Origin of the sequence: Corallococcus sp. CA049B (assembly GCF_003611685.1) — a bacterium.
In the GTDB taxonomy this organism is placed as follows: Bacteria; Myxococcota; Myxococcia; order Myxococcales; family Myxococcaceae; genus Corallococcus; species Corallococcus coralloides.
In genome coordinates, this window is the sequence record NZ_RAWC01000002.1 from 57672 (window position 1) to 112443 (window position 54772).

The following is a 54772-nucleotide window of genomic DNA, read 5'->3' on the forward strand; positions in this document are numbered from 1 at the left end:
CAATCGGACCCGTGGGTGCTAGCCTGCCCACCCCTTCACCTTCCGATGACCGTTCCTGTAACCCCTCGTCCCCAGTTTCCCTCCCGCCGCAGCAACGGCCTGTTCGCTTCGTTCGGACATGCGTGGGCAGGGCTCATCCACACCGTGGCCTGGCAGCGCAACATGCGCATCCACCTCATCTCCGGCGTGCTGGTGGGGCTGGTGGGCAGCGGCATCCCGCTGGGGCTCGCGGAGAAGGTCACGCTCATCTTCTGCGTGCTGCTCATCTTCTTCGCGGAGATTTTGAACAGCGCGCTGGAGCAGCTGGTGGACCTGGCCGTGCAGCAGTTCGATGAGAAGGCCCGGCTCACCAAGGACGCGGCGGCCGCGGGCGTGCTCGTGCTCGCGGGCGGCACGGTCGTCATCTTCGCCGCCATCCTGATCAACTACTGGGAGACGGTGCGCACCAGCACGGACGCCATCTTCCGGCAGGTCGCGCTGGGGCTGCCGCTGGCCGGCTGCGCCACGGTGCTCGTGCTGCCCCAACCCAGGCCCGCCGCCGTGGACGTGCTCGCGTTCCTGCTGGCCTTGGGGCTGCTCGCGCTGACGGCGCCCACGTCCGCGAGCCTCGTCTTCACCGCGCTCACCGCCGCGCTGCTCGTCATCGCCGCCGCGGCGGCCCGCGAGCGCAGGCGGCATCCCCAGCCCTGAGGGCCCGAGGTCAGGCGACGCCGGCCAGAACGAGCATCTGGGAGCACGACAGCGTTCCTGCTCGAGCTCCCGCCACCTCGCGGGTGGGGCGCCCGGAACCAGTCCGGAGCCCGCTCACCCGCGGAGGGTCGATGCAGGGGATTCTAAGGGGCTACGCGCGCTGCTGAAAGCCCGCCCCGGAGTCGGGGGCGGACGTCGACTGGGCGGCGGCGACCGCCTTGTCGCCTTCCCTCAGGTCGGTCGTCACGAGCTCCAGGAGCTCCGTGGCGATGCCGATGACCTGGTGCGGCGTGTAACCGCTTGCGCGCAGCTGGTTGAAGAACGTGCGCGCGAGGATGCGGGTGCCCTTCTGGTCGGTGCTCACGGGAATTGCCTCCGGATTCGACGCCATGTGTCAGGGCGCCGCGACTGCGTGCGGGTCCGGTCTTCAACCTCCGTGCCAGCCGTTCTCTTCCAAACGGATTCTCCAGCAGTCCTCAGGGGTTGAAGCCCGGAAGTGGACGGCACGGAACGTGGAGTGTGCGAAGGGGGTTACGCACCCGGGCGTCCGCTCTGCCTGGAACGGCGTTCCCGGGTGCTACGGCGGGTACGCACCCACCCCACGGGCCATCTTGTCTTTTCAAGTGCTTGCATTCCCTCCGGGGGGTGGAGCACATACGCGCCCCCCCACCGAGGAGTCAGAACACAATGGCGTACCGGGTGAACAACATCGGGCTGTGGCTGGACGAGCCGGAGGAGCTGCTCGGCCAGCGCGCCGCGGAGAAGCTGGGGGTCACCCGGAGCGACCTCGCCTCCGTGCGGGTGGTGCGCTCGGTGCTGGATGCGCGCAAGAAGGGCAGCCCGCGTTACATCTACACGCTGGAGGTGGAGCTGGCCCCGGGCCGCAAGGCGCCGCGGCTGCCCCCGGACGTGAGCGAGGCCCCACCTCTGCCAGAGCTACCGCCGCGCGTGAAGGAGCCGGAGAAGCTGCCGCTCATCATCGGCACCGGACCCGCGGGGTTGTTCTGCGCGCTGGGCCTCTTGGAGCGCGGCGTGCGCAGCATCCTGCTGGAGCGCGGCAAGGAGGTGGTGACGCGCCGCAAGGACGTGGCGAAGCTCATGCGCGACGGGTCGCTCGACCGCGAGAGCAACATGAACTTCGGCGAGGGCGGCGCGGGCGCGTACACGGACGGCAAGCTGTCCACGCGCATCAACCACCCCATGGTGCGCAAGGTGATTGAGGCCTTCGCGAAGTACGGCGCGCCGGATCACATCCTCATCGAGGGCAAGCCGCACATCGGCTCCGACCTGCTGCCCGGCGCGGTGGCGAAGCTGCGCGAAGAGCTCATCGCGGGCGGCTGCCAGGTGCACTTCGAGCAGCGCGTGGACGACCTGCTCTACCGCGACGGCCGCATCGCGGGCGTGAAGATGGCGGACGGGCGCACGCTGGAGAGCGACCGCGTCATCCTGGCGCCGGGCAACTCCGCTCGCGAGCTGTACGAGCGCTTCGCCGCCGACGGCCGCGTGAGCGTGGAGGCCAAGCCCTTCGCGCTGGGCTTCCGCGCGGAGCACCCTCAGTCGCTGATCAACGGCATCCAGTACGGCTCCGCGGCGAAGCACTCCAAGCTGCCGCCCGCGGACTACAAGCTGGCGGAGAACCTGGACGTGGACGGCGAGGTGCGCGGCGTCTACTCGTTCTGCATGTGCCCCGGCGGCATCGTGGTGCCCACGCCCACGGAAGAGGGGCTCCAGTGCACCAACGGCATGAGCAACTCGCGGCGCAACGCGAAGTTCGCCAACGCGGGCATCGTCGTGTCGGTGTCCGTCGCGGACTTCGCGCGCGAGGGCTTCCACGGGCCGCTCGCGGGCCTGGAGTTCCAGCGGCACTGGGAGGGCGAGGCCTACAAGCTGGGCGGAGGCCGCTTCTTCGCGCCCGCGCAGACGATTCCGGACTACCTGGCCGGCCGCGTGAAGAAGGACCCGGGCGACACCAGCTACCGCCCGGGCCTGGCGCACACGGACCTGAACAAGCTCTTCCCGGAGCGGCTGACGCAGTCGCTCAAGGCGGCGCTGCGCACGTTCGACCGGAAGATGAAGGGCTTCATCAGCGACGAGGGGAAGCTCATCGGCATCGAGAGCCGGACGTCCTCGCCCGTGCGCATCACCCGGGGGGACGACCTGCAGTCCGTGTCCATGCGCGGCCTGTATCCGGTGGGCGAGGGCTGCGGCTACGCGGGCGGGATCGTGTCCTCCGCCATTGATGGACTGCGCGCCGCTGAGCAGATTGCGACAGAGCTGGCTTGAGGTCCCCGCCCCCTTCCGGGCAGGGTAGGCCGGGAGGGAGGAAGACCCATGGCGTACCGCGTGCGCAGCCCCGAGGGTGAGCTGATGTTCCCCTCGCTGGGTGACATCGAGCGGGCCTACCTGCAGGGCCTGGTGGACCCGGACGACGAGGTGCGCGAGGACGGCGCGGAGAAGTGGCGCAAGGCGTCCTCGCTGCCCGTCCTGGCCCGGGCGAAGAAGCCCCACGGCCAGGACACGTCCAAGCGCGCCCAGACGCTCACGGTGGTGGGCGCGGTGGCGGCGGGCGTGCTCGCGCTCGTGCTGCTCTTCACCGGCACGAACTGGAATGTCCGGATGATGGGCATCGCGCTGGCCCTGGTGGTCAGCGGATTGCTCACCCGGGTGACGTTCAAGGCCTACAAGCGGCCTCCGCCCGTCCCCTGACGACGCCTGGCCCCCTGCCCTCCGGGGCAGCGGCACGGCCCTCGACGCCAGCAGGCCCGACACGGCCCATGTTTGGTGGAAGGCACCCCGGGGGGTGCCCTCCATCGCGCTGGAGGAGGACCGCACCTTGCTCAGCACCTACCTGTCCCGAGAAGCCGCTCGCAAGCTTCGCCATGGCGCCCCCTGGCTGCGCCGCGAGGACATCGTCTCCATGGAGGGCGAGCCGCAGCCCGGCACGCCCATGCAGCTCAAAGACGAGGACGGGCATGTCCTGGGGCTGGGGGACGTGGACCTCCAGGCTTCCTACGCCGTGCGCCGGCTGGGGCTGCCGGACGAGTCCGTGGAGGGGCTCATCCCCCGCCACGTGCGCCACGCGTTCGAGCGCCGCGGCCGGCTGGTGGACGACCCGCGCTTCTGCCGCATCGTCAACGACGACGGGGACGGGCTGCCGGGCCTCATCGTGGACCGGTATGATCAGCACTTCGTCGTCCAGACGCTCACCCGCTCCATGGATGCGCGGCAGGAGGAGATCACCCGCACGCTGGGAGAGGTGACGGGGGCGGCCTCCGTGCTCTTGCGCAACGACACGCTCCGGCGCAAGGCGCTGGGCCTGCCCGCGCAGCGCCCGCACGTGATGTACGGCACGCCGCCGCGCTGGTGCCGCCTGCTGGAGATGGGCGCGCGCTTCACGGTGGACCTCACCTACGGCCGGGGCACGGGCTACGCGTATGATCACCGCGAGCTGCGCCGCTTCCTGGGGCGCACCGGCAACGGGGACCGCGTGCTGGACGTGGCGTGCAACGTGGGCGGGCTGTTCGTCCACGCGGGGCGGCACGGGGCGAAGCACATCCTCGCCTTCGACGGCAACGCGGACGCGGCGGACCTGGCGCGGGAGAACGCGGAGGCCAACGGGCTGCTCGGCCGGGTGACGGTGGAACAGGGCGAGCCGCTGGCCGTGCTCCGGGCCCTCAAGGACGCCTTCGATCTGGTGCTGCTCGACACGCTGGGGGTGGCGTCCGAGGAGGACTTCATCGAACAGGTGCGGCTGGCCCTGCGGCGCACCCGCCATGGCGGGCGGCTGCTCGTGGTCGGATATCACCCACCGCTGGCGCTGGGCTCGTTCACGGAGTGCGTGGCCACGGCCTGCGAGCAGGAGGCGCGCATCGCATTCCGGCTGGTACGGATGGGACTGCCGCCGGACCACCCCGCGCCGGTCGGCTCCCCAGGGGCCGAGTACCTGGAGGCGGTGGCGCTCGAGGTGAGCTGAGGGCCCGTGCTGTTTCGCCCTCGACGGGCCCTCCTCGGTGTTAGTGTCCGCGCCGCGATGACAACCGAAAACGAGTCCCAGGCCGCGACCTCCTCCACCCCGGAGGCTTCCGTCGAGACCGTCCGCAAGGTGTACGCGGCGGACCTGCGCGAGAAGGACCGGGTCAACACCGTCTTCCGCGTCACCAAGAAGGAGAAGGTGAACGCGCGCAGCGGCAAGGTGTTCCTGTCGCTGTCCCTGGCCGACAAGAGCGGCACGGTGGACGCGCGCGTCTTCGACAAGGTGGACGCGCTCGAGCCCGTCTTCCAGAACGGCGACTACGTCCTCGTGCAGGGCAGCGTCATCGTCTTCCACGGCCGCACCCAGGTCGTCGTGGAGGCCGTGGAGCGGCTGGATCCGGAGCCGCTCGACCCCAAGGAGTTCGAGCCGCCCCCCGCCCCGCCCGCCGAGCCGAAGGCCGAGTCCAAGGCTGGCGAAGCGAAGTCCGGCGAAGCGAAGTCCGGCGACGCGAAGGCCGAGTCCAAGGCTGGCGAAGCGAAGCAGGCGGAAGGCAAGCCCGAGCGCCACGAGGGCGGCGGTGGCCCGCGCGCGGTGGGGCAGATCCGCGAGCTCGTCACCGAGCGCGTCAACGACCCGTTCGTGAAGCAGCTGCTGCTGGCGTTCCTGGACGACGCGCAGGTGTCCGCGGCGCTGCCGGTGGCTCCGGCGGCCAAGGGCGTGCACCACGCGTGGCGCGGCGGGCTGGCCGAGCACGTCCTGTCGGTGATGCGCCTGACGCTGCGCGTGTCGGACCACTACCCCATGGCGGACCGCGACCTGCTGCTGGCCGGCGCGTTCCTGCACGACGTGATGAAGGGCGGCGACGGGGCGTCCGACAAGGGCTTCGACACCTCCGACGAGGGCCGGCTGGTGGGCCACGCGGTGCTGGCCGCGCAGAAGATCCGCGAGAAGACCCTGGGCATCCCCGGCTTCCCGCCGCTGCTGGAGCAGCACCTGACGCACCTGGCGATCTCCCAGTCGGGGGCGTCCGGCGCTCCTGGCGCGAAGGTGCCGGTGACGCTGGAGGCGCAGATCGTCGACACGCTCAGCTCGCTCGACGCGCGCATCTCCTCGTGGGTGGAGGCCATGCAGCGCGATCCGAACGAGCGCTGGACGGACCACCTGCGCGCGTATGAGCGCTCCCTCTGGAAGGGCTTCGTGCCCACCGGTCGTGGCAGAGCTCCGGTGGAGGGCAGCCGACGCAAGCACCGCGAGGAGAAGCGCAAGGCGCGCGCCGACAAGGGCCCGCCGGCCCAGGCTGGCGAGGGCGCTGCCGCCCCCGCGTCCCAGGAGGCCCGTCCGGAGCGTCCGCCGCGGCCTCCGCGCGAGCCCCGCGCCGAGCGTCCGCCGCGTGAGGACCGGGGTCCGCGCGAGGAGCGCCCCGCCCGTCCGCCGCGCGAGGACCGTCCTCCCCGCGACCCCAAGAGCCTGCCCGGCGAGCTGACCTTCAAGCCGTTCAGCGCGCTGGCGCCGGCCCCGAAGTCCGGTGGTGAGGGTGGTGGCTCCTCGGAGGGCTGAAGTCCATGGCGAAGCGGCTGGGAGAGCGGTTGATTGAGGCCGGCCTCGTGACTCCGGGGGCCGTGGAGCAGGGTCTGGAGCACCAGAAGATCACCGGCCACAAGCTGGGGGACTGTCTGGTGGAGCTGGGCCTGCTCCAGGAGGCCGCGCTGCTGCGGCTCCTGGCCAACGAGTTCCAGACCCGCTTCGTCACCGCGGACAAGCTGGCCAAGGTCCGCATCGACACGAAGGTGTTGGACAAGCTGCCGGTGCGGCTGGCGGAAGCGCAGAACGTGCTCCCGCTGGCCGTGGATCCGGAGCGCAAGCTGCTCTCGGTGGTGGCCGCCGAGCCGCAGAACAAGTCGCTGCTCGACGAGATCGCCCTCGTCACCGGCATGTCGGAGGTCTACGCGTACATCGGCCTGCGCAGCGCCATCTCCGCGGCCATCCGCAAGCACTACTACGGCGACCCCACGGCGTTCACCACGCTGCTGGAGGGCCCCTCCGCGAACAACGGCCCGCGCCGTCCGGACACGCCCTCCAACACGCACGTGGGCGCGGAGCCCGGGCGCGGCGGGAGCTCCGCCGGACGCAGCAGCGCCACCAGCCTGAGCATGCGGCTGGAGACGGACGCGCGGATGCGGCTGCAGCGCGGCGGCAGCGGCACCAACGTGGCGCGCGTCTCCACGCAGCGGCGCGAGCCGGGCGGCCCGCGCGGGCTCATCAGCGACACGGACTACGTGGAGACGCTGAGCCTGATGGTGGGGCTGCTGGAGCAGGACCGGCCCCGGCACCGGGGACACTCCGCGCAGCTGGCGCGGCAGGCGGGCATCGTCGGCCAGCGCATGGGCATGCCCCACAAGGAGCTGGCGGCGCTGTCCATCGCGGCGTACCTGCACGACCTGGGCAAGCCCCCGGAGCGGCACTACTCGCTGGCGAGCAACGCGGCCAACCCGGAGTGGAAGGCGCAGGCCAAGGCGTGCTGCCGCGCGCCCACGAAGCTCTTCGAGACGGTGCACCTGCCCGCGCAGGTGAACACCATCCTCGCGCAGCTGTACGAGGCCTGGGACGGCTCCGGCACGCCCCAGGGCGCCAAGGGCGAGGACATCACCCTGGGCGCGCGCATCCTGGCGGCGGTGGACAGCTTCCTGGAGCTGACCAAGAACCCGGGCAACGCATTTGGCCGCGTCTTCACCAAGCAGCAGGCGCTGGAGCACCTGAAGAAGTACGCGGGCGTGCTCTACGATCCGGTGGTGGCGGACATCGTCGGGCAGCTGCAGAGCGGCGCGCTCTTGGTGCACCGGCTGGCCAGCGAGGGCCGCCAGGTGCTCATCGCGGAGCCGGACGAGGCCACGCGCGGCGAGCTGCTGGAGGCGGTGCTCAAGCAGGAGCTGGTGGCGCACGCTCTGTCCACGCTGGACGGCGCGCTGGACGGCCTGTCGCGGCAGGACTGCGACGTGCTGGTGGTGAGCCTGCGGCTGGGCCAGCAGGAGGTGATGGACCTGCTGGAGGCCGTGCGCTCCATGCCGGAGAGCGCGGGCCTGCCCATCGCCGTGGTGGGCGAACCGGATGCCCAGGCGCGCGAGCGGCTGCTCATGGCGGGCGCGACGGCGGTGCTCTCCCCGAGCGACAAGGCGGAGGTGGCCCGCACGGTGCTGTCCCTCTTCCAGGACCGCGTGCAGCACAACGGCCCGGGCCGGGTGGTGCGCGGCAGCTTCGACGAGCTGCCCCCGAAGGAGCTGCTCCGCACGCTGGGCGGCGGCAAGAAGAGCGGGAAGCTCCAACTGCGCAGCCACACGCTGGAGGGCTCGCTGCACCTGGAGCGCGGCCGCGTGGTGCACGCGGCGTTCGGCGGCCACGCGGGCGAACCCGCGCTGCAGGCCCTGCTGAAGCTGAAGCAGGCGGACTTCGTCTACGACCCGGACGCGCTGCTGCTGGACATGCCGCAGTTGGACCAGGACCTGGAGGCCCTGGCCAACGCGCTCACGCCAGCGTGAGGTTGAAGAGGCGGGCCGCGTTCGCCGTGGTGACGCGGGCCACCTCTTCCAGCGACACGCCCTTCAGCTCCGCGACCTTCTTCGCCGTCTCCAGCACGTGCGCGGGCTCGTTCTTGCGGCCGCGGTGGGGCACCGGCGCGAGGTAGGGGCTGTCCGTCTCCACCATCAGGCGCTCCAGCGGCGCGAAGCGCACCGCGTCCTGGAGGGCCTCCGTCTTCTTGTAGGTGACGACGCCGGACAGCGACAGGAAGAAGCCCCGGTCCAGGTACTTGCGGGCCGCGGCCGTGTCGCCGGTGAAGCAGTGGATGACGCCGTTCGTGACGTCCTCGGCCGCCAGGGCCGCTTCGCAGTCGTCGTGCGCGTCGCGCACGTGCACCACCAGCGGCTTGGACAGGCGCTTCGCGAGCGCGCACTGCCGCCGGAAGACGGTGGCCTGGATCTCGCGAGGCGAGTAGTCGTAGTAGTAGTCCAACCCGGCCTCGCCCACGGCGCGCAGCTCCGGACGGGCGCAGGTGCGCTCCAGCATCTCGAAGTCCGCTTCGGTGGCGCGGGCGGCCGCGTGCGGGTGGATGCCCAGCGTGGGCGACAGGAACTCCGGGTGCCGGGCGGCGACCTCCAGCGCGTGGCCCCAGTCCCCGGGGGCGTGGAACTGCCCCACCAGCACCGCGTGCACCAGCCCCGCGGCGCGCGCGCGCTCCAGCACGGGCGCTACGTCCGCGTAGTCCTTCGGCTCCAGGTGGCAATGCGCATCAACCAGTTTCATGGCTTCTCCTGAAACAGCTCTTCCAGCTCCATCCGCGCCTCTTCCGAGGCGAAGGTGGGCACGGCGGCGCGCAGGCGCTCCACGCCCTCCGCCACGCCCAGGCGCCACACGCCGTCCGCCGCGTCCAGCCGGTCGTCCTCCGGCGCGCTCCGGTCCTCCAGCACGGTGAGCAGCCAGGGCAGCGCCTGCGCATCCCCCAGCCGGCCCAACCCGCGCGCGGCGGCGCCCCGGCAGGGGTCCTTCGCGTCCGCGAGGATGTCCTTCAGCCGCTCCAGCGCGCCCGGGACCTTCAGCTCACCGCACAGCTCCACCGCGAGCGCCCGGTCCGCGCTCCACTTCTTGCGCGTGCGCTGCATCAGCCAGTCCGCGCCCTCCGGGTCGCCCAGCTTCAGCAGCACGCCCGCGGCCTGCGTCTTGTCGAACGCGGGCAGCAGCCACTTGCCGAAGAGGCGCTTCACCGCCGGCAATGCGCGCGTGTCCTCCAGCTCCGCCAGCGCGCCCAGCGCCCGGAAGCGCAGCGTGTCCACGTCCAGCGCGGCCACGAGCACGTCCAGGCCAGCGGGGTGCTTGAGGGCGGCGATGCCTCGCGCGGCCTCGAAGCGGACCTCCGGAGTGGGGTCCTCCAGCATTCCGGCCAGGGCTCCGCGCGCGTGTGGCAGCGCGAGGTCCGCGAGCCGTCCGGTGGCCTCCAGCCGCACGCGGGTGTCCTCGTCACGCAGCCTTGGCAGGAGCATGTCCGGGAGCTGCTCCGGCGGCAGGATGACGGACGCCAGGCTCACGCCCGAGCGGCGCACCTCCGGCTGCGCATCCGCGAGCAGCCGCACGAGCACGTCCGTGAACTCCGCCGCGTGCGCGGGCTCCTCGGACGCGAGTTGGAACAACAGGTCCGCCGCCTCGGCCCGGCTCGCCGGCCGCTTCTCCCGCTCCAGGGTCAACAGGGCGCGGTCCCGCTCGGCACGCCAGTCCGCCACGTCTCGTCACCTCTCTGGCGCCCGGGCCTTCCCGTGCCCGGCGCGTGCTTGGGGTCCCGGTCGTCGTCCGACGCCAGGGGCCTGCCGCTCCAACCGAATCTGAAACCCCTCCCGCGCCGCATGGAATCAGCGTGGGAGGGCATTCCGGACGACGCCCTACCCTGCGCCCACCCGGACCGGAAGCGACCGCCCGCGTGCGCGCGTACGGCGCGCATCCCGGGGAGCTCGGCGGCCACCCGGGATGCCACCTCCGCGCTACTTCACGTCGGCGCCGGGCGGCACGTCGCCCGGCTCCAGCAGGGACAGGTCCTTGCCGCCCGAGCCCGCCGTCAGCAGCATGCCGCGCGACTCGATGCCCTTGAGCTTGCGCGGCTTGAGGTTCGCCACCACCACCACGCGCCGGCCCACCAACGCCTCGGGCGCGTACGCCTCCGCGATGCCGGACACGATGGTGCGCGGCGTGCCCTCACCCAGGTCCACGTCCAGCTTGAGCAGCTTGTCCGCGCCCTTCACCTTCTCCGCGGCCACGATGCGCCCCGCCTTCAGCACCACCTTGGCGAAGTCCGCGTACTCGATGTCGGCCGCGGGCGCGCCTTCCGCCGCCCCCGCTCCTGGGGACGCCTGCGTGGTGGGCGCCGCTTCGGGAGTCTTCGCTTCCACGGGCTTCTTCTCCGTCTTCTTGTCCTTGCCGCCTGCCTTCGCGGGCTCGGCGGCCGGCGTCCCCTCGGGGACCTTGATGATGGCGTTGACGCGCTCCTCCTCCAGCCGGGGCAGCAGCGGCTCCGGCGTGCCCAGCGGACGGGTGCGGTCCAACAGCGGATACTTCGCGGTGGCCAGGACCTGGAACGTCAGCGGCTCTGCTCCCAGTTGCGCGAAGAGCTTCTCCGAGATGCGCGGCGTCACCGGCGCCAGCAGCGCGCCCAGCAGGTACGCCACGTCCGCCGCGTCCGACAGGTCCGCGCGCGCGGCCTCCGCGTCCTTCTTCACCAGCGCCCACGGCGCCGCCGTCTGCAGGAACGCGTTCGCGGTGGAGGCGATCTCCGTGATGACCCGGATGGCGTTGCGGTACTCCAGCTTCTCGAACGCCTCGCGCACCTCCGGCACGCGCGCCAGCGCGTCCTCCACCAGCTTGCGCCCCGCCCCTTCCGCGCGGCCCGGCGCGAGCTTCTTCTCCAGCGGCCCGGCCAGCAGCGACAGCGCGCGGTTGGCCAGGTTGCCCACGTTGTTGACGAGTTCGCCGTTCACCCGGAGGCGGAAGTCCTTCAGGTTGAGGTCCAGGTCCTCCACGCCCGCGCCCAGGTTGGCCGCGTAGAAGTAGCGCAGGTAGCTGGGGTCCAGCAGGTCCAGGTAGTCACGCGCGGCCACCATGGTGCCGCGGCTCTTGCTCATCTTCTCCCCGTTCACGGTCAGGTGCCCGTGCACCTTGATCTCGTTGGGGATGTGGAACCCCGCGACGTTCAGCACCGCGGGCCAGAACAGCGCGTGGAAGTAGACGATGTCCTTGCCGATGAAGTGGACGATGCGCGTGGGCGCGTCCTTGCCCCAGTACGCGAGCGCGTCCGGGACCCGGCCCGACTCCTTCGCCCACTTCTCCGTCGTGGCGATGTACCCGATGGGCGCGTCCAGCCAGACGTAGAAGAACTTGTCCGTCTCACCCGGAATCGCGAAGCCGAAGTACGGCCCGTCGCGGCTGATGTCCCAGTCCGCCAGGCCCTTCTCGAAGAAGCCCTGGAGCTGGGCGGCCAGGCCCGGGTGGATGAAGCCGGGGCGCTTGAGCACTTCCTGGAGGAAGTCCGCGTGCCGCGACAGCTTGAAGAACAGGTGCACGGAGTTGCGGCGCACCGGAGGCGTGCCGCACAGCGCGCACTTCGGGTCGATGAGGTCCGTGGGGTTGTACGTCTTGCCGCACTTCTCGCAGGCGTCGCCGTACTGTTCCGTGGCCCTGCAGTTGGGACAGGTGCCCCGGATGAAGCGGTCCGGCAGGAAGCGCTTGTCCTTCTCGCAGTAGGTCTGCTCGATGTCGCGGCGGTCGATGTCGCCCGCGTCCTTCAAGCGCCCGTAGATGAGCTCCGCGTAGTGGCGGTTCTCCGGCGAGTTGGTGGAGTGGAAGTAGTCGAAGCGGATGTCGAAGTCGCGGAAGTCGCGCTGGTGCTCGTCGTGGAAGCGCGCGACGAACTGCTCCGGTGGGATGCCCTGCTTCGCGGCGTTGATTTCGATGGGCGTGCCGTGCGTGTCGTCCGCGCAGAAATAGACGACGTCCTGGCCGCACGAGCGCAGGAAGCGGACGTAGATGTCCGTCTGGATGTACTCGACGGCGTGGCCGAGGTGGACGGCGCCGTTCGCGTACGGAAGGGCGCTGGTGACGAGGATTCTCTCCGCCATGGACTCTCCTGAGGGCGGCGGACCATAGCCGCTCGGGGATACGAGGTCATCGCCAACATGCAGGCCGGACGCTGCATGGCGCGAAGGGGGATGTTATCGAGCGGACGCCATGTGCACCGTCCTCCTCCTCCGTAACGTCCACCCCGAGTGGCCGCTGGTCCTCGCCGCCAACCGGGATGAGTTCTACGCGCGCCCGGCCCACGGGCCGAAGGTCCTCTCCGAGTCCCCCCGCGTGGTGGGCGGCCAGGACGTGGAGCGGGGCGGCACGTGGATGGGGGTGACCCACGAGGGAGTCATCGTCGCCCTGACGAACCAGCGCGGCGCCCGGAGCCTGGGCCTGGCCCCCCGCTCCCGGGGCGAGGTGGTGCTGCGCGCCCTGCAGGCCGGGTCGGTGGAGGCCATCGAGCGCTACGTCGGCACCCTGCCCGCGCCGGAGTTCCTGCCCTTCAACCTGCTCTACGGGGACGCGCGCACCCTGCGGGTGGCCTACGCGCGGCCGGGCCATGAGCACCTCCTGCACGAGGACGTCCCGGACGGCGTGCACGTGCTCCCCAACGACAGCCTGGACAACCTGGCGCTGCCCAAGGTCCAGCGGGCGCATGCGCTGGCGGAAGGCGTGGCGAAGCGCCCGTGGCCGGAGCTGGTGACGGGGCTCCAGGCAGCCCTGGCCGACCATGCCCTGCCGCCCCGGGAGGCCGCGACGGGGCCGCTCGCGGAGGACGAGCTGCCCGCGGACTTCCTCCAGCAGCTCCAGGCCCTGTGCATCCACACGGAAGAAGGCTACGGGACGCGCTCGTCCGCCATCGTCGCGCTCGGGCCCGGCCGCGTGGGGCACTACCTGGCCACGGACCTCGCGCCCTGTCAGGGCGGCTGGCGGGACGTGACGGGCCTGCTCACGGCGCCCTGAGCGGACCGCCGCGTCTTTCAGTCCAGCCGCGCCCGCATCACCGCGTCGCGGCCCGCGTCGTAGGTGGCTTCGAAGGCCGGTCCCCTTCCGGTGAAGGCCTCCACCGGGGGCATGGCCACGTCCACGCGGACCTCCCGCACGTCGCAGCCCAGGTCGGAGCGGTAGAAGGCCGGCTCGCCGGTGACGTTGATGGCGATGAGCCGCGCGCCCGGGAACAGCTGACACGCGTCATGGATGGGCGTCGCGGACACGCGGTCCGCGCCCGGGTCGATCCGCTCCAACGTCGCGTCCTTGAACAGGAGCGGGTTGGAGGCGCTCGCGGAGACGGCCTCCGCCAGCGGGCCGCGCGTGACGGTCACCAGCCGGATGCCGCCCGCGGAGGGCTCCTGGTGGAAGGTGGCGAAGGGCACGGGGAGCTCCTCCACGCGCGCGCCTGCGTAGAAGGAATCCAGCACCTGGGTGAAGCGCTCATGGCTCAAGGGGGGCACTGTCGCCGCGCCACCCGCCGCGCCCAGCGCGCCCGCCGCCACGGCCGGTCCCAGCGCGCCGCCCGACACCAGCACCGCGAGCAGGCCCACCGCCGCGCCCACCGCGCCGCGCGTCGCGGCGACCTTGCGCGTCTGTTCCTCATAGGCGGTGAAGAAGGAATGGTAGCGCTGGCGCAGGTTGGCGCCGGGCGCGGACGCGTAGAGGCCGCCCACCACCGCGCCCATGCTGTTGCCCACCACGCAGTCGATGGGCACGCCCCGGGCCACCAGCGCATCCAGCGCGCCCACGTGCGCGAGCCCCTTGGTGCCTCCCACCGACAGCACCACGCAGGTGCGCGAAGCACGCGTGTCCCGGTGGCACGACAGGGCCCCGGAAGCCACCACCACCGTCAGCAACACCCGCCCCAACCGCCGCATGCATCCTCCTGCTTGCGAAGTCGGGCCACCCTACCCCGTTCCCGCGCGACAGGCGTCATGGCCCCCAAAACACGACCGCCCCCGGGACAGGAGCCCCGGAGGCGGAAGGTGACCTTCACGAGGCCCGACGTGGAATCACGCCGGACCCGCGTGGGGGACTAGTACGTGGCCTTGAGCGACGTGCTGCTGTACGACGAGTAGCCGCGCAGCATGATGTACATCTTGCCCGACGCGGTCTTCGCCGCCGCGCTGCACGACTCGTTGTTGCCGGACAGGTACGGACGGCAGTCGTAGGACGTCGTGGTCGGGGCGGAGCCGAACTTGATGTACATGTCCGCGTCGCCCGTGCCGCCGCTCAGGACGTAGGTGGACGCCTTGGCGGCCGGCAGGTCGATGCAGTACAGGGTCTCGGAGCCGGTCGCGCCGGACAAGCCCGTCTTCGCGACGCCGTTGGTCAGCGCGGTGCAGGTCGGCGGCGTGACCGTGCCACCCACGCCCACCGCTTCCCAGGCGGCCGTCACGGAGGCCTGATCGGCCGCGCTGTAGCCCAGGGCCGCGGCGGCCTGGACGGTCCACGTCTTGGCCTGCGCGAACGTGGTGCTCGCCGTGAAGAGGTTGGTGTTGGCGTAGTACCAGATGCGAGCGGCCTTCTCGACGCCGATGCCCGTCACCGTGGGGCCACCCGTGCGGCGCGGGTGCGTGCCGCCCTTGGAGAGCAGCGCGAACGCCAGGTTCGGCACGCCGGAGCTGTAGTGCACGTCCGTGCTGGACGTCACGTTGGCCGCCCAGTCCTTGGACGCGCCGTCCTTCGCCGGGTCATCCATGTAGCGCAAGGCGTCGTTCGCCGTGCCCGGCGTCCAGACGTCCTCGCCCACCATCCAGATGGCCGCCGCCGTGCTCCAGCCGTTGACGCGGCTCTCGCAGACCGCGCCGAAGGTGTCGGACATCGCCTCGTTGAGGCCGCCGGACTGGCCGGAGTACGTGAGGTTGGACTCGTACTCCGTCACCGCGTGGGTCAGCTCGTGGACGGTGACGTCCGCGTCCTTGCCCAGCTCGATGGAGTTCACGCCGTCGCCGTCGCCGTACACCATCTGGGTGCCGTCCCAGTAGGCGTTCACGTAGTTGCGGCTGTAGTGCACCGTGCTGATGAGCGCCGTGCCCGCGTTGTTCAGCGAGTCGCGGTTGAAGAGCACCTTGTAGCAGTCGTAGGTGTAGCCCAGCATGTCGTAGTTGGTGTCGACGTGCGAGTCACCGATGGCCGCCTGGCCCTCGCTGCGCTTGAGCGTGCCCGGGGTGCTGGTGCCGTTGTTCGCGCTGTAGACCTTGCGGTTGAGCGCGGTGTGGATCTCCGGCACGCGCAGCAGCATGGCGCCGTTGAGCGCGTCCACATAGACGCGGTCGCGCAGCGGCATCAGCTCGCTCTCGCCCGTGACCTTCACCTCGTACGCCAGGCGCAGGCGGCCGTCCTCGGCCTTCACGTACACCAGGCGCGCGCCCTCCGCGGCCAGGTCCGTGCCCTTCGTGTCGCGCAGCGCCGCCGTCTGGGCCGCCTCCGCGGCGACCAGCGGACGCGCGGACACGGCGCCGCCGGAGCGCGCGGAGCCGTTCGCGCCGAAGATGGCGCCCGAGCTGTCCACGTGCACCACCAGCTCCTCGCCCACCACCGGCAGACCGTTCAGCGTCTGCGCGTAGCGGATGTGCGAAACGCCCTGCTCGTCCACGCTGATGCGGCGGACCTGCAGGTCGGAAGCGTTCAGGCGGAACAGCGACGCGATGGAGGGCAGCGACCCGGCGATGGCCGAGTGCACTTCCGCGGACGCGAAGCCCGTCAGCGGGCGGTCCGCCTGGCCCAGGCGGCCCTGGATGGTGTGCGGCGTCCCATCCGCGTTGGTGCCGACAATCTGGGCGCCCGGAATGACGCTCAGGGCGTTCTGCACTTCGGCGACTTCATCCGGCTTCTGCTGATCCTTCTGCGTGTTGGTGTCCATCTCACCGACACCGCAAGCGACGAGGGGGAAGGCCAGCAGGGCTGAAACGAAACGAGTGCGAACCAAGGTACTGCCTCCTGCCCGGCGCAAAGGGGGTGGTCGCCGGGACAGCGCTCCTTTCAGCATTCTTCAGGCCAACTCATTAAGTCCGCGAAATGCCTCGCAGTGCGGGAAAGCGCTGAAACGCGGCTGGCACATGGGTGACCCGTAAATCTTCTGTAATGTGGAAGCAGACGTTACGAGCCTGGCGCAAACGCCCATTCTTGTTGGGGATTTCACGCCCTGTGGGCCCCTGTCCTGAACCATGACAGTGCCCACGGGGGTGTGTCCTCTATTCAGTCAATCCAGGTTTGACGGCTTTTTCTTGGTGTACAAAGCAAGACCACGAATTCGCGCCGGGTGCGTCAGCGCCACACGCCGAGCAGCACCCGCGCGCGTCCGTCCATGGGGAGCGCGGCCTCTTCCACCGTGGTGAAGCCGGCGTCGCGGGCCACGTCAGCCAGGTGCCGCATCCACGGTTTGTAGGGCATCCCATTGTCGGAGCAGCAAGGGACGACGGCGAAGCCCAGCCCGTGGCGCGCGGCGTACTCGATGATGATCCGCGTGGCGCCGTCCGGGTGCATGCCCACGACGAGCTCCGCCTCACAGGGCTCTTCCAGGGTGAAGAGCCGCTGCGCGTACTTCACGGGCAGGTGCTTGTGGCGCAGGTCGAAGGTGGTGACGGTGCGCCCGCGCTGGGTGAGGGACTCGTTCAATTTCCCCATGCCGCCGGCGATGTCATAGACGCGCAGGGCCTGGGGAAAGCGCGTGACGAGCAGGTCCGCGAAGAGGTCGAAGCGTCGCTTGTCCGCCATGGCGGCTCCTTCAGCCCGGGCCCCTTCAGGCGCGGGTGCACACCGTCCACAACAGCCGCTCGATGACGAGCTTCCCGCTGGCGGAGGACTTCAGGGCCAGGTCCGCGTCCGCGCACGCCACCAGGGCGTTGAGCAGCTCGCGGCGCTCGTAGCGGGCGGCGGCCTGCATGCCGAACGCGAGCGCCCACGCGTTGGGCGTCTTGCGCCGGGTGGCCTTCAGCTCGGCCTCCAGCTTGGGGAGGATGCGCGCCTCCACGTCGCGGCCGGTGCGCGGCGGCTGGCCGCCCGCGTACTTCTCCAGCCAGGCGTGGTTCTCCAGCAGCGAGCGGACGATGGACGCCACCGCGCCCAGCAACTGGAGCGCGTGCGTGCCCTGCCCCATCGCGTCCTCGGCGTAGGAGAGCGCGTCGCGCAGCTCGCGCTTCTGGAGCGCCTCCGTCAGCTCGAAAAACTCCTCCTCGCGCGCGTGGTGCACCAGCAGCGCCACGTGCTGCGCTTCGATGGTGGGCCCCTCCGCGTAGACGGCCAGCTTCTCCAGCTCCGACTGGAGCAGCCGGATGTTGCCGCCGATGCGCTCCTTCAGGCCCTCCAGCGCGCCCGGCCCCAGCTTCTTCTTGAAGGGGGCGAGGAACTCCTTCGAAATCTCGCTGAGGTCCAGGTCCTTGTGGCGCGCGGCCACCTTGCGCTCGAAGAGGCGGCCCTTGTCCTGCGCAAACTTGAGCAGCGGGCTGCGCGAGTCCACGTCCGTGGCCGCGAGCACCAGCGCGTGCCCCGGCGGCACGCCCTTCTGGAGCAGCTCCAGGAGCGCGGAGGCGTCCCCTTCCGGGGCGCTGATGCGCTCGTCGCGGCAGAAGGCCGCCGCCTCCTGGAGGAAGGCCAGGTCGGCCTCCGCCAGGTCCACGTTGAGCTCTTCCTTCCACTGCTCCACCGAGGGCGCGCCGGGCACGCGGGGGTCCAATTGGTCCACGCCCCAGCCCGCGCGGCCCGCGAGCGCCAAGAGCCGCCGGGCGCCCTCCTTGCGCTTGCCCGCCTTCCACGCGTCGCGCGCCTTGGCCAGCGCGTCGCCCTTGCCCTTCTTGGGCGCGAGGAACTCCGGGTCGCGCACCAGCACCACCTTGCGCCCGGGGAACAGCGGCAGCGTGGCCAGCTCCTGCGCCACCTCGCGCGGGGAGGCCGCGTCCAGCACCGCGAGGTTCAGCCCCATGGCGGCGTCCGGCACCAGCGTCTTCACCAGCTCGTCGGCGCCCTTCCTGACCAGGAACTCCTCGCCCCACAGGAGGTACAGCGGCCACACCTTGCCGCCCTTCACCTCCGCCAGCACCTCGTCCATGTCCGCGCTCACCGGCCCTCCACGCACAGTTCGATGAGCAGCCGCTCCAGCTGCAACCTTGGCGCGCCGTTGCGCGAGCCGATGGCCGTGCGCGCTGACTCCAGCAGCGAGTGCCGCCGGTGCAGCGCGGCCTCCGACGTGCGCTGCGCCGCTTCTTGCGCCAGCGCCGTCAGGTCGCGGTTCGCCAGCGCCTCCAGCGCCCCGGCCTTGGCGAGCGACACGTCCCGCGTCCACAGGATGAGCAGCTCCAGCGCCGTGTCCGCGTCCTCGCGCGAGCCGCCGTGCGCCTCCGCGAAGCGCAACAGGGCCGGGATGTCGTTGCCGCTCAGGCCTTCAAAGGCGGTGAGGACGTCCTTGCGCTCCTTCAGCGCGTCCACGTCCAGCGCGAGCGCGCGGCCCAGGCTGCCGCCGGACATCACCGCGGCCAGGGCGGCGGTGTCCGCGTCCAGCTTGCGCTCCTGCTGCACGTGCCGCGCGACCAGGTCCACCGGCAGCGGCCCGAAGTACACCTTGCTGCACCGGCTGCGGATGGTGGGCAGGAGCCGGTCCATGGCGCTCGCCACCAGGATGAGGGTGGTCTCCGCGGGCGGCTCCTCCAGCGTCTTGAGGAACGCGTTCTGCGCCTGGACGTTCATCTGCTCCGCGCTGACCAGGATGGCCACCTTGCGCTTGGACTCCAGGCCGCGCAGCGCCAGGCGCTCCTGGAGCTGCCGTATCTGCTCCACGCGCAGCTCGCGGCTGGGCGTGCCGGTGAAGTCGGAGCGGCCCGCGAGCCCTCGCGACACGCGCTCGTCGTCCGGCATCACCCAGGTGACGTCCGGGTGCAGCCCCTTGGCGAGGCGCACGCAGCTGGCGCACTTGCCGCAGCCCACCTCCGGGGCCTCCGGGCACGTGAGGGCCTGGGCCAGGCCCACCGCGGCCAGCTCCTTGCCGACTCCTTCGGGCCCGGCGAACAGGTAGGCGTGGTGCACCGAGCCGGACCGCAGGGCGGATTGGAGCGCGTCCATCGCGCGGGGCTGTCCCTGCACCGAGGCAAGCGTCATGGGGGGCGTGTATCCCCGCTCGGGGCCCACCCGTCAACCGCCACCTTGACCCGTGCGCGCGCCACCGGTCTGATTCGCCTTAGCGTGTTGAACTTCCTCGAAGGCTATCTCCCCCTGCTGGCGGGCTCCATCCTGACGGTGCTCCTGCTGGGCATCCAGCGGGCCACCCGCGACCCGGACCTGCGCGACGACCTGCGGGGCGCGGTGCGGATGCTGCTGGCCTTCCTGGTGCTGCGGCTCGTGTCGCGCCTGCTGCCGGAGGCCTCGACGCCGGAGGGCCTGCGCAGGTTCGTGAACGTGGGCTGGATGCTCACGTTCGCCTACGGCGTCATCCGGGCCGCGGTGGCGTTCGCGCTGAAGCTGGCGCGGATGCGCTCGCCGGTGTCGACGCCCAAGATCCTCCGCGACGTCATCGACTTCACGCTGTACGCGCTCGCCACCGTCCCCATCCTCCAGAGCCAGCTCGACCTGGACCTGGCGGGCCTGGTCGCGTCCACCGCGGTGCTGACGGTGGTCATCGGTCTGGCGCTCCAGGAGACGCTGGGCAACCTCTTCGCGGGCCTGTCCTTGCAGCTGGACCGGCCGTTCGAGGTGGGCGACTTCATCCGCATTGGCGAGCACACCGGGCGGGTGGTGCACATCGGGTGGCGCTCCATCCGCATCGCCAACTTCCGGCGCGAGGTCATCACCCTGCCCAACAGCATGGTGGGCAAGGAGCACGTGAAGAACTTCACCCAGCACCGCGAGCCCGTGGGCATCGAGGTGCAGGTGGGCGTGTCGCTGGACGCGCCGCCCAACCAGGTGAAGCAGGCGCTGCTGGACGTGGCCCGGGAGATTCCCCAGGTGCTGGTGCAGCCGCCGCCCATGGCGCGCACGGTGGCCTTCACGGACTCCAACGCGCAGTACATGGTGCGCGTGTTCCTCAACGACTTCGCGCTGTCGGACAGCGTGAAGGAGGAGCTGCACACGCGGCTGTGGTACCGGCTGCGCCGCGAGGGCATGGAGCTGCCCCACGCCCAGCGCACGGTGACCCTGCGCCGCGAGACGAAGCACCGCCGCCGCGAGCTGGCGGACGAGACCGTGCGCGACCTCTTGCGTCAGGTGGACCTCTTCGCGCCGCTGGGCCCGGAGGAGCTGGAGCGCCTGCGGTGCGAGGTGGTGGTGCGCCGCTTCGGCCGCAACGAGCGCATCATCCAGGAGGGCGAGGAGGGCGGGACCTTCTACGTCGTGGCCTCCGGCGAGGTCAGCGTGCGCGCCGGCACGCTCCAGTCCGAAATCACGCGGCTGGGGCCGGGCCAGTACATCGGGGAGATGTCCCTGCTCACCGGCGAGCCCCGCGCCGCCTCCGTGGTGGCGCTCCAGGACTCCGTGCTGCTGGAGCTGGACCGGCCCACCTTCGCGCGCCTGTTCTCCGACTACCCCGGCCTCGCCCGGCAGCTCTCCGCGCTCCTCGCCCAGCGCCGCACCCAGCTGCGCGCCGTGGCCCAGGCCGCGGGCGGCGGGCCGGACCACTCGCCCGAGGCGGGCCGCATCCTCGGAAGGCTGCGGGCCCTCTTCGGCCTCACGCACGAATAGCGGACTTTCCCCGCATAACTCCGGGGCAATCACGACCCTCTGTTACGCGCTGCGTGGCGGCCTGGAAGGCATGCGTCCAGCCGCGACGCCGGGACCTTTGACGCTTGGAGCCTGAAAGGTCTAAAGGTTCACACATGCAAGACATTCGTGGCTTCCCCGCGCGATTGGGCGCGCTGCTGCTTCCCGGCGCGCTGCTGATGGCCCTCCCCCAGAGCGCGGCGGCGACGGCCCAGGTAAAGCCAGACGCGACGGTCGCGGGCCTGGAGCGGCTGACGCACCGCCGGGTCTTCTTTGGCCACCAGTCGGTGGGCGGCAACATCCTGGACGGCGTGCGGGGCCTGCCGAACGCGCCGGGCTCCAAGACGCCCGCCATCGTGGAGGTGAAGGACGCGAACGCCACGATCGCGCCGGGCACGCTGGCGCACGCGTTGGTGGGCCAGAACGAGCAGCCGGAGACGAAGCTCGCGCACTTCGAGCAGCTCCTGGACGGCGGCGTCGCGAAGCAGGTGGACGTGGCGCTGGTGAAGTTCTGCTACATCGACTTCACCGCCAGCACGGACGCGAAGACGCTCTTCGAGAAGTACCGCGCCACGCTCGCGGGGCTGAAGTCGCGCCACCCGGGCGTCACCTTCGTGCACGTCACCGCGCCGCTGACGACGGTGCAGCGCGGGGCGAAGGCGTGGTTCAACGAGCTGCGTGGCCGCGCGGTGTTCGGCGTGGGGGAGAACGTGTCGCGCGAGGCGTTCAACGCGCTGATGCGGCAGACCTACGGCGGCAAGGAGCCGCTGTTCGACCTGGCGGCGCTGGAGTCGTCCCGGCCGGACGGCACCCGTGAGACGTACGAGGTCAACGGCCGCGCGTATCCGGCGATGGTGCCGGCGTATTCGGATGACGGGGGGCACCTCAACGCGCAGGGGCAGGCGCGCGTGGCCTCCGCGCTCGTCACGTTCCTGGCGGCCCTGCCGGAATCCCCGGCCGCCGCGAAGGCCGGGCCCTGAGCCATGCGCGTCCCGTTGATGATGATGCTCGGCCTGGGGCCGGCCGTCGCGCGTCTGAAGCTGCGCCGCTGTGAGGCCGTGGGCGCCACCCCCACCGTCTGGGGGCGCGTGTGGATTCACGGCGAGGGTGAAATCCAGGTGGGCAACCGCGTGCTGTTCGACGCGAGGATGGCGCCCATCGAGCTGCACGCGCAGCGGGGGGGACGCATCGTGATTGAAGACGACGTGACCATCGAGGGAGGCAGCTCCATCGAAGCGCAGTCCTGCGTGACGCTGGGCGCGCGCAGCCATCTGGGCATGTGGTGCAAGCTGATGGACAACATGTACCACCCGGTCCGGGGCAACCGGCACGAGCGGCCGCGGTCGGTGCCGCTGGTGGTGGAGGAGGGCGTCACGGTGGGCAGCCGCACCATCCTGTTGCCGGGCGCGCACCTGCAGAAGGGCGCGAGCGTGGCCTCCGGCACGGTCATCTCCCGCCGCATTCCGCCGGGCGTGACGGTGGGCGGCTCTCCGGCCCGGGTGCTGCGGCGCGAGGTGGCGCGATGAAGCCCCCCCTCCCCTCCCGGGCCGAGGCGCTCCAGCTGGCGCGCGCGGGACTCCAGATGGTGCGCACGGAGGTGTTTCCGCGCGCCGAGCGCGTGGTGGCCGTGGCGCGGGCGCGCTGGCTGTTCCGCGACTTCCGCATGGGCCGGGACGTGGCGGCGTATGGCCCGGTGACGGCGCGCAACGACGGCCACGCGGAGCTGGGCGACAAGCTGACGTTCCTGGGCGGCATGCTGCCCACGTCGGTGGTCTGCTACGAGCACGCGCGGCTGCTGGTGGGCAACGAGACCCAGTTCAACTACGGCGCGTCCGTGGAGGCCTGGGAGTCGGTGCAGATTGGCGACCGGTGCATGTTCGCGTCGTTCGTGCGCGTGAGCGACCGGGACGGTCAGCGCATCGCCCCCATCATCATCGAGGACGACGTCTGGGTGGCCCACGGCGCCATCCTGCTCCCCGGCGTGCGCATCGGCGCACGGTCGGTGGTGTCCGCCGGCAGCATCGTTTCCCAGGACGTGCCCCCGGATTCGCTCGCCATGGGCAACCCGGCGCGCAGCATGAGCCTGGACCTGGTGGCCCGCGACGCCACGGGCACGTGACAGGCCGTTCGCCTGCTTCGCCCGGCCCTCAGCAAAACGCTCCGGGCGCGTTCTTTTCCGCATCCCCCTCCACACCCCATCATCCGCTTCAACGACAGGACCCAACCCATGAGCACGCGTGACACGCTTCGCACCTTCATCGTCGACACCTTCTTCGTGGACGACTTCGCGGACGACGACTCGTTCCTGCGCAAGGGCCTCATCGACTCCACGGGCATGATGGAGCTGGTGGCCTTCATCGAGACGGAGTTCCACATCAAGCTCGACGACAAGGAGCTGGTGCCGGAGAACCTGGACTCGCTGTCTCGCGTGGTGGCCTTCGTGGACCGCAAGCAGTCGCTGGCGAAGGCGAGCTGAGACGCCCATGTGCGGCATCGCGGGGTTCACCTTCCCGGCGGGTGACGCTTCGGTCACGGCGCAGCACGCCGGCCGCCTGCGCCGCATGACCGCCAGCATCAAGCACCGGGGGCCGGACGCGCAGCGGGCCCTGCTCCTGGACGGCGCCGCGCTGGGGCACGCGCGGCTGTCCATCGTCGACCTGGCCTCTGGCCATCAGCCGATGCGCGACGAGGCCACCGGCCTCACGGTCGTCTTCAACGGGGAAATCTTCAACCACGTGGAGCTGCGCGAGCAGCTGGCGGGGGCGTATGCCTTCCGCACGCGCTCGGACACGGAGGTCATCCTCGCGGCGTTCCTCACGTGGGGCATCGACTGTGTGCGCCGCTTCGAGGGCCAGTGGGCCTTCGCGCTGTGGGACCCGCGCGACCGCACGCTGTGGATGTCGCGCGACCGCGTGGGCATCTGCCCGCTGTTCTACGCGCACCTGCCGCAAGGGCACCTGGCGTTCGCGTCGGAGGCGAAGGCGCTCTTCGCTGGCGGCCTGGTGACGCCGGCGCTGGACGCGCGGGGGCTCAAGCAGACGTTCCAGCTCTGGGCGCCGGTGGCGCCGCGCACGTCCTTCGAGGGTGTGTCGCTGCTGCCGCCCGCGCACGTGGCGAAGTGGCGTGATGGAACGCTGACGCTCCAGCGCTACTGGGACCTGGACTTCGGCGTGACGCCGGACGCGGCGGAGGCGCCCCGGCTGCTGGAGGAGCTGGGCGCGGTGCTGGACCGGGCGGTGCGCCTGCGGCTGCGCGCGGACGTGCCGGTGGCGGCGTATCTGTCGGGTGGGTTGGACTCCAGCCTGCTGTGCGCGCTGGCGCAGGAGCAGCTGGGCGGGACGCTGCGGACCTTCTCCGTGGGCTTCGCGCACGCGCGGTTCGACGAGCGCACGCACCAGGCGACGGTGGCGGAGCAGCTGCGCACCGAACACCGCGTGGTGGAGATGCGCGACGGGGACATTGGCGCGCTGGTGCCGGGCGTCATCTTCCACGCGGAGCAGGCGATGATGCGCTCCGCGCCCGCGCCGTTCCTGCGGCTGTCCGGGTGGGTGCGCGACCAGGGCATCAAGGTGGTGCTGACGGGTGAAGGGTCGGACGAGATGTTCCTCGGCTACGACCTCTTCAAGGAGACGCAGGTGCGCCAGTTCTGGGCGCGCCAGCCGGGCTCGAAGTACCGGCCGCTGCTGTTGCGCCGGCTGTATCCGACGCTGTCGGTGAGCCAGCAGAACGTGGAGCTGCTGCGCGAGTTCTTCGGCACGGGGTTGGAGACGCCGGACGCGCTGGGGTTCTCGCACCTGGTGCGGTGGGGCAACAGCGGACGCATCCTGCGCTTCCTGGCGCCGGAGTTCGCCGCGAAGGTGGCGGACGAGGATCCGGTGGCGTCGGTGCTCGCGACGGTGCCGGACGCGGTGGCGAAGTGGCGGCCCCTGGCGCGGGCGCAGTACCTGGAGGCGCGGACGTTGCTGTCGGGCTACCTCCTGTCCGCCCAGGGCGACCGCATGCTGCTGGGCAACGCGGTGGAGGGGCGCTTCCCGTTCCTGGACACGGGCGTGATGGAGTTCGCCGCGCGGGTGCCGGAGCGGCTGCGGCTCCGGGGATTGGACGAGAAGCACCTGCTCAAGCGCTTCGCGAAGGGCCGGGTGCCGGCGTCCATCCTGGAGCGCAGCAAGTTCCCGTACCGCGCCCCCATCGCGGGAGCGCTGGTGGGCCCGGATGCGCCCGCGTGGGCGCGCGAGCTGCTGGCCCCGGAGGCGGTGGAGGCGACGGGCGTCTTCGACGCGCGCAAGGTGGAGCGGCTGGTCGCGAAGCTGCGTGCGCCGAACTCGGCGGAGAGCGAAGCGGACACCATGGCCCTGTTCGCCGTGGCGTCCACGCAGCTGCTGGCGCATCACTTCCTGAAGCCGAAGCCCGTGCCCCAGGCGGACGTGGACGCGGTGCAACTGGAGGCCGCGTGAGCGCGGACACCGCGCCGTCATGGGTTCGCGCCCATGCCCAGGTGACGCCGGATGCGCCCGCGGTGGACTCGCCGTGGGCTCGGCTCAGCTATTCCCAGCTCGAAGCACGGCTGCTCGCGCTCGCGGGACAGCTACGGGCGGCGGGCGTTGAGCCCGGGGCTCGGGTGCTCATCGCCCTGCCCCTGGGCTGCGCGGCGGCTGTCTCGAGTCTCGCGGTGCAGGCCCTGGGTGCCTGCGCCGTGGAGCTGGACCGCGAGACGGGCGCGGACTCCCTGGCCAGCATCCTCGCGCAGACCGGTGCCCGCCATGCGGTCATCTTCGGTCAGGACGCGCGGCGCTGGACGGGGCGCTCGCAGCTCACCCACTTCTTCATCGTCCACGGCTCCCGTCCTCCGGAGCGCATGCTCGGGCTGCTGAAGCCCGCCTCGTGCGCGTGGTTGCAAGAGGACGGCGCGGTGGATCCGGACGTGCGCTCGGAGCCGCTGTCCGCCCTGCCCTCACTGCCTCCGGATGCGCCCGCGTCCATCGTCTACACGTCCGGCAGCACGGGCGCGCCCCGCGGCGTCGTGCAGACCTTCGCCAACATCGCGGCGAACACGCGCTCCATCGTGGAGTACCTGGGCCTCACGCCGCGCGACCGCGCCATGCTCATCCTTCCCCTGCACTACTGCTACGGGAAGAGCGTGCTCCAGACGCACCTGCTCGCGGGCGGCTCCGTGTTCCTGGATCCGCGATTCATGTACCCGCAGGTGGTGCTGGAGGCCATGGCCACCGAGTCCTGCACCGGCTTCGCGGGCGTGCCCCTCACCTTCGAGCTGCTGCGCCGTCAGGCCGCCCCGGACTCGCTCGCGAACCTGAAGCTGCGCTACCTCACCCAGGCCGGCGGCGGCATGTCCCCGGACACCGTGCGCTGGACGCGAGAGGCCTTCCACCCGGCGGAGCTGTTCGTCATGTACGGCCAGACCGAGGCCACCGCGCGGCTCTCCTACCTGCCGCCCTCGCGCGCCTCCGACAAGGCGGGCTCCATCGGCCAGGGCATCCCCGGCGTCACGCTGGCCGTGGTCGCGGATGACGGCACGCCCCTGCCCGACGGCGAAGTGGGCCAGCTCGTGGCGAAGGGCGCCAACGTCACCCCTGGCTACCTCAACGCTCCTGACGACACGGCCGCCATCCTCCACGACGGCTGGCTGTGGACCGGCGACCTCGCGTGGCGCGACGCGGAGGGCTTCTTCTTCCTCGTCGGCCGCGCGAAGGAGATCCTCAAGGTCGGCGGCCACCGGGTGAGCCCCGCGGAGATGGAGCACGTCCTCGCGCGCCACCCGGCCGTGCTGGAGGTCGCCGTGGTGGGCGTGCCGGACGACCTGGGCGGCGAGGCCGCATGCGCCGCCGTGGTCCTCCACCCCGGCGCCAGCGCCCAGGAGGACGACCTCCGCCGCTTCTGCCGCGAGGCGCTCCCGGCCCACAAGGTGCCACGCCACGTGCTGTTCATCGACGCGCTCCCTCGCGGGCCCACCGGCAAGGTGCTCAAGGCCGACCTGCGCACGCGCGTGCTGTCTTCACTCTCTTCTCCTGAATCGAGGTCGCCGTGACGATGAAGTTCTCCAAGCAGGTGCTGGAACTGGACTGGGAAGCCAAGGCCGCGTCGCTGTCCGACGGGCTCAAGGAGGCCGTCCTCAAGAAGCTGCGCAAGCGAGGGCTGGTGGTCGCCGTCTCCGGCGGCATCGACTCCGCGTGCGTCGCCGCGCTGGCGGTGCGCGCGCTGGGGCCGGACCGCGTCTTCGGCCTGCTCCTGCCGGAGCGCGACTCCAGCGGCCTGTCCTCCAAGCTGGGCCGCGAGCTCTGCGAGAAGCTGGGCATCCAGTACACGCTGCACGACATCGCGCCCATGCTGGAGGCCGCCGGGTGCTATTCGCAGCGCGACGCGGCCGTGCGCTCCGTGTTCCCCGCGTTCCAGCCGGACATGAAGTGGAAGATCGTCATGCACGGCGACCGGCTCAACACGGACGCCCTCAACGTCTTCTACGTGGTGGTGCAGGTGGACGGGCAGGAGCAGCGCTTCCGCCTCACGCCCCAGGCCTACGTGCAGATCGTCGCCGCCACCAACTTCAAGCAGCGCGCGCGCAAGATGATGGAGTACTTCCACGCGGACCGGCTGAACTTCGCCGCGTCCGGCACGCCCAACCGCCTGGAGTATGATCAGGGCTTCTTCGTGAAGCTGGGCGACGGCTCCGCGGACGTGAAGCCCATCGCCAGCCTCTACAAGACGCAGACGTACAAGCTCGCGCGGCACCTGGGCGTCATCGACGGCATCCTCAACCGCGAGCCCACCACGGACACCTTCAGCCTGGAGCAGTCACAGGAGGACTTCTACTTCTCCGTGCACTACTCGCAGCTGGACCTCATCCTCTGGGCCAAGAACCACGGCATCACGCCCGAGGAGGTCTCCCCGGAGATGGGCCTCACGCCGCAGCAGATCCAGCGCGTCTACGACGACATCGACCAGAAGCGCCGCACCACCGCGTACCTCCACGCGCAGCCGCTGCTGCTCGAAGAGGTCAGCGAGCTGAAGCCCTTCAAGATCTCCTGAAGCCGCCTCACCCGCCTCCGGAACCGGAGGCCGCTTCGATGGTGTCCGCGGCCTCCACCCGGAGGCGCTCCTCCGGGGTGAACGAGTCGAACAAGAGCCGCTGCACCGCGGCCTGACGCAGGGCGGGGTCCGGCTCGCTCTGGCCCAGCGCCGCGCGCTTCGCGCGGAAGTCCGCCAGCCGCTGCTTCCACTGCGCGCGCTCCGCGTCCAGCGACTCCAGCCGCTCGGTGGCCTCCGGCCCCACGGTGGACAGCCGGTGCTGGTGCAGGTCCTCCGCCGTCGCCCCCGCCGCCAGCAGCTCCTGCTCCACGGCCTGCTGCCGCAACGGGCGCACGGCCTCCTCGCGGCTGGCGCGCACGTCCGGGGGCAGCCGCTCCTCCAGGGCCGCCATGCGCTGCTCGCGCTCCTCCTTCGTCAGCGACGCGTCGTTCATCAGCTTCAGCCGCTCCACGGCGACGGCGTCCACCGCCTCCTCCTGCCCGAAGAGGCCGTCCGCCACGCCCGGCCCCAGGTGCTCGCGGCGCAGCTTGCGCAGGGCCTCCAGGCGGTCCCCGGTGTCCGGCATGGCCGCGGAGCCCTTCGACGCCAGCCCCCGCGCCGCTTCCAGATAGGCCAGGTAGTCATCCAGCACCTGCACCGCTTCATCCATGGCGGCGGCGGGCAGGTTCTTCGCCCGCAGGGCCGCGAGGATGCGCTCGCGGATGAGCGACGCGGGCTCCTCGCCGGTGGCGGACAGGTAGTAGTTGAAGAACCGGCGCAGGTCCGCGTTCGGCACCAGGTGCCCGGACGCGTCCACCAGCACCGCGCCATCCTCCTCCGTGTCCTTCAGCGAACCGGGCAGCGGCGGCAGCGGCGAGCCAGCCTGCGGAGCCGGGCTCGGCGTCGCGGCGGCACCGGGAACGGCGGGAGACGCCCCCAGCGGCTTCGGCCCCTGGGCGACTTGAGCGGCGGACGGCGGGACAGCGGGTCCGGGCGCGCCAGGCGCCCGGACCTTCCACCACGAGAAGACGCCGGCACCCAGGAGGGCGCACAGCGCGACCACGAGAATGACGGCGCGGCTCTTCATGGCGGGGCGCTCCTGGAGCGGATTACAGGCCCGCGGTCTTCAGGCGGTTCGCCTGGGTGCGGAACACGGACTTCGGGTCGGTGAAGAACGCGGTGAGGCCCAGCACCTGGTTCACCTCGTCCAGGTGGTTCATGTCGTAGTTGTCACGGATGACCGTGCCGAAGCGCGAGCTGCAGCGGCCCACGAGGCCGTCGTTGGACTCGCTGTAGAAGAAGGACGACAGCTTCAGCGCGTAGTCGGACGCGTCGAAGACGTTGGTGAAGGGGTCCGTGCCGGACCAGGAGTAGTAGCGCTGACCCTGCGGGCCCGTCGCCGCGCCAGTGCCGCACGAGGTGGTGGGCAGACCCGCCGGGAACTTCGCGTTGTACGTGGCCGCGCCCGAAGCGGACAGCGCAGACAGCGCGCCAATCGCGTCCTGCGGCTGCGTCTTGCCGGACAGCAGGCCCAGCACCGTGCCCAGGTTGTTCGCGAAGTACGACAGCACGCTCTCCGTGAACGAACCGCCCTTGATGTTCGAGCGCAGGTAGGTGGCCAGGTCCGCGCCCTTGTGCGGCGAGCCCACCGTCGTCACGGACGCCACCAGGTCCGGCCGCACCGCCGCCACGTAGCGCACGTCCAGGCCGCCGTGGCTGTGGCCAATCAGGTTCACCTTCTTCGCGCCCGAACGCGCGAGCACGTCCTGCACCTGCGCCAGCAGCGCCTCGCCGCGCGCCTCGCTCGTGTTGAACTGCGGAACGCGCGTGATGTAGACCTTCGCGCCGCCCGACTTCAGCGTCGACTCGATGCCGTAGAAGTAGTCGAGCACCCCGAACAGCGAATCAAAACCCGCCATGCCGTGCGCCAGCACGATGGGGTACTTCGTCTGCGTGTACGTATCCGCGCGGGCAGGCTGCGCCCAGAAGGCAAGAACCGCGACAGTCAGAACGAGGGTCCGGACGGCGTTTCGCATACAGGCTCCTGATGGGGGAGGGCGGATCATCGAAGGGATTGACCCGCGAATCAGCCCATAAAGCGAGACACTGATAAAAATCAAGCCAACCTCAGAATTAACCGGAAGGCATGTCAGCTCCGGGTCAAGCCAGACGCATGCGTTCATGGCCCTTCCCTCTGCGACCCGCCGCGTCATGAAAAGTGGCAGCATGCGGGCCCTTCCCGAGGAGCACGCGCTTGGACACCGCCGCCTATCAGGCCTTCACCCTGGAATTGACGCGCAGGGCTGACGCGGACGGCCGTTTCCGCGGGCTCGTGGCGCTGGGCTCGATGGCGGCGCGCGACTACGCGCCGGATGACTTCAGCGACCATGACTTCTTCGTCGTCGCCTGGCCCGGACACGCTGAAACATTGAGACAGGAGCGCGGCTGGCTGCCCCGCGCGGAGGACGTGGCGCTGGCGTTCCGCGAGACGGCGCACGGCCTCAAGGTCGTGTACCGCGACGGGCACCTGCTGGAGTTCGCGGTGTTCGACCTGGAGGAGCTGTCCTTCGCGCGCGTCAACCGCTACCGCGTGCTGCTGGACAAGGGCGGCGTGACGGAGCGCATGGACGAGCGCGCGCGGGACACGGCGGTGGAGCTCCAGCGCACGGCGCCGGACGACGCGTGGCTGTTCGGGCAGTGGCTCACGCAGGTGCTGGTGGGCGTGGGGCGCCACGCGCGCGGCGAAGGGCTCAGCGGGCGCTCGCGGCTCTACGAAGCGGTGCGCCTGTTCTGCCTGCTGCTCGCGCGCCATGTGCCCGCCCCCGCCGCTTCGCTGCTGGACGGGTTGGATCCGGTGCGGCGCGTGGAGCGCGTGTATCCGGAGACCGGCGGTGAGCTGGCGCGGGCCCTGGAAGGCGATACGCCGGGCCTCGCGCGCACGCTCCTGCGGCTGGCCGAGCGCGAGCTGTCCCACGCGCCCGCCTACCCGCGCGACGGAGTGGCAGCCGTGCGGGCGCGGCTCGAGGTGATGCACCGGTAGCCGCGCGGTCGCCTCAGGCGTGGGCGGGGTCCGGTTCCCGGGCGTTGTGCGCGATGACGAGCACCCGTTCGGGATGCGGCTGCCGGCGCGCCCAGTCCAGGAGCGCGGTGAAGGCATCCGGCGCGGGGGCGGCCGTGGCCAGGAGCATGCGCGGCTGGTGTTCGAAGAACAGGTCCTCCGCTCCCAGGTTCTGGACCGCCCACGTGCGCCAGCCGGACACCGGCTTGCCGGGCGCGGGCTGCAGGCCGGTGACGGTGTAGCCACCGGCCATGAAGATGCGCGTCAGCCCCACCAGCGTCGCGCCCGTGCCGAAGCCACACACCACGTGCCGCACCGTGGGGAAGCGCTCGCGCACCTGCGCGCGCAAGCCCGACGCCCAGGCCTCCACGCACGCCACCAGGGCCCGGTTGGTGAGCTGCCGGGGCCAGCTCCAGCCCTCGCGCTCCAGGGACTGGGCCTGGTGGAACATGTCCGCCATCGAGTCCACCTGTCTCACCTGCCCCTGGAAGCCGTGGGCGCGCAGGTACACCGCCCCCGCCGCGTCCGTCAGGGCCACCGTGGGCAGGCCCCGCTCGCGTCCCAGGACGTCCAGCGCCAGCGCGCTCGACGCGCCGGACAGCTCCACCAGCCCGCGCGAGCCCGGCGGCATCGCGGCCAGGTAGCGCGCGAAGGTGAGGTACTTGAGGCTGCCGGACGGCTGCGCCCCCCCCCACAGCACCACCGGCCCGCCCGCCTGTGGACGCGACAGGGAAAACACTCCACGCATGGCCGCCCCCTGGCGCGCACCCGCATTCCGCGCCCGACACGCGACGGAGTCTTCCGGAGGGGGTCCCGCACGGCCATTGCCCCCGGGACGGGGCGGATGTCCTGTGCGGGACGGCGCAAGGCCCTGCAAGCACGTGGCGGGCGGTTATGCTCCGCGCCCATGTCTCAAGCCCCTCGCGTCCGCATCCTGCTGTCGGAGACGTACAACCCCTGGTTCAACCTCGCGACCGAGGACTGGATCTTCCGCGAGCTGGATCCCTCCACCCAGACGCTCTTCCTCTGGCGCAACGACAACACGGTCGTCATCGGCCGCAACCAGAACCCCTGGTCCGAGTGCAACCTCACGCGCATGGAGGAGGACCAGGTCTTCCTCGCGCGGCGCACCAGCGGCGGCGGCGCGGTGTTCCACGACCTGGGCAACACCTGCTTCACGTTCCTGTCCGCCAAGGAGGGCTACAACAAGACGGCGAACGTCACCATCCTGCTGGACGCGCTGTCGCGGCTGGGCGTGACGGCGCAGGCGTCCGGGCGCAACGACCTGGTGATTCCGCTGGAGGACGGCCCCCGGAAGATCAGCGGCAGCGCGTACCGCGAGACGAAGGACCGCGCCTTCCACCACGGCACGTTCCTCATCCACGCCAACCTGTCGCGGCTGGCCAACTACCTCACGCCGCACCCGAAGAAGCTGGAGTCCAAGGGCAGCGCGTCGGTGCGCTCGCGGGTGATGAACATCCGTGACCTCCAGCCGGAGGCCTCGCATGAGTCGCTGGTGAAGGCGATGATTGGCGCCTTCTGCGACTTCCACGGCGCCACCGCGGAGCCGGAGCTGCTGGAGCCCTCGTTCCTGGAGGGCCAGCCGTCGCTCCAGCGCACGTTCGATCACTACGCGTCGTGGGACTGGCGCTTCGGCAACGCGCCCCGCTTCAGCCACCAGATGGTGGAGTACCTGTCGTGGGGCTTCTTCGAGGTCCACGTCGACGCGGAGAACGGACACGTCACCCGCGCGCAGGTCTTCTCGGATGCGCTCTACCCGGACCTCGTGCAGGACCTGCAGACGGCAATCACCGGCAAGCCGCACAGCCGCGACGGGATGCGGCAGGCCGTCGCCGAGGTCCGCGCCCGCCACCCCTCGCAGGAGCGCGAGCTGGGGGAGCTGGAGACGTGGCTGATGGGCCAGGTCGAGGTCTGACCCGGCCCATCCGCCGTCACTTCACTCAGCGATGGCCACCACCGCCGTGGCCACCGCCGGAGTTGCCACCCCAGCCGCCGCCGTTGCCACCGCCGCGGCTGGAGCCGTGAGACTCGCCGCCGCCGGAACCGCGCGAGGAGGAGCCACCGCCGCGGCCGGAGCTGCCGCCACCCCAACCGCCGCCGTGGCTGCTGGAGGACCCGCCGCCGGTCTGCTGGACGCGAACGGAGCCGCCACCCCAACCGCCGCCGTTGCTGGACGAGGAGCGTCCCCCGCCACCGGACGACGGACGCCCGGGGCTGGAGCTGGAGCCGCCGCCCCAACCGCTGGAGCCGCCGCTGGACTGGTGCGCGCCGCCACCCGACGACGGACGCCCGGGGCTGGAACCGCCACTCCAGCCGCCGCTGGACTGGTGCGCGCCACCGCGCGTGCCGTTCCCACCGGGGGGCGGATTGCGCGTGCCACCCCAGCCGCCGCTGTTGCCGTTGTTCGACGAGTGGGCGCCGCCGCCCTGCGGACGGTAGGGCCCGGGACGGCTGTTGCCCCGGCCGCCGTTGGACGAGTAGCGCCCGGGAGACGCGTCATGCACGCGCGGGCTGTTGTACCGGTACGGCCCCGGGCGCGAATAGTGGTAGCGCCCCGGGCGGTAGCGGTCATGCCCGTAGCCGTAGTAGCGCCACGACACGCCCGGGTACCGGTACCACGAGCGCAAGAACACGTTCGGACGGCCGAAGGAGAACGAGATGTGCGCGTGGCGGTAGACCGGGACGACGACGCGGACCGAGCCGTTCCAGCCCCAGCCGCCACCCACGAACACCCAGGACGGGCCGCGGCGCACCCAGTGCGGCGACACGAACACCAGGCCCGGACGCGGCGGCTCCATCCACGAGCCGGAGACCCACTCGTAGCCGTTGGCGCCCCAGTACCAGTAGCCCGGCGCCCACGTGTAGCCCACGGACGGCGCGGGGGGAGGCGTCTCCACGCGCAGGGCCGGAGGCGCCTGGGTGGCCGTCACGTCCTCGCTGGCGACCTCCACGGGGATCTCCACCTCGGTGGAGCCCTCCTGGGCCCAGCCGCCGGACACCCAGCGCCAGACGTCGCCGTCCTGCGCCCAGTAGCCGTTGACGTACTGGTAGCCGGGCATGCGCTCCACCCAGCCGCCGGACTTGAACTGCCAGTTGTCGCCGTCCCAGTACCAGTGCCCGGACGTCCACACCGCGCCGGCATAGGGCCGGGGGGTCGGTGACTCGGCGGGCAGGTCGGGGGGCGGAGAGGGCGCGATGGGCCCGGAGTCATCCGCGTTGGACTCCTGGACGTACGCGTCATCGCCCCAGTCATCCGCGGCGACCGGCGAGGTCTGCGCGAACGCCCCCTGGGTCGCCAGGCCGACAATCAAACCCATCCACCATCGAGAACCCATGACTCCGTCTCCGATCTCCAGACACCCGAGGGGACGCGGGCTTCCCCCACTTTATTCACCCTGGAGGCTCCAGGCCCGCAAACCTGTCGACACTGCTACAGTCCCGCGGGACGCGAATGCTGCGCCGACTCCTCCCCACATTGCTGGCCCTGGGTTGCGGACTGCTGGCCCTCGGATGGGGGCTGGTGAGCCTCCAGCGCATCTTCACCCAGGAGCGTGAGGACGCGCGCGCCCAGGTGCGCTCGCGGCGCATCGCCCTGGAGCAGCTGGCGGCCGAGTCGCTGCGCACCGCGCTCGCGCAGATGATGAAGACCCACCTGCCGAAGCTCAACTCGGCCGTGGGCGACCCGCTGCTGCCCGCCGAGGGCTACTACCTGCTCTTCCGCGGCCACCAGTTCCTGCCGCGCGTGGACTGGCCCCGCGAGGGCGCGGACGTCCCGGCCCAGGCCCACTACACGATGCTGGCGCACGCGCTGGAGGACGGACAGGCCCCCTCCCCCTACCAGGAGAGGCTGGCCCGGCTGCGCGCGACGGAGGCCGCCCTGGCCTCCGGCAGCGAGGCGCGCAAGGACGCCGCGGTGGAGTCCCTCTTGCGCTACCACGCGGCGCACCCGCTGCCGCCGGATCAGGAGCTGCCCTTCACCCTGCTGATGGTGGAGTACCTGCAACGCGGCGAGGACACGCAGCCCCTCATCCGGGCGCTGGTGCGCGAAGGCCTCCCGGAGGAGCTGGGCGGCATGGCGCGGGACGCGGGCCTGCAGCGCAACCTGCTGCGCGCCCGGTCCCAGCTCACGCAGCCGGACTTCAACTTCCTCCAGGCGCGCATCGTGGCGCTGAGCCGCACCCTGTCGGAGCCGTCCGACGCCTTCGTGGCGCGCGTGCAGGAGGCCGGCGCGGGCGCGCTGGTGCTGCCGGAGCCGCTGGACGGCCCCACGCTGCTGGCCGAGCAGTGGTACGTGGAGCCCGCGGCCGAGCAGGTGCACGGGCTGGCCGTGGACATGGGCGCGCTCTTGTCGGAGCTGACGCAGGAGCTGCGCGGTCGCAACCTCATCCCCCGGGATGGCCAGGTGCGGCTGGGGCCCGGCGGCGTGGCGCGCCCCCTGAAGCACCCGGGGCTGGAGGTGGCCACGCCCGGCTGGGCCGCGGCGGAGGCGGACATCGAGGCGCGGTACGGCCTGAAGACGCTGCTCGTCGCGGCGTGCGGCGCGCTCGCGTCGGCCATCGCGGCGCTGGCGGTGGTGGCCCAGCAGCGCAAGTACCGCTTCGTGGAGCTCAAGAGCGACTTCGTCTCCACCGTGTCCCACGAGCTGCGCACGCCGCTCGCGTCCATCCGCTTGTTGGGGGAGACGCTGGAGCGCCGGCTGGGCAAGAGCCCGGAGGCGGGGGACTACCCCACCCGCATCGTGCGCGCGGCGGAGGGGCTGCACTTCCTGGTGGAGAACATCCTGTCCTTCAACCGCATCGACAAGGGGCGCTGGGCGCTCAGGCCCGCGCGCGTGCGGCTGGAGGAGGCGGTGGGCAACCTGCGCGACGACTTGATGGACGCCGTCACCGTGCCGGTGGAGCTGAGCTCGGACGTGGGGGACGTGGAGCTGGACGCGGACGCGTCGCTCGTGCGGATGCTCTTCGCCAACCTGGGCCGCAACGCCTGTCTCTACAACCTGCGAAGCCCGGTGGTCCTCACCGTGCGCGCCTATCCGCAGCCGGGCTTTGGCGCCACGGTGCTCTTCAGCGACAACGGGGTGGGCATCCCCCCGGAGGAATGGGAGCGCGTGTTCCAGGACTTCTACCGACTGACAACGCCCGGGCCGGAGGTGCATGGAAGTGGCCTGGGACTGGCGCTGTGCCGCAGAATCATGGGCCTGCACCAGGGCAGCATCCAGGTGGCCTCCTCCGGCCCCGAAGGCACGACCTTCGCCCTGACCTTTCCCGAGACGCGCCGATGACGACGCAGACGCCAGGCTCCACCACCCGCCCCACCATCCTCATCGTCGAGGACGACGCCAACCTGCGCATGGGCCTGCGCGACAACCTGCGCGACGAGGGCTACGACGTGACGGACGCCCCGTCCGCGAAGGACGCGGCGCCGCACCTGGAGTCGCGGGCGTTCGACCTGCTCATCCTGGACGTGATGCTGCCGGGCGAGGACGGCTACAGCTTCTGCCGCCGCCTGCGCGCGGAGGGCGTGAAGAGCATGGTGCTGATGCTCACCGCGCGCTCGCTGGAGGACGACCTGGTGCGCGGCTTCGAGGCCGGCGCGCAGGACTACCTCACCAAGCCCTACCGGCTGCGCGAGCTGCTCGCGCGCGTGCAGGCGCTGGTGCGCCGGGCGGGCACGGCGCCGCCGCAGGTGGTGACCTTTGGCGCCTTCACGCTGGACCTGGGCCGCCGCGCGGTGCTGCGGGCGGACGGCAGTGAAGTGGACCTGACGCGCACGGAGTTCGACCTGCTGGCGTTCCTGTTGCGCCACCGCGACCGCGCCCTGCCCCGCGGCGAAATCCTGGACGCGGTGTGGGGCCGGGACGTGGTGGTGGATCCGCGCACGGTGGACAACTTCGTGTCGAACCTGAAGAAGAAGCTCGGGTGGACGAGCACGTCCGGCTTCACCATCCACACGCTGCGCGGCGTGGGCTACCGCATGGAGGTTTTGAGCGGCGGCCCGTCATGACGCAACCATGACCAACACATGGAGCCCCGTCGGCCTTTCGACTGGCGGGACTTCGTACCTTGCATCTTGTGGGGCCGGGACGCCTGGAGCGTCCGCCCTGAACAGGAGGCGGGTCAGATGTTTGAGTCGGTCATCGAACGGCGGGGAGTGCGCTCGGGACGGTTCGGCACGGGCGCGTGGGTGTCCATCGGCGTGCACGCGGGGCTCCTGGGCCTGGTGTTCTTCATCTCCGGCCGCCCGCCCGAGACCGTCGAACAGCCGCTCAAGGACATCGTCTTCCATCAGCCCACCATCCAGCTGGGGACGAAGCAGGCCGCGCAGCCGAAGCCGGCCACGACCACCGCACCGAAGCCGAAGCCCAAGCCGCGCACGGACCGCGTCCCGCTGAACCCGAAGCCGCTGCCGGCGGATCCCCCGGAGGCGACGCCGGATCCGGAGCCGACGACGATCGCGGACGCGGCGGCCACCACCGACGCGACGGGCACGGGCGAGTCCGGTCCTGTCGGGGACCCGAACGGGGATCCGAACAGCACCAGCCCCATCGGCGCCATCGGCGTGGCGGGCCTGGTGCCGACCGCGCCCACGGGCACGGACGTGATCCCCTTCCAGGGTGGAATGACGCCCCCGAGGATGCTGAGTGGTTCGCAGTTCAGCTACACGCTCGAGGCGCGGCGCGCGGGCGTGGAGGGGACGATCATCGCGAAGTGCGTCATCACCACGGAGGGCCGGGTGCGCGACTGCCGCATCATCCGGGGCCTGCCGTTCATGGATGACGCGGTGTTGGAGTCCCTCTCCTCGCGGACGTATCAGCCGCTGACCTTCCAGGGCCGTCCGGTGAACGTGTCGTACACGTTCAACATCCGGCTGAAGATGCCCCGGTAGCGGGGGCAGGTGTCCGCCAGTGGAAGCGGCCGGACGCCTGTCTCCCCCTCGGGTGGGGAAAAGAATCGCGGCGGGAGTGCGGGCCCGTTAGGAAACTCCCGTCGCGCCTGGCCATGTGCGCGATACCGGCACCGGAAGGAGCGGGTCTCCCCCGGCCCGCTTCCGGTGCCGGTCCTTTCACTCGATCAATGGCGGACACCTGGTACGACGCGGTGGTGGTGGGTGCGGGCTTCGGTGGCCTGGGTACGGCGCTGGAGTTGTGCCGCCGGGGCGCCCGGGTGGCGCTGTGCGAAGGGCTCAACTACCCGGGCGGCTGCGCGAGCACCTTCCGGCGGGGTGGCTACGGCTTCGAGTCCGGCGCCACGCTGTTCTCCGGCTTCGGTGAGCATCAGCTCTTCGGCCGGTGGATCCGCGAGCATGCGCTGGACGTGACGGTGGACTGGTTGGATCCCCTGGTGGAGATGAGAACCCCGGGGATGCGGTTGCCGGTGCACCGCGACCGGGACCGGCTCATCGCGGAGCTCTGTGCGCTGCCTGGAGCGCCCGTGCGGGGCGTGCGGCGGTTCTTCGAGTTGCAGGCACAGGTGGCCGGTGCGCTGTGGCCGCTGTTCGATGACCCGGACCTGTTGCCGCCGTTGAACCTGAAGACGCTGGTGCGGCACGCGGGGCGCGCGTGGTCCTACGCGCCGCTGGCGCGGTGGCTGGGCCGCCCGTTGGGCGCGGTGCTCGCGCAGCACGGGCTGGAGGGCTTCACGCCGCTGCGCACGTACCTGGACGCGCTCTGTCAGATCACCGTGCAGTGCCCCGCAGCGGAGGCGGAGGCGCCGTTCGCGTTCGCGGCGATGGACTACTACTGGCGCGGCACGGGCCATGTCCGGGGCGGCATCGGCCAGCTGGCGACGGCGCTGACGAAGGCCATCTCGGCCCGGGGCGGCGACGTGTTCATGGCGAACCGGGTGCGCGCGGTGACGCCGGTGGATGGAGGCTGGCGGGTGACGGCGCGCAGGGGTGAGCTGCTCGCCCGGCATGTGGTGGCCAACGTGTTGCCTCAAGGGCTGCGCACGCTGCTGGAGGCTCCGGTGGGGCGGCTGCCCCGGGTGGATGCGCTCGCGGAGCGCGTGGACGACGGCTGGGGCGCGGCGATGCTGTACCTCGTGGTGCGGCCTCCCGAGGGCGACTCCGGCGCCGCGCATCACTTCGAGCTGGTGCGCGACGAGCAGGCACCGTTCATCGAAGGCAACCACCTCTTCGCGTCAATCAGTGGGGCCGCGGATGAAGGCCGTGCACGGCCGGGACAGCGCACGGTGACGGTGTCCACGCACGTGCCCTTGAAGAAGGTCGCGGGCATGACGCCGGAGGAACAGGCGCCCTACTTCGCCGGGCTCCATGCACGGATGCGCGAGAACCTGGACGCGCTGCTCCCGGAATGGACGGCCCACGTGGTGCACGCCATGACGGGCTCGCCGCGCACATTCCAGCGCTTCACGCTGCGAGAGGCCGGCGCGGTGGGCGGCGTGCCCCGGCGCGCGGGGCTAGAGAATTACCGCATCCTGGGACCGTTCCAGGCGCAGCGCGGCGTGTGGCTGGTGGGGGACTCCGTGTTCCCGGGTCAGAGCACCCTGGCCACCGCGGTGGGTGGCGTGCGCACCGCGGCAAGCATCGCCGCGGTGCGCTGAAGCATTGGCTGACCCAAACCGCTTATGGTTTGTGCCCCCTCACGGAGGACACATGCGCACGTTCCTGATTGGCGGTCTGTTGGCGATGGCGGTGGGCTGTGGCGGTCCCATGGAGCAGGAGTCCGAGCCGAACCTGGCCACGCAGGAGGCGACGCTGCCGGACTGTTCCAACGAGCCGAACGCGAACCTGTACCGGTACTACAGCGACGCCGCGCACACCCAGCTCATTGGTGAGTATGGTTGCTATTGCGGCGGGCTCTACTACTGGGGCGGCCGGTCGGTCTATTCGGAGTACATCCAGGAGTGCTGAGCCGTTGAAGTCAGACCCAGGCCACTCCTGAAACCACGGAAGGGGCTGAGGTCCGCGCCTCCGCGAGGATGCGCGCCGACTCCACGGCGGCGTCCTCCGGCCGGACGCTGGTGTCCGAGATGCCGGCGATGAGCCGGGTGCGGTCGTGGTCCACCGCGCCCGGCTTCGCCCAGGTGTCCGCGTCCGGCGCGGTGAGGTACGCGGAGAAGGCGTGGTGCCCGGAGCCGGGGCGCTCGCCAATCACATGCACCAGGGCGCGCGGACGCAGGTCCCCTTCCGCGCCGAACAGCAGCTGGCCCACCTGGTAGCCCGCGCGCACCCGGCCGTGCTTCACCACCAGCACCTCCGGCGCCACCCTCCAACCTGTCGCCTCCAGCTCCGCGCGCAGCCGCGCGAGGAATGGCGCCAGGTGGCCCTCGTCCATCAGCGAGCGCGGATCCAACCCGTCCGACACGACCACCTGCGCGTCGTACCGGCCCGCGTGCCGCTCGCGCAGCGCGCGCACCGCCGCCTCCGAGGCCTCGTCCAGCGACTCGCCGGATGGCGGGTGCAGGATGTAGTCGCGGCGGTCCAGCGAGCGCGTCTTGAGCCGCGCCGCGCCCGGGATGGACTCCACCGCGGCGTCGGACAGCTCCGACCACAACCCCACCTTGCCGTCGTCGTAGAGGCCGCGCACCTCCCGCTCCAGCGCGGGCTCCAACGTCCAGGGCGCCTCGCCATGCCCCACCGCCAGCGGCACGCCCCGCGCGCGCACCTCCGCCATCTTCGCTTCCGCCTCCGCGCGCAGCTCCGCCTCCGTCCGCGTGTCGCCCTTGGCCCGGCGGAAGTGCACGTAGACGTGGGCCGGGTCGCCGAAGTGCTTCGTGGGGCGGCCGTCCGCGTCGATGACGCCCAGGCGCTGGAAGAAGGCCCACATCCGGTCGTCCACCTTCAGGCCGTACCGCTCGCGCAGCCGCACGTGGTCCTGGAAGGACGTGGTGAGGTAGCTGAGCATCGGATCATTCCGCGTGGGCAGCGCCATCAGGTACGCGGGCCCGGCCTCCGCGAGCTGCTCCTGGCACCAGCCCAGGTCATCCAGCGTGACGTCCATGTGCAGCGTGGAGCACACGTCCAGGCCCAGCGTGAGGCCGTGCAGCTTGCCCATCACGATGTCTTCCAGGCAGCAGCGCACCAGCTGCTCGCGCGTGCGGAAGACCTCCGGGCCAATGAAGCCCGCCACGTCGTTGACGTGCACCCACGGCGCCGCGTCCCGCCCCGCGCCCGCCTGCGCCAGGGCCACCCGGCGCTTCAGGGCCCGCGCGAAGCCGTACTTGCGCGACTCATGGATGAGCATGTCCGTGCCGTGGTGGTGCCCGTTCGTCGCGTCCGCGCCCTGCCCCGTCTCGAAGTACAGGCCCCAGCGCCCGGTGCGCGCCGCCGCGTGCGCCACCATCTTCTCCAGCGTCACGTCGAAGGTGCGGTTGGCCGCTTCGTTCCCACCGAGGCTCTGGAACCAGATGCCCGTGGTGCCCGGTCGCGTCGCCTCCACCTGCGCCTGCACGTCGATGTGCGAGAGCACGCAGTGGGGCATCACCTCCTCCAACCCGAACGTCACCAGCACGTCGTGCAGCGCGGACTCCACCGCGGCCACCGACGCCACGTCCGACGACACCGGGTTGGTCCCCAGCACCACGTCGCCCACCGCGAACGACCACCCGTTGAACACCTGCCAGCGGATGTCCTCCGGATGGTCCGTGGGGGAGTTGGGCTGCAAGCGCGCGCTCAGGTAGCCCTTCGCGCCCACGCGGCTGCCCGGCAGCGGATGGAAGATGCGCCCACCGACGGTCTTCAGCTCCGCGTCGTCCATCAGCTTCACGACGCACGCGATGACGTCACTGGGCAGCCCGTCCAGGACGTCATGCACCTGGGACACCGGGGCGGTGAGGAGGAAGCCCTTGAGCCGTCCCAGCGTCCAGTCCGCCACGCGCTTCCAGCGCGCCGCGTCCCACGCCTCCAGGTTGAAGACATACAACCGGTCCTCGAACGGAGGATGCGCGTGCAGCTCATCCAACCGCGTGCGCGACAGCAGGGTCCGTGCGTTGCGCCGCGAGTCTTCATCCGCCGCCGCGACGCCAATGGCCTCGTCGCCTTCCTTGAACGCATTCGCCGCGCCCAACACCTGCTGATACAGGCGCGCGTCGAAACCGCTGCTCAGGCGCTGCACATAGTCGATGACATCTTCGTGGGGGAGGACGTCGGGGAGACAGACGCTCATGGGGCGAGAGCTTTAACCGGTGCCCCCACCGCGCCACCATCCCCCGAGGGCCGTGTCGCATGCGTGACGGCCGGGCGCCTGCCCTCCGCGATGCTTGGTGTTGCAATCGTTGGCGCGCTGAAGCTCAGCCACCGTCCTTGGCCGGCGTGCAGTCCGCTGGGGGCTTCCAGGTGAGCAACGCGTCTACCCGCTCGTCCTGGACCTTGGACACTCCCGCCGGTGCGTCGATGCGGTTGACGCCGGGCTCGCGCGTGAAGTCGAGCTCCCGGACCGGGACAGGCAACGCCGGGCAGCCCTCCTGAAACGTGGTCTCGGCCTCGGTCATGAGCACGTTGGCGTGGTCCTCACCCGGAGCCCACGAATAGGGAAACGTGAACTCTCCGGACAGGAGCTCCGCGCCTCCGGGAGGGAACCAGTTCCAGCTCAGCCTCGTTTGCGCCGTGGAGCCGCCGAAGACCCTGCCGGCGACTCCGCCCAGGATGCCGTCATCGGTCGCGGGCCACTCGACGCGGAGGCCCTTCGGCACCGGCACGCGCACGGCCTCCACCTGCACCCGGTCCTTTACCTCCGGCTCCAGCAGGAGCATCCACATCAGTTCGCGGATCCGCTCCGGCGACACGCGTCCCACCGTCACACCGGACCGCCGCGCGGCATTCGTGGCGGCTCCGTCCACCCGGCCGTCGGACTTCAACGCCAGGCTGGAGCAACTGCTCGAGCGGTACGTGGTCCCCGTCGCCAGGTGAAAGGCGTCGAGCTGATCACAGAAGCTGTAATGGCCTCGCCGGCCCCGGATCACCAGCCAGCCGTCCATCGGCGCGCGGATGCGTCCCAGCGGCAGCACCGTCTGGACGTTCCGCGCGTTCGGGTTGATCGCCAGACAGACTCGCCAGGCCTTGTAGCGGCTCCGTGAAGGCTGCCTCCGGGCTTCCTTCATGCAGTCCGGCGGAGGCGGCGGATCCTCGTCGAACGTGCCGGGGCGCCGGTTCTCCGGACGGAAGGCCTTCTCCGCCCGCGCGCGCCAGGGCTCGGTCTCGGCGCCGCAGTCACCGGCCTTCACGGGACACAGCAGGGACGCCAGCCGATGCTTCGGCGAAGACTCGCGCGCGAGCACGTCGCGAAGGTCCGGCGGAATCACGATGGACTGCGCTCCGGCGCGGCCTGGCTCCAGTTGGGACGTGAAGTACGCCTTGCCCCCGTCGCGCCACCACGTCTTCAACGCGAGCGCGGGTACGGGGTGCTCTTCGTCCCACGTCAGCGGCTCCCGCGACTCCTCCTCACGAGCGATGCCGAAGCAGCGGTGGCTCAGCAACAACTGGATCCCCGTCCGCGCCTCCTCCACCTCGCCATCCTCGGGAAGCGCCTCCATCCGGGCGTCGAACGCGGACAGTTCCTCCCGCGCCGCCTTCCAATCGGCGGAGTCCGGCGTACACGGGACGATTCGCCCTGCCTGCGTAGGCGCGCCCGCCAACAGCCACCCCAGCCCGAACGACACCATGAGGGACACGGACATGTCCGCCATGGCAGCCGCTCCGGGGCTTGGACGTCAAGTCGCGGGGCGGCGCACTACTCGCCGAGGAGGGCCGACCAGAAGCGCACCATCTTCAGCGCGTCCATCGCGCTGGCCTGCCGGTCCATCTCCGCGTGGGTGATGAGCGGCGTGGGCCGCAGGTGCACGTGCGTGTGCGGCTCCAGCGCGCGCGCCAGCAGCGTGGATTCGATGGCGGGGATGACGGAGTCATCCATCCCGTGCAGCAGGTACACCGGCGCCCGTGGCGCGGGGGAACGCTCCGGCGACAGCGACGGGTCTCCGGCGAAGTCCTTCACGAAGGGCAGCAGCCGGGGCCCCAGCGCGGCCACGTCGCGCGTGTTCACCTGGTGCAGCAGCGTGGCGGCGGGCTCCGGCAACGCGGCCTCCATCGCGCGCGCCTCCGCGAACGCGGCCTCCGCCTTTTTCGAATCCACGAGCGTCAGGTGCGACGCGTGCATGAACTTCAGGACGCCCTCGCGAAGTGACTTCACCTGCTCCGGCGGCACCAGCCGGTCCGCGACGTTCAGCAGGATGACCACCACGCCGTAGTCGTGCGGCTTGCGGTGCACCCCGTCCGCCTGCACACCCGTGCACAGGAAGGACAGCACGCGCGACAGGTCGCCGTGCCCGCCGAAGGACAGCACCGCGGCCACCTTGTCGCGCAGCGCGGGACGGCCCGCCGCGACGACGGACAGGCCTCCGGAGAAGCTGATGCCGAAGAGGTCCACCTTCCCCTCCGGCGCCAGCGCACCCGGTCCCAGCGCCCACAGGGCCGTGTCCTCGATGTCATCCGGCAGGCACGGCGTGATTTCGTAGCGCAGCAGGTCCGGCGGCTCCGGCGTGAGCACCGGATGTCCGCCCATCGCCAGGTCCTCCGCCAGACCCACCAGCCGGGGCTCGTCGATGCCCGCCGCGTGCACGCCCGACGTGAGCACGATGAGCCGTCCCCTGCGCCGGTCCGGGCGGTAGAGCCGCCCACGCATCGGCCCGTGACGCGTGGGGATGCTCAGGTCCGCGACGCTGAAGGCCCCGGTGCCATAGCTGCTGGCCAGGGCAGTGGCCGTGGTGCCGTGGATCCCCGCCGCGCGCAGCACGAAGGACAGCCCTCGCAGCTCGGGTGGCACCAGGACGAAGGCCGCGACCAGCAGGGCCGCCAGCACGGCCCCCAGCGTCCAGCGCGTCCGGTGCTTCATTGCATCAGGGTTTCGACGAAGGTGCACAGCTGGTCGCGCTCGAAGGGCTTCTCCAGCAGCTCGCGCGCGCGGCGGCCCAGGAACTCACGGGCCTGCGGGTTCACCCCACCCGTCATCAGGCCGGTGCGCGGCGCCAGCTCCGGCGCCAGCCGCTCCAGCTCCACCAGGAAGTCCATGCCGCTCATGCCCGGCATCATGAGGTCGCAGAGGATGGCGTCGAACTTCTCGCCGTGCGACAGGCGCTTCAGGGCCTCGCGCGCGTCCTGGATGACGTGCACCTCGTAGAGGTTGCGCAAGAGCCGGCTCACCGCGCTGCCCACCGCCGGCTCATCGTCGATGAGCAGCAACCGTCGCAGGTCGCGCGTCGCGCGCACCGGCTGCGAGGCATCCTCCGCCACGGCCGGGGTGGCCTGCGCGGGCCGGGCGGCTTCGGGCGGCAACGTGAGCGCCGGCAGCTCCACGCGGAAGAGGCTGCCCTGCCCCTCTTCGCTGGCCACCTCGATGTGGCCCCCCATCGCGTGCACCAGCGTGAGGCAGATGGACAGGCCCAGGCCCGTGCCGCCCTTGGGCGAGCGCGTGGTGAAGAACGGATCGAAGATGCGCTGGCGCACCGCCGCGGGCATCCCGTGTCCGTTGTCCTCCACCTCGATGAGCACGTGGCCCTCGCGGCCCGGACGCACGCGCAGCTTGAGCAGGTTCTCCTCCGGGGCCCGGTCGCCGAAGGACTGGAGCGCGTTCGTCAGCAGGCCCGTGACGACCTGCGCCAGCCGTCCCTCGTTGCCATGCACCGCGGCCACCGGCTCCAGGTCGCACGCCATGCACGCGCGGTGCTGGAGCTCGTCGCGCATCAGCTTCACCGCGTTCTCCACCGCGCGCCGCACGTCCACCGGCCCGTGCTGCTCCTCCTCCGTGCGCGAGAACGTCCGCAGGTCGCGCACGATGGAGCGCACCCGCCCCGCGCCCTCCAGCGCCTCCGCCACCACCTGCCGCAGCTCCTCCAGTTGCTCGGTCGGAACCGGAACCACGGGCTGCGCCACGCGCTCCCAGAGGTAGGCCAGGTTGGAGGTCACGTACGAGAGCGGGTTGTTGATTTCATGCGCGACGCCCGCGGCCAGCGTGCCCACGGACGTCATCCGCTCCGCCAGCCGCCGCTGCGTCTCCAGGCGGGAGCGCTCGGTGACGTCGCGCACCAGCCCCACGAGGAAGCGCTCGCCGTTGGGCAGCATGTACGCGGCCCGCTGCGTGAGCACCTCACGCGAGCGGCCCCTGGCGTCGGTGAAGGAGCCCTCGTCCTCCACGGTCTGCCCGGTGGTGAAGGCGCGCTCGTCCTGGCGCCACGACGCCTCCGCCTCGTGCCGCGGCACCTGCGCGGAAGAGACCGTGCCCCGCAGCGCTTCAGCGGGTTGATCCAGCAGGCGGCAGTAGGCGCCGTTCACCGCCACCAGCCGGTGCTCGCGGTCCTTGATGAACAGCGGCTCCGGCACCGCGTCCAGCGCGCCCTGGAACATGTCGCGGGCCCGCCGGAGCGCCTGCGCGTCCCCGTCCGCGGATCTGCGCAACAGCGCCACGAGCCTCGCCCCCCAGCGCGTGCCGGGCGGCTCCACGCACTCGTCCGCGCCCGCGGCCACCAGCGCCTCCGCCTCCTCGCCCTCGCGCTTCGTCAGCACGACCAGCCAGGTCCGGGTCTGCAACCGGCGCGCGTGCGCCCACTGGCAGCGCGCCTTCACGGCCTCCAGCGGACCGCCGTGGTCCCAGAGAACAAGGAGCCCTTCGGGCAGCGGCTCCGGCGGGGACTCCACGCGGATCACCCGACACGCGCGCCCTTCGGCCGTGGCGCAAAGGTCGCGCTCCACGTCCTGGGCCACCGGGGCTGGAACCGCCACCAGCATTGCGTGCACCGCGTCGCTCCTCGCGCCCCGCAGGATCACTCCACCCGCGTCGCCCGACCGCATTGCAGCCTTGACCGCGCCAACCCGTCAACGCGGGGCCGCGCGGACTGCCCGTAGCCCATTTCCGGGTCGGGTGGGACTCAGAATTGCAGTGAACCGCGCGCGATGACGCGGGGGCCTACCTTGCAGGAAGGTAGGAGCGAGCAACCCTCGCAGTGCCGGGGCAGCGTCTTCGCCGGGCAGGCGCCGCTCATACCGTAGTGGCACAAAGCAAAGTCGTAGCGGACGGGGTCCTCGGGGTCGAGCGCCCGCAGAGATGCGGTCACCTCCTCGGCGGTCCGCCAGGTGAGGTCCGTACGCTGCGTCAGTCCCAGGTGGAGCGCCATGCGTCCGATGTGCGTGTCCAATGGGACCAGCAGTGCGGAGGCGGGCACCTGCTTCCAGATGCCGAAGTCCACCGCGTCCGGTCCGCGCACCATCCAGCGCAGGTACAGGTTGAGGCGCTTCGCCGCGCCCGGCCCCAGCGGCGAGGGCAGCAGGTGATGCAGTCCCCGCTCCGGCCCCAGGGCCTTGCGGAGCGCGTCCATGGGCACGTCCCGCAGCGCGGCGGTGAAGGCCGCGATCGCCCCGTGCAGCGTGCCGCTCGCCTTGAAGCCCCGCACGAACAGGGCCTCCAGGCTGCCGTGCTCGCGCAGCGCGCGGCCCATGCCCAAGAGCAGCACCGCGAGGTCGGTGCCCACGTTGAAGCGGTAGACGAAGCCCGTGAGCAGCGCCTTCGCGCCCTTCACGTCCAGCGCGCGCACGAAGGCCGCGGGCGACGGCCCCATCTGCTTCAGGAGCGCGTCCACCTTCGGGCGGAAGAGGTCCGCGCGCCCGTAGGCCAGCGCAGCTGCGAGCAGCGCGCTGACCTCCACGTCGCGCGGGTCCGTGTAGCGGTGGGGGAACTCCACCGGGTCGAACCCGATGCGCGCCTTCGGGTCCGTGGAGGCCAGGAAGGCATCCAGGCGGGGGCGCAGGAGGTCGGCCGCCTGGGTGCTCAAGCCGGTGTGCGAGACACGGCGCTTCTTCATCACGCGTCCAGTCCTAACGCGTGAGCTCGCGCACCGCGTGGCCCAGCTCCGGGAGGATGAGCGTGTCCAGCGCCAGCTTCACGGCCTGCGGCGAGCCCGGCAGCGCGAAGAGGATCATCCCCTGGTACGTGCCCGCCGTGGCGCGCGACATCATCGCGGGGCTGCCGATGCGCTGGAACGACAGCATCCGGAACAGCTCGCCGAAGCCGGGCAGCTCCTTCTCGAAGAGCGCGCGCAGCGTCTCCACCGTGCAGTCACGCCGGCCAATGCCCGTGCCGCCCGTGAAGAGCACCGCGCGGGCCCCCGCCGCCTGCGCCTGCGCGAGCGCGCCCCGGATGGCCTCCGGATCATCCTTCACCACCGTGTGCCCGGCGACGGTGTGCCCCGCGGCGGCCAGTCCCTCGCGCAGGTCCTTCCCGCTGCCGTCGTGCGCTTCGTCCCGGCTGTCCGAGCACGTCACCACGTACGCGCTGACATGCACCGGCGCGCGCGACTTGTGCTCCGCCGCCACCGGAGAGCCCTCGTGCGAGTGGTCGTGCGAGTGGCCGTGGTCGTGGTCGTGCGAGTGGCCGTGGTCGTGCGAGTGGCCGTGGTCGTGCGAGTGGCCGTGGTCGTGCGAGTGGCCGTGGCCGTGGTCGTGCGAATGACCGTGGGGGTGATGACCGTGGTCATGGTCGTGATCGTGTCCGTCGTGTCCCATGTTGGACGCTCCTGAAGGAGGAAGGCTCAAACGTCGGGCAGGTCGACGACGAGCGTTCCGTCCTCGACCGTGAGCTGCACCGTCGGCTGGTCATCACAGACGCCGGGCGAAGTCGCGTTCTTCCCCGAGTCCATGTCGAAGCCGACCTCATGGCACGGGCACACGACCATGTTGTCCTCGAGGCGTCCGCCCGACAGCAGACATCCGGCGTGGTTGCACCAGTCATCGAGGCCCTTGTAGCGGCCGTGGATCTTCGCGATGCAGACGTTGCGCTTGCCGATTTCGTAACCCCGCATCTCCCTCTCGGCGAAGTCCGCGGGGCCCAGCTTGATCTTCGTCATTGCGTTCCTTTTCCCACAACCCGTCCGGGCCTGCACCCCCGTTCCCCCGGCATTAATTTCCCGACCGTGACTTCCGACGTGACACCCTCCACCGCCGTGCTCACCGACAAGGCGGCCGTTGCCCAGCTCCTTAGGGACATGTCCCTCCTGCTCCAGCTCCAGGGGCAGAGCGGCTTCCGCGTCCGCGCCTACGACATCGCCGCGGACCGCATCGCGAACCTGCCGCAGGACCTGGGCGCCATCGTCACCGAGGGCCGCCTGCAGGAGCTCCAGGGCATCGGCCCGGGGCTCGCCGAGAAGCTCACCGAGCTGGTGACGACCGGCCACATGACGGCGTTCGAGGAGCTGAAGGCCCAGTTCCCCGCCGGCCTGCTGGAGCTGATGAAGCTGCCGGACGTGGGCCCGAAGAAGGTGGCCGCCCTGTGGAGCGAGCTCCAGGTGGGCAGCGTCGAGGACCTGGAGCGCGCCTGCAAGGACGGCCGCGTGCGGGAGCTCAAGGGCTTTGGCGCCAAGAGCGAGGCGAAGCTCCTGGACGGCATCGCCGTGTACCGGCGCGCTCGCGGCGAACGGAAGCTCCTGGGTGACGCGCTCCCCATCGCGGAGGGCCTGCTGGAGCTGATCCGCCAGGCCCCGGGCGTGGTGCGCGCGAGCCTGGGCGGCAGCGTGCGCCGTCGCGCGGAGACCGTGTCCGACGTGGACCTCATCGCGTCCGCGAAGGAGGCGGGGCCGGTGCTGGACGCGCTCGCGAACGCGCCGGGCGTGGCCACGGTGATTGGCAAGGGCGACAGCAAGTGCTCCGTGCGCATGGTGCAGGGCGACCTCCAGGTGGACCTGCGCGTGCTGCCGGACGAGGACTTCGCCACCGCGCTGCACCACTTCACCGGCTCCAAGGCGCACCACATCCGGCTGCGCAACCTGGGCCACGAGAAGGGCCTCAAGATTTCGGAGTGGGGCGTGCACCGCGAGGACGGCACCAAGGTCCCCGTCCCCGACGAGGCGGCGCTGTACCGGCTGCTGGGCATGCAGGAGGTGCCGCCGGAGCTGCGCGAGGACAACGGCGAGGTGGAGGCCGCCAGGGCCGGGAAGCTGCCGGAGGACCTGGTGACGCTGGAGGACGTGCAGGGCGCGGTGCACGCGCACAGCACCTGGTCCGACGGCCGCAACACGCTGGAGGAGATGGCGCGCGCGGCCCAGGCGCTGGGGCTCAAGTACCTCACCATCACCGAGCACAGCGAGGCGGCCATCCACGCGGGCGGCCTCAAGGTGGACGACCTCAAGCGGCAGTGGGAGGAGATCGACCGCGTGAACGCGGCGGTGCCCGGCATGCGGCTGCTCAAGGGCATCGAGGTGGACATCCTGGAGTCGGGCGCGCTGGACTACGCGGACAGCGTGCTGGAGCAGCTGGAGGTCGTCATCGCGTCCATCCACGTGCGCCACTCCATGGACGAGGACCAGATGACGCGCCGGGTGCTGGCCGCGCTGGACAACCCGCACCTGCACATCCTGGGACACCCCACCGGGCGCCTCATCCAGAGCCGCGAGCCGTACGCGCTGCGCATGGAGGAGGTGCTGGAGCGCGCCCGGGAGCGCGGCGTCGCCGTGGAGATCAACGGCAAGCCGGCGCGGCTGGACATCAAGTCCGAGTACGTGCGGCAGGCCGTGGGGCGCGGGGTGAAGCTGGTGGTGAGCTGCGACGCACACCGCCAGGAGGATTTGAAGAACCTGGCCTTCGCCGTGGCCACGGCCCGCCGGGGCTGGGCGCGCAAGCAGGACATCCTCAACACCCGGTCCGCGGAGAGCTTCCTCGCCGCCCTGCGGGAGCGCTGATAGGCTTGCGGGCGCGAAGATGTTCCGCCCGCTCCTCCTCGTCCCCGCCCTCCTCTGGCTCCTCCTGGCCCTGCCCTCGCGGGCCGGCGCGGAGGCCCGTCCGTCGCGCGCCGACCTCCAGCGCGTGCTGGACCTGCACGCCCGCTCGTCCGTGCGCGTGCGCGGTCCCCAGAACGCGGGCCCCGGCATCATCGTGGGCGCGGACGGCCAGGTGCTCACCGCCGTGTGCCACGTGGGCCCCGACTCCGCCCAGGTGGTGCACGCGGGCAATGCGCTGACGGCGCGCGTAGTGCTCTCCAGCGCGTCGCTCCAGGTCGCGGTGGTGGCGGGCCCCCAGGGCACCTGGCCCGCGGTGCCGGTGCGGCTGGTGCCGGAGGGGCTCGCGGGCCACTGGGTGGTGGGCGTCATGCCCGCGCGCAAGAAGGGCCAGCGGGACACGCCCAGGGCCGCGGTGGCGAAGGCCGCCCCCGCGCCGTTCTTCGACGTGGCCCTCACGCTCGCGCCGGGCAGCCCGCTGTATGACGGGGACGGGCGGCTGGTGGGCGTCGTCGTCGAGCGCCGGGGCCGCGGCGCCCGCGCCCTGCCCCTGTCCGCGGTGAAGGCGGAGCTCGCCTCGGCGGACGCGCCATGAGCCGGCCTTCGGGGCCACCGTTCAAGCTGAGCGCGGTGCAGGAGGCCATGGGCCTCTGGGCGCTGGGCTTCCTGGGCATCATCGTGGCGTTCCTCATCGCCGGGGGCACGAGCGTGCCCAAGCTGGTGGCCACGGTGGGCTTCCTCTACCTGCCGCTCATCCCCATGCGCTGGCGCGACGAGGACTACCGCGACTACGGCCTCACCCTGCGCGCGTGGAAGCAGGACCTGCGGCTGTTCCTGGTGATGTGCGCCATCGTGGGGCCGCTGTTCTTCGCGGGCTTCGCCGCGTTCGTGCAGGTGGTGCCGCACCTGCCGCCCGAGCTCGCGCGCCACCTGACGCCCATCATCGGCGAAGGGCACTTCCAGCCGCGCCTGCCCCCGCGCTTCGGCGAGTGGGTGATTGATCAGCTCTTCGTCGTGGCCCTGCCGGAGGAGTTCTTCTACCGGGGCTACCTCCAGGCCCGCCTGCGAGACGCCTGGCCCCAGGGGCGCGTGGTGCTGGGCGCCCGGCTGGGGCGCGCCTTCTGGGTGACGGCGCTGCTCTTCGCGCTGGGCCACCTGGCCATCTTCCAGACGTGGCGGCTGGCGGTGTTCTTCCCCGCCCTCCTCTTCGGCTGGATGCGCGAGCGCACCGGCACCCTCGTCGGCTGCTCGCTCTTCCACGCCGCCTGCAACCTCTACGTGCGCTTCCTGGAGGTCTCCTTCTTCGGCGGTCCGTAGCGGACGCTTCAGCCCGGCGGCAGGTGCTGGACCTGGAGGTCCGCGCCCACCGTCAGCGTCGTGCCCTGCGCAAGCTCCACCCAGCCCTGCGTGCGCGTCACGTGGCTGGCCACCACCACCGTGCGGCGGCGGCGGTGCGCGCCCACCTCCGGATGCGTCTCCGGCGTCGAGGGAGTCACGCCGCAGTGGGCGCACTCCGCGCTGCCCTCCAGGCGCGTGTAGTACAGCGGGGCCTCGCCTCGGCGGGTGGCGGCCAGCACGGCGCCATTGGTGGCCACCATGTTGAGCGGGGGCATGCGCCGCTGCCCGGCCTTCACGAACGCGGCCTCCACCTCGCGCACCGTGTCGCGCAGCACGCGGCCGGCGGCGGTTGCCTCCAGGCGCGGATCATCCGTGCGGCCCAGCTCCCGCAGGCGCGTGAGGAACAGGGCGAAGAGGACCTCGCTGTCGGTGGGGCCTCGCACCAGCCGCTGGAGGTGCTCCGGCACGCGCGACAGCAGCGGGGCGCGCAGGGGCTCGAAGTCCGGCAGCGGGCCCTGGTGGGCGAACAGCCAGTGGCGGGCCCGGAACGGCTGGGTGTTGTCCTCGGGCGACAGGCCGAGCGGCAGCCGGTTCGCGTGGAAGAGCACCGCCTCCGATTCGTGCGGAGGCCCCAGGTCGTCCAGCGTGAGCTCCCGGTCCGGCGCCAGGCGGCGCAGGAGGACCTCCTCCTGGGCATAGGAGCCCACCCCCAGGGCATTGGCGCGCGCGTCCGGGCGGAGGACGACCTGCCCGCCCAGCCGGTGCAGCTCGCACCGGAGGAGGTTGGGGTCCGACGACAGGGCAGCAAGGATGGCGGACATGGTGATTCCCCCCTTCTCTCCTAGGGATAAGGTCCATGGGACCCCGGTTCAGCGCCGCGAACCCGCTCCCCTGCTCTGGCGCTAAGCCCTTGAAATGGCTGGCGTTTGATCAGCCATTGAATTGACACCCCGGAGCGTGGAGCCTAACCTCCGGGCGCTTCCCGACGGCCCTCTCCCCCGAGGGATCGGGGTGCAGGTCTTCACCGGAGACGGAATGGCGGACGACATCGCAATCGGCATCGACCTGGGCACGTCGTACTCATGCGTGTCGGTCGTCCATGAAGGCCAGCCCACGGTCATCCCCAACGAGTGGGGCGAGACGACGCATGCCTCGTGCGTGTCCTTCCTGGAGGAAGGGTCCGTGCTGGTGGGCAACGCGGCGAAGAAGAACATCATCACCAGCCCCGAGAACACGGTGTACTCGGCCAAGCGGCTCATCGGCCGCTACTACTTCTCCGACGAGGTGAAGAAGGCGCAGGCGGTGATGCCCTACCGCATCGTCGAGGGCGACAACAACTCGGTGCGCATCGGCGTGCGGGAGCGCAGCTATTCGCTGCCGGAGATCTCCGCGCTGGTGCTCAAGGAGATGAAGGCCGTCGCGGAGACGTACCTGGGCCGCGAGGTCCACAAGGCGGTCATCACCGTCCCCGCGTACTTCAACGACAACCAGCGCCAGGCGACGAAGGACGCGGGCCGCATCGCGGGGCTGGAGGTGCTGCGCATCCTCAACGAGCCCACCGCGGCGGCGCTGGCGTACGGCTTCGGCCGGGACGTCAACCAGCGCGTCGTCGTCTACGACCTGGGCGGCGGCACGTTCGACGTGTCCATCCTGGAGATCGGCAAGGACGTCTTCGAGGTGCTGGCCACGGCCGGTGACACGTACCTGGGCGGCGACGACTTCGACGACCGCATCATGACGTGGATGGCGGACGACTTCCTCAGCCGCACGCGGTTGGATTTGCGGCAGAACAAGTACTGCCTGCAGATGCTGAAGGACGCGGCGGAGAAGGCGAAGATCGACGTGGGCCAGAACGGCACCGCGGACATCCTCTGCCAGGGCATCTGCCAGGACGCCAACGGCAACGTGCTGGACCTGCGCAACACGCTCAACCAGGACCAGTTCAACCGGATGGTGATGGACCTGGTGCAGCGCACGTTCAAGGTCTGCGACGAGGCCCTTCAGAGCGCGCGGCTGACGGCGGCGGACATCGACGCGGTCATCCTGGTGGGCGGGCCCACGCGGCTGCCCATCATCCGCAACTCGGTGAAGCACTACTTCCAGAAGGAGCCGCTGGAGGGCATCAACCCGGATCAGGTCGTGGCCATGGGCGCCGCGCTCCAGTCGCACGCGCTGCTGGACAGCAAGACGGAGACGTTCCTGGTGGACGTCACGCCGCTGACGCTGCGGATTGGGACCGTGGGTGGGTACACGGAGAAGATCATCGACAAGAACACGCCGGTGCCCATCGACCGGTCGAAGACCTTCACCACCAGCCGTGACGGGCAGGAGAAGGTGAAGATCCGCGTGTACCAGGGTGAGTCCAACCGCGCCGAGGAGTGCGAGATGCTGGGCGAGTTCGAGTTCTCGGGCTTCCGCATCGGGTATCGCGGCGAGGTGAAGATCGAAGTGACGTTCGAGATCAACACGGACGGTCTGGTGAACGTGTCCGCGTGCGACGTGGAGACGGGCCAGAAGACGTCCACGACGATCACGTTGTCGTCCGGCATGACGGAGGCGGACATCCAGCAGTCGATCCAGTCGAACCGCAACACGCGGCTCGCCGGCCACAACAGCAGCGACCTGCCCGCCGTGGCCAGCTAGGCACCGTCGATGTCCGAGCCTTCCGATCCGAACTCTGGCGCGCCGCCAGGG

47 protein-coding genes are annotated in these 54772 nt (G+C 71.2%); 26 read left to right on the forward strand and 21 right to left on the reverse strand.

Features of this window, described 5'->3' with window-relative positions:
* The first annotated feature begins 45 nt into the window (after positions 1 to 45).
* Positions 46 to 690 carry a diacylglycerol kinase family protein gene (locus D7W82_RS00770; RefSeq protein WP_120616464.1) on the forward strand — a complete coding sequence of 215 codons (645 nt, stop codon included), beginning with the start codon at positions 46 to 48 and terminating at the stop codon, positions 688 to 690.
* A 151-nt stretch (positions 691 to 841) separates the two neighbouring features.
* Here D7W82_RS00770 and D7W82_RS00775 read toward each other — a convergent pair whose 3' ends face one another.
* The gene (locus D7W82_RS00775; protein ID WP_233587213.1) at positions 842 to 1054 is read right to left on the reverse strand and encodes a hypothetical protein; all 213 of its coding nucleotides are present in this window, start codon (positions 1052 to 1054) and stop codon (positions 842 to 844) included.
* A 323-nt stretch (positions 1055 to 1377) separates the two neighbouring features.
* On the opposite strand from D7W82_RS00775, the gene D7W82_RS00780 reads away from it, so the two are divergent.
* The 5 genes from D7W82_RS00780 (at position 1378) to D7W82_RS00800 (ending at position 8196) form a co-directional block, all read left to right on the forward strand.
* Positions 1378 to 2973 carry an NAD(P)/FAD-dependent oxidoreductase gene (locus tag D7W82_RS00780; protein ID WP_120616466.1) on the forward strand — a complete coding sequence of 532 codons (1596 nt, stop codon included), beginning with the start codon at positions 1378 to 1380 and terminating at the stop codon, positions 2971 to 2973.
* A 48-nt stretch (positions 2974 to 3021) separates the two neighbouring features.
* Positions 3022 to 3396 (forward strand): hypothetical protein, encoded by a 375-nt coding sequence (locus D7W82_RS00785; protein WP_120616467.1) that lies wholly within the window; start codon positions 3022 to 3024, stop codon positions 3394 to 3396.
* Positions 3397 to 3523: 127 nt separating this feature from the next.
* Positions 3524 to 4663, forward strand: coding sequence for a class I SAM-dependent rRNA methyltransferase (locus D7W82_RS00790; RefSeq protein WP_120616507.1), 1140 nt, complete (start codon positions 3524 to 3526; stop codon positions 4661 to 4663).
* A gap of 57 nt (positions 4664 to 4720) precedes the next feature.
* Positions 4721 to 6220 carry an OB-fold nucleic acid binding domain-containing protein gene (locus D7W82_RS00795; protein WP_120616468.1) on the forward strand — a complete coding sequence of 500 codons (1500 nt, stop codon included), beginning with the start codon at positions 4721 to 4723 and terminating at the stop codon, positions 6218 to 6220.
* 5 nt (positions 6221 to 6225) lie between these two features.
* Entirely contained in the window at positions 6226 to 8196 is a 1971-nt protein-coding gene (locus D7W82_RS00800; protein ID WP_120616469.1) for an HD domain-containing phosphohydrolase, read from the forward strand.
* Here D7W82_RS00800 and D7W82_RS00805 read toward each other — a convergent pair.
* The 3 genes from D7W82_RS00805 to metG form a co-directional block, all read right to left on the reverse strand.
* A complete protein-coding gene (locus D7W82_RS00805) occupies positions 8183 to 8959 on the reverse strand; it encodes a TatD family hydrolase (protein ID WP_120616470.1) in 777 nt (258 codons plus the stop codon). The two genes, D7W82_RS00800 and D7W82_RS00805, sit on opposite strands and share 14 nt — an antisense overlap.
* Entirely contained in the window at positions 8956 to 9930 is a 975-nt protein-coding gene (locus tag D7W82_RS00810) for a HEAT repeat domain-containing protein (protein WP_120616471.1), read from the reverse strand. The genes D7W82_RS00805 and D7W82_RS00810 overlap by 4 nt, the downstream gene beginning before the upstream one ends.
* 255 nt (positions 9931 to 10185) lie before the next feature.
* Positions 10186 to 12312, reverse strand: coding sequence for a methionine--tRNA ligase (metG, locus tag D7W82_RS00815; RefSeq protein WP_120616472.1), 2127 nt, complete (start codon positions 12310 to 12312; stop codon positions 10186 to 10188).
* Positions 12313 to 12421: 109 nt separating this feature from the next.
* On the opposite strand from metG, the gene D7W82_RS00820 reads away from it, so the two are divergent.
* Positions 12422 to 13219, forward strand: coding sequence for an NRDE family protein (locus D7W82_RS00820; protein ID WP_120616473.1), 798 nt, complete (start codon positions 12422 to 12424; stop codon positions 13217 to 13219).
* A 17-nt stretch (positions 13220 to 13236) separates the two neighbouring features.
* On the opposite strand, the gene D7W82_RS00825 is transcribed toward D7W82_RS00820, so the two are convergent.
* From D7W82_RS00825 to holB, 5 genes are all read right to left on the reverse strand, one after another.
* Positions 13237 to 14124, reverse strand: a complete 888-nt coding sequence (locus D7W82_RS00825; protein ID WP_120616474.1) for a patatin-like phospholipase family protein — start codon at positions 14122 to 14124, stop codon at positions 13237 to 13239.
* A 158-nt stretch (positions 14125 to 14282) separates the two neighbouring features.
* Complete coding sequence (locus D7W82_RS00830) at positions 14283 to 16178, reverse strand: M4 family metallopeptidase (RefSeq protein WP_120616475.1); 1896 nt, start codon at positions 16176 to 16178, stop codon at positions 14283 to 14285.
* Between the two features lie 338 nt (positions 16179 to 16516).
* Positions 16517 to 16966: a hypothetical protein gene (locus D7W82_RS00835; RefSeq protein WP_014398053.1), complete on the reverse strand. Its 450-nt coding sequence runs from the start codon at positions 16964 to 16966 to the stop codon at positions 16517 to 16519.
* 25 nt (positions 16967 to 16991) lie between these two features.
* Positions 16992 to 18296 carry a DNA polymerase III subunit delta gene (gene holA, locus D7W82_RS00840; protein WP_120616508.1) on the reverse strand — a complete coding sequence of 435 codons (1305 nt, stop codon included), beginning with the start codon at positions 18294 to 18296 and terminating at the stop codon, positions 16992 to 16994.
* A gap of 8 nt (positions 18297 to 18304) precedes the next feature.
* Positions 18305 to 19339, reverse strand: a complete 1035-nt coding sequence (gene holB, locus D7W82_RS00845) for a DNA polymerase III subunit delta' (RefSeq protein ID WP_120616476.1) — start codon at positions 19337 to 19339, stop codon at positions 18305 to 18307.
* A gap of 84 nt (positions 19340 to 19423) precedes the next feature.
* Between holB and D7W82_RS00850 the strand changes: the two genes are divergently transcribed.
* The 8 genes from D7W82_RS00850 (at position 19424) to nadE (ending at position 27973) form a co-directional block, all read left to right on the forward strand.
* Entirely contained in the window at positions 19424 to 20914 is a 1491-nt protein-coding gene (locus D7W82_RS00850) for a mechanosensitive ion channel family protein (protein WP_120616477.1), read from the forward strand.
* A 134-nt stretch (positions 20915 to 21048) separates the two neighbouring features.
* Complete coding sequence (locus D7W82_RS00855; protein WP_120616478.1) at positions 21049 to 21912, forward strand: hypothetical protein; 864 nt, start codon at positions 21049 to 21051, stop codon at positions 21910 to 21912.
* A 3-nt stretch (positions 21913 to 21915) separates the two neighbouring features.
* On the forward strand, positions 21916 to 22458 hold the full coding sequence (locus D7W82_RS00860; protein WP_120616479.1) for a DapH/DapD/GlmU-related protein: 543 nt from the start codon (positions 21916 to 21918) through the stop codon (positions 22456 to 22458).
* A complete protein-coding gene (locus D7W82_RS00865) occupies positions 22455 to 23051 on the forward strand; it encodes an acyltransferase (protein ID WP_120616480.1) in 597 nt (198 codons plus the stop codon). The genes D7W82_RS00860 and D7W82_RS00865 overlap by 4 nt, the downstream gene beginning before the upstream one ends.
* A gap of 108 nt (positions 23052 to 23159) precedes the next feature.
* Positions 23160 to 23408 (forward strand): acyl carrier protein, encoded by a 249-nt coding sequence (locus tag D7W82_RS00870; RefSeq protein ID WP_014398060.1) that lies wholly within the window; start codon positions 23160 to 23162, stop codon positions 23406 to 23408.
* Positions 23409 to 23415: 7 nt separating this feature from the next.
* A complete protein-coding gene (gene asnB / locus D7W82_RS00875) occupies positions 23416 to 25386 on the forward strand; it encodes an asparagine synthase (glutamine-hydrolyzing) (protein WP_120616481.1) in 1971 nt (656 codons plus the stop codon).
* Positions 25383 to 26975 (forward strand): class I adenylate-forming enzyme family protein, encoded by a 1593-nt coding sequence (locus D7W82_RS00880; protein WP_120616482.1) that lies wholly within the window; start codon positions 25383 to 25385, stop codon positions 26973 to 26975. The genes asnB and D7W82_RS00880 overlap by 4 nt, the downstream gene beginning before the upstream one ends.
* Positions 26976 to 26977: 2 nt before the next feature.
* Entirely contained in the window at positions 26978 to 27973 is a 996-nt protein-coding gene (gene nadE, locus D7W82_RS00885; RefSeq protein WP_120616483.1) for an NAD(+) synthase, read from the forward strand.
* 7 nt (positions 27974 to 27980) lie between these two features.
* On the opposite strand, the gene D7W82_RS00890 is transcribed toward nadE, so the two are convergent.
* Both D7W82_RS00890 and D7W82_RS00895 read right to left on the reverse strand, forming a co-directional pair.
* A complete protein-coding gene (locus D7W82_RS00890) occupies positions 27981 to 29039 on the reverse strand; it encodes a lipase secretion chaperone (RefSeq protein WP_120616484.1) in 1059 nt (352 codons plus the stop codon).
* A 22-nt stretch (positions 29040 to 29061) separates the two neighbouring features.
* Positions 29062 to 29988: a triacylglycerol lipase gene (locus tag D7W82_RS00895; protein WP_120616485.1), complete on the reverse strand. Its 927-nt coding sequence runs from the start codon at positions 29986 to 29988 to the stop codon at positions 29062 to 29064.
* A gap of 218 nt (positions 29989 to 30206) precedes the next feature.
* Between D7W82_RS00895 and D7W82_RS00900 the strand changes: the two genes are divergently transcribed.
* A complete protein-coding gene (locus D7W82_RS00900) occupies positions 30207 to 30992 on the forward strand; it encodes a hypothetical protein (protein ID WP_120616486.1) in 786 nt (261 codons plus the stop codon).
* Between the two features lie 13 nt (positions 30993 to 31005).
* On the opposite strand, the gene D7W82_RS00905 is transcribed toward D7W82_RS00900, so the two are convergent.
* Entirely contained in the window at positions 31006 to 31758 is a 753-nt protein-coding gene (locus D7W82_RS00905) for a pyridoxal-phosphate dependent enzyme (RefSeq protein ID WP_120616487.1), read from the reverse strand.
* Positions 31759 to 31917: 159 nt separating this feature from the next.
* Between D7W82_RS00905 and D7W82_RS00910 the strand changes: the two genes are divergently transcribed.
* Positions 31918 to 32946 carry a lipoate--protein ligase gene (locus tag D7W82_RS00910; RefSeq protein ID WP_120616488.1) on the forward strand — a complete coding sequence of 343 codons (1029 nt, stop codon included), beginning with the start codon at positions 31918 to 31920 and terminating at the stop codon, positions 32944 to 32946.
* 25 nt (positions 32947 to 32971) lie between these two features.
* Here the strand turns inward: D7W82_RS00910 and D7W82_RS42120 are convergent, their stop codons facing one another.
* Entirely contained in the window at positions 32972 to 34366 is a 1395-nt protein-coding gene (locus tag D7W82_RS42120) for a hypothetical protein (RefSeq protein WP_255417078.1), read from the reverse strand.
* Positions 34367 to 34482: 116 nt separating this feature from the next.
* Here D7W82_RS42120 and D7W82_RS00920 point away from each other — a divergent pair, with 116 nt between their 5' ends.
* From D7W82_RS00920 to D7W82_RS00940, 5 genes are all read left to right on the forward strand, one after another.
* On the forward strand, positions 34483 to 36312 hold the full coding sequence (locus D7W82_RS00920; RefSeq protein WP_120616489.1) for a HAMP domain-containing sensor histidine kinase: 1830 nt from the start codon (positions 34483 to 34485) through the stop codon (positions 36310 to 36312).
* The gene (locus tag D7W82_RS00925) at positions 36309 to 37034 is read left to right on the forward strand and encodes a response regulator transcription factor (protein WP_120616490.1); all 726 of its coding nucleotides are present in this window, start codon (positions 36309 to 36311) and stop codon (positions 37032 to 37034) included. Before D7W82_RS00920 ends, D7W82_RS00925 begins: the two co-directional genes overlap by 4 nt.
* Positions 37035 to 37151: 117 nt before the next feature.
* On the forward strand, positions 37152 to 37916 hold the full coding sequence (locus D7W82_RS00930) for an energy transducer TonB (protein WP_120616491.1): 765 nt from the start codon (positions 37152 to 37154) through the stop codon (positions 37914 to 37916).
* A gap of 188 nt (positions 37917 to 38104) precedes the next feature.
* Positions 38105 to 39592 carry an NAD(P)/FAD-dependent oxidoreductase gene (locus D7W82_RS00935; protein WP_120616492.1) on the forward strand — a complete coding sequence of 496 codons (1488 nt, stop codon included), beginning with the start codon at positions 38105 to 38107 and terminating at the stop codon, positions 39590 to 39592.
* Positions 39593 to 39644: 52 nt separating this feature from the next.
* Positions 39645 to 39902, forward strand: coding sequence for a hypothetical protein (locus D7W82_RS00940; protein ID WP_120616493.1), 258 nt, complete (start codon positions 39645 to 39647; stop codon positions 39900 to 39902).
* Between the two features lie 10 nt (positions 39903 to 39912).
* On the opposite strand, the gene eutB is transcribed toward D7W82_RS00940, so the two are convergent.
* The 7 genes from eutB to D7W82_RS00975 all read right to left on the reverse strand — a co-directional run bounded on the left by eutB (position 39913) and on the right by D7W82_RS00975 (position 48877).
* Positions 39913 to 42156, reverse strand: a complete 2244-nt coding sequence (eutB, locus tag D7W82_RS00945) for an ethanolamine ammonia-lyase subunit EutB (protein ID WP_120616494.1) — start codon at positions 42154 to 42156, stop codon at positions 39913 to 39915.
* Positions 42157 to 42280: 124 nt separating this feature from the next.
* The gene (locus D7W82_RS00950; protein WP_120616495.1) at positions 42281 to 43675 is read right to left on the reverse strand and encodes a hypothetical protein; all 1395 of its coding nucleotides are present in this window, start codon (positions 43673 to 43675) and stop codon (positions 42281 to 42283) included.
* Between the two features lie 44 nt (positions 43676 to 43719).
* The gene (locus D7W82_RS00955) at positions 43720 to 44877 is read right to left on the reverse strand and encodes a hypothetical protein (RefSeq protein ID WP_120616496.1); all 1158 of its coding nucleotides are present in this window, start codon (positions 44875 to 44877) and stop codon (positions 43720 to 43722) included.
* Positions 44874 to 46829: an ATP-binding protein gene (locus D7W82_RS00960; protein WP_120616497.1), complete on the reverse strand. Its 1956-nt coding sequence runs from the start codon at positions 46827 to 46829 to the stop codon at positions 44874 to 44876. Before D7W82_RS00960 ends, D7W82_RS00955 begins: the two co-directional genes overlap by 4 nt.
* A gap of 77 nt (positions 46830 to 46906) precedes the next feature.
* Positions 46907 to 47836 carry a TIGR02757 family protein gene (locus tag D7W82_RS00965; protein ID WP_199727655.1) on the reverse strand — a complete coding sequence of 310 codons (930 nt, stop codon included), beginning with the start codon at positions 47834 to 47836 and terminating at the stop codon, positions 46907 to 46909.
* A 13-nt stretch (positions 47837 to 47849) separates the two neighbouring features.
* Positions 47850 to 48317: a molybdenum cofactor biosynthesis protein B gene (locus D7W82_RS00970; RefSeq protein WP_199727656.1), complete on the reverse strand. Its 468-nt coding sequence runs from the start codon at positions 48315 to 48317 to the stop codon at positions 47850 to 47852.
* A 245-nt stretch (positions 48318 to 48562) separates the two neighbouring features.
* Positions 48563 to 48877, reverse strand: coding sequence for a Rieske 2Fe-2S domain-containing protein (locus tag D7W82_RS00975; RefSeq protein ID WP_014398081.1), 315 nt, complete (start codon positions 48875 to 48877; stop codon positions 48563 to 48565).
* Positions 48878 to 48943: 66 nt separating this feature from the next.
* Between D7W82_RS00975 and polX the strand changes: the two genes are divergently transcribed.
* From polX to mrtX, 3 genes are read left to right on the forward strand one after another with little or no spacing between them, the layout of a single operon-like run.
* A complete protein-coding gene (gene polX, locus D7W82_RS00980) occupies positions 48944 to 50704 on the forward strand; it encodes a DNA polymerase/3'-5' exonuclease PolX (protein WP_120616499.1) in 1761 nt (586 codons plus the stop codon).
* Positions 50705 to 50723: 19 nt separating this feature from the next.
* Positions 50724 to 51335 (forward strand): serine protease, encoded by a 612-nt coding sequence (locus D7W82_RS00985; protein WP_120616500.1) that lies wholly within the window; start codon positions 50724 to 50726, stop codon positions 51333 to 51335.
* Positions 51332 to 52057, forward strand: coding sequence for a myxosortase MrtX (gene mrtX / locus D7W82_RS00990; protein ID WP_120616501.1), 726 nt, complete (start codon positions 51332 to 51334; stop codon positions 52055 to 52057). The genes D7W82_RS00985 and mrtX overlap by 4 nt, the downstream gene beginning before the upstream one ends.
* 8 nt (positions 52058 to 52065) lie before the next feature.
* On the opposite strand, the gene D7W82_RS00995 is transcribed toward mrtX, so the two are convergent.
* The gene (locus tag D7W82_RS00995; RefSeq protein ID WP_120616502.1) at positions 52066 to 52899 is read right to left on the reverse strand and encodes a class II glutamine amidotransferase; all 834 of its coding nucleotides are present in this window, start codon (positions 52897 to 52899) and stop codon (positions 52066 to 52068) included.
* A gap of 214 nt (positions 52900 to 53113) precedes the next feature.
* On the opposite strand from D7W82_RS00995, the gene dnaK reads away from it, so the two are divergent.
* A complete protein-coding gene (dnaK, locus tag D7W82_RS01000; RefSeq protein WP_120616503.1) occupies positions 53114 to 54721 on the forward strand; it encodes a molecular chaperone DnaK in 1608 nt (535 codons plus the stop codon).
* Positions 54722 to 54772 lie beyond the last annotated feature (51 nt).

Coding starts and splice junctions, on each gene's coding strand:
- D7W82_RS00955 (WP_120616496.1), bottom strand. CDS start 44,877: ATGAAGCACCGGACGCGCTGGACGCTGGGGGCCGTGCTGGCGGCCCTG.
- D7W82_RS00770 (WP_120616464.1), top strand. CDS start 46: ATGACCGTTCCTGTAACCCCTCGTCCCCAGTTTCCCTCCCGCCGCAGC.
- mrtX (WP_120616501.1), top strand. CDS start 51,332: ATGAGCCGGCCTTCGGGGCCACCGTTCAAGCTGAGCGCGGTGCAGGAG.
- D7W82_RS00925 (WP_120616490.1), top strand. CDS start 36,309: ATGACGACGCAGACGCCAGGCTCCACCACCCGCCCCACCATCCTCATC.
- D7W82_RS00950 (WP_120616495.1), bottom strand. CDS start 43,675: ATGGCGGACATGTCCGTGTCCCTCATGGTGTCGTTCGGGCTGGGGTGG.
- holB (WP_120616476.1), bottom strand. CDS start 19,339: ATGACGCTTGCCTCGGTGCAGGGACAGCCCCGCGCGATGGACGCGCTC.
- holA (WP_120616508.1), bottom strand. CDS start 18,296: ATGGACGAGGTGCTGGCGGAGGTGAAGGGCGGCAAGGTGTGGCCGCTG.
- D7W82_RS00940 (WP_120616493.1), top strand. CDS start 39,645: ATGCGCACGTTCCTGATTGGCGGTCTGTTGGCGATGGCGGTGGGCTGT.
- D7W82_RS00920 (WP_120616489.1), top strand. CDS start 34,483: ATGCTGCGCCGACTCCTCCCCACATTGCTGGCCCTGGGTTGCGGACTG.
- D7W82_RS00995 (WP_120616502.1), bottom strand. CDS start 52,899: ATGTCCGCCATCCTTGCTGCCCTGTCGTCGGACCCCAACCTCCTCCGG.
- metG (WP_120616472.1), bottom strand. CDS start 12,312: ATGGCGGAGAGAATCCTCGTCACCAGCGCCCTTCCGTACGCGAACGGC.
- eutB (WP_120616494.1), bottom strand. CDS start 42,156: ATGAGCGTCTGTCTCCCCGACGTCCTCCCCCACGAAGATGTCATCGAC.
- D7W82_RS00895 (WP_120616485.1), bottom strand. CDS start 29,988: ATGCGAAACGCCGTCCGGACCCTCGTTCTGACTGTCGCGGTTCTTGCC.
- D7W82_RS00795 (WP_120616468.1), top strand. CDS start 4,721: ATGACAACCGAAAACGAGTCCCAGGCCGCGACCTCCTCCACCCCGGAG.
- D7W82_RS00985 (WP_120616500.1), top strand. CDS start 50,724: ATGTTCCGCCCGCTCCTCCTCGTCCCCGCCCTCCTCTGGCTCCTCCTG.
- D7W82_RS00960 (WP_120616497.1), bottom strand. CDS start 46,829: ATGCGGTCGGGCGACGCGGGTGGAGTGATCCTGCGGGGCGCGAGGAGC.
- D7W82_RS00785 (WP_120616467.1), top strand. CDS start 3,022: ATGGCGTACCGCGTGCGCAGCCCCGAGGGTGAGCTGATGTTCCCCTCG.
- D7W82_RS00930 (WP_120616491.1), top strand. CDS start 37,152: ATGTTTGAGTCGGTCATCGAACGGCGGGGAGTGCGCTCGGGACGGTTC.
- D7W82_RS00890 (WP_120616484.1), bottom strand. CDS start 29,039: ATGAAGAGCCGCGCCGTCATTCTCGTGGTCGCGCTGTGCGCCCTCCTG.
- D7W82_RS42120 (WP_255417078.1), bottom strand. CDS start 34,366: ATGGGTTCTCGATGGTGGATGGGTTTGATTGTCGGCCTGGCGACCCAG.
- asnB (WP_120616481.1), top strand. CDS start 23,416: ATGTGCGGCATCGCGGGGTTCACCTTCCCGGCGGGTGACGCTTCGGTC.
- D7W82_RS00905 (WP_120616487.1), bottom strand. CDS start 31,758: ATGCGTGGAGTGTTTTCCCTGTCGCGTCCACAGGCGGGCGGGCCGGTG.
- D7W82_RS00870 (WP_014398060.1), top strand. CDS start 23,160: ATGAGCACGCGTGACACGCTTCGCACCTTCATCGTCGACACCTTCTTC.
- D7W82_RS00835 (WP_014398053.1), bottom strand. CDS start 16,966: ATGGCGGACAAGCGACGCTTCGACCTCTTCGCGGACCTGCTCGTCACG.
- D7W82_RS00800 (WP_120616469.1), top strand. CDS start 6,226: ATGGCGAAGCGGCTGGGAGAGCGGTTGATTGAGGCCGGCCTCGTGACT.
- D7W82_RS00935 (WP_120616492.1), top strand. CDS start 38,105: ATGGCGGACACCTGGTACGACGCGGTGGTGGTGGGTGCGGGCTTCGGT.
- nadE (WP_120616483.1), top strand. CDS start 26,978: ATGAAGTTCTCCAAGCAGGTGCTGGAACTGGACTGGGAAGCCAAGGCC.
- D7W82_RS00825 (WP_120616474.1), bottom strand. CDS start 14,124: ATGCGGCGGTTGGGGCGGGTGTTGCTGACGGTGGTGGTGGCTTCCGGG.
- D7W82_RS00865 (WP_120616480.1), top strand. CDS start 22,455: ATGAAGCCCCCCCTCCCCTCCCGGGCCGAGGCGCTCCAGCTGGCGCGC.
- D7W82_RS00820 (WP_120616473.1), top strand. CDS start 12,422: ATGTGCACCGTCCTCCTCCTCCGTAACGTCCACCCCGAGTGGCCGCTG.
- D7W82_RS00780 (WP_120616466.1), top strand. CDS start 1,378: ATGGCGTACCGGGTGAACAACATCGGGCTGTGGCTGGACGAGCCGGAG.
- D7W82_RS00805 (WP_120616470.1), bottom strand. CDS start 8,959: ATGAAACTGGTTGATGCGCATTGCCACCTGGAGCCGAAGGACTACGCG.
- D7W82_RS00965 (WP_199727655.1), bottom strand. CDS start 47,836: ATGAAGAAGCGCCGTGTCTCGCACACCGGCTTGAGCACCCAGGCGGCC.
- D7W82_RS00860 (WP_120616479.1), top strand. CDS start 21,916: ATGCGCGTCCCGTTGATGATGATGCTCGGCCTGGGGCCGGCCGTCGCG.
- D7W82_RS00975 (WP_014398081.1), bottom strand. CDS start 48,877: ATGACGAAGATCAAGCTGGGCCCCGCGGACTTCGCCGAGAGGGAGATG.
- dnaK (WP_120616503.1), top strand. CDS start 53,114: ATGGCGGACGACATCGCAATCGGCATCGACCTGGGCACGTCGTACTCA.
- D7W82_RS00855 (WP_120616478.1), top strand. CDS start 21,049: ATGCAAGACATTCGTGGCTTCCCCGCGCGATTGGGCGCGCTGCTGCTT.
- D7W82_RS00910 (WP_120616488.1), top strand. CDS start 31,918: ATGTCTCAAGCCCCTCGCGTCCGCATCCTGCTGTCGGAGACGTACAAC.